57 protein-coding genes (2 of these 57 running past the window's edge) are annotated in these 57,671 nt (G+C 51.5%); 33 read left to right on the top strand and 24 right to left on the bottom strand.

Annotated elements, in window-relative coordinates:
* A protein-coding gene (locus tag HV237_RS23185; protein WP_102595949.1) for an IS630 family transposase crosses the window boundary here: on the top strand, positions 1-410 show its 3' end. It extends 622 nt beyond the left edge of the window; 410 of the gene's 1,032 nt are visible here — the last part of the coding sequence; its start codon lies off the left edge, out of view; its stop codon occupies positions 408-410.
* 448 nt (positions 411-858) lie between these two features.
* On the opposite strand, the gene rhaR is transcribed toward HV237_RS23185, so the two are convergent.
* Entirely contained in the window at positions 859-1,698 is an 840-nt protein-coding gene (rhaR, locus tag HV237_RS23190) for an HTH-type transcriptional activator RhaR (RefSeq protein ID WP_047357769.1), read from the bottom strand.
* Positions 1,699-1,803: 105 nt separating this feature from the next.
* A complete protein-coding gene (rhaS, locus tag HV237_RS23195; protein WP_016157890.1) occupies positions 1,804-2,652 on the bottom strand; it encodes an HTH-type transcriptional activator RhaS in 849 nt (282 codons plus the stop codon).
* 300 nt (positions 2,653-2,952) lie between these two features.
* Between rhaS and rhaB the strand changes: the two genes are divergently transcribed.
* From rhaB to rhaM, 5 genes are all read left to right on the top strand, one after another.
* Complete coding sequence (gene rhaB, locus HV237_RS23200) at positions 2,953-4,422, top strand: rhamnulokinase (protein WP_016155199.1); 1,470 nt, start codon at positions 2,953-2,955, stop codon at positions 4,420-4,422.
* Positions 4,419-5,678 carry an L-rhamnose isomerase gene (gene rhaA / locus HV237_RS23205; RefSeq protein WP_019077926.1) on the top strand — a complete coding sequence of 420 codons (1,260 nt, stop codon included), beginning with the start codon at positions 4,419-4,421 and terminating at the stop codon, positions 5,676-5,678. Before rhaB ends, rhaA begins: the two co-directional genes overlap by 4 nt.
* Before the next feature lie 143 nt (positions 5,679-5,821).
* Complete coding sequence (gene rhaD / locus HV237_RS23210) at positions 5,822-6,649, top strand: rhamnulose-1-phosphate aldolase (RefSeq protein WP_016155197.1); 828 nt, start codon at positions 5,822-5,824, stop codon at positions 6,647-6,649.
* 126 nt (positions 6,650-6,775) lie between these two features.
* Complete coding sequence (gene fucO / locus HV237_RS23215) at positions 6,776-7,924, top strand: lactaldehyde reductase (protein WP_047357770.1); 1,149 nt, start codon at positions 6,776-6,778, stop codon at positions 7,922-7,924.
* Entirely contained in the window at positions 7,921-8,235 is a 315-nt protein-coding gene (rhaM, locus tag HV237_RS23220) for an L-rhamnose mutarotase (RefSeq protein ID WP_047357771.1), read from the top strand. The genes fucO and rhaM overlap by 4 nt, the downstream gene beginning before the upstream one ends.
* Before the next feature lie 292 nt (positions 8,236-8,527).
* Here the strand turns inward: rhaM and HV237_RS23225 are convergent, their stop codons facing one another.
* Together HV237_RS23225 and HV237_RS23230 are read right to left on the bottom strand one after the other, a co-directional pair.
* Positions 8,528-9,925, bottom strand: coding sequence for a carbohydrate porin (locus HV237_RS23225; RefSeq protein WP_047357772.1), 1,398 nt, complete (start codon positions 9,923-9,925; stop codon positions 8,528-8,530).
* A 336-nt stretch (positions 9,926-10,261) separates the two neighbouring features.
* Positions 10,262-10,810: an XRE family transcriptional regulator gene (locus HV237_RS23230; protein ID WP_016155192.1), complete on the bottom strand. Its 549-nt coding sequence runs from the start codon at positions 10,808-10,810 to the stop codon at positions 10,262-10,264.
* Positions 10,811-10,911: 101 nt separating this feature from the next.
* Between HV237_RS23230 and HV237_RS23235 the strand changes: the two genes are divergently transcribed.
* The 6 genes from HV237_RS23235 to HV237_RS23260 all read left to right on the top strand — a co-directional run bounded on the left by HV237_RS23235 (position 10,912) and on the right by HV237_RS23260 (position 16,784).
* Entirely contained in the window at positions 10,912-11,571 is a 660-nt protein-coding gene (locus tag HV237_RS23235; protein ID WP_047357773.1) for an AzlC family ABC transporter permease, read from the top strand.
* Positions 11,571-11,894, top strand: coding sequence for an AzlD domain-containing protein (locus HV237_RS23240; protein ID WP_016155190.1), 324 nt, complete (start codon positions 11,571-11,573; stop codon positions 11,892-11,894). Before HV237_RS23235 ends, HV237_RS23240 begins: the two co-directional genes overlap by 1 nt.
* Before the next feature lie 182 nt (positions 11,895-12,076).
* The gene (locus HV237_RS23245) at positions 12,077-12,523 is read left to right on the top strand and encodes a PTS fructose transporter subunit IIA (RefSeq protein ID WP_047357774.1); all 447 of its coding nucleotides are present in this window, start codon (positions 12,077-12,079) and stop codon (positions 12,521-12,523) included.
* Positions 12,524-12,533: 10 nt separating this feature from the next.
* Positions 12,534-13,979, top strand: coding sequence for a PTS fructose-like transporter subunit IIBC (locus HV237_RS23250; RefSeq protein ID WP_047357775.1), 1,446 nt, complete (start codon positions 12,534-12,536; stop codon positions 13,977-13,979).
* On the top strand, positions 13,969-15,039 hold the full coding sequence (locus HV237_RS23255) for an aminopeptidase (RefSeq protein WP_047357776.1): 1,071 nt from the start codon (positions 13,969-13,971) through the stop codon (positions 15,037-15,039). Before HV237_RS23250 ends, HV237_RS23255 begins: the two co-directional genes overlap by 11 nt.
* Positions 15,039-16,784, top strand: coding sequence for a putative frv operon regulatory protein (locus HV237_RS23260; RefSeq protein WP_047357777.1), 1,746 nt, complete (start codon positions 15,039-15,041; stop codon positions 16,782-16,784). Before HV237_RS23255 ends, HV237_RS23260 begins: the two co-directional genes overlap by 1 nt.
* A 56-nt stretch (positions 16,785-16,840) precedes the next feature.
* Here the strand turns inward: HV237_RS23260 and HV237_RS23265 are convergent, their stop codons facing one another.
* A complete protein-coding gene (locus HV237_RS23265; protein WP_003825262.1) occupies positions 16,841-17,053 on the bottom strand; it encodes a DUF1471 domain-containing protein in 213 nt (70 codons plus the stop codon).
* A 128-nt stretch (positions 17,054-17,181) separates the two neighbouring features.
* Positions 17,182-18,018, bottom strand: coding sequence for a formate dehydrogenase accessory sulfurtransferase FdhD (fdhD, locus tag HV237_RS23270; RefSeq protein ID WP_049040549.1), 837 nt, complete (start codon positions 18,016-18,018; stop codon positions 17,182-17,184).
* Positions 18,019-18,212: 194 nt separating this feature from the next.
* Here fdhD and fdnG point away from each other — a divergent pair, with 194 nt between their 5' ends.
* From fdnG to fdhE, 4 genes are read left to right on the top strand one after another with little or no spacing between them, the layout of a single operon-like run.
* Positions 18,213-21,263: a formate dehydrogenase-N subunit alpha gene (fdnG, locus tag HV237_RS23275; protein ID WP_131405487.1), complete on the top strand. Its 3,051-nt coding sequence runs from the start codon at positions 18,213-18,215 to the stop codon at positions 21,261-21,263.
* A gap of 12 nt (positions 21,264-21,275) precedes the next feature.
* Entirely contained in the window at positions 21,276-22,178 is a 903-nt protein-coding gene (gene fdoH, locus HV237_RS23280) for a formate dehydrogenase O subunit beta (RefSeq protein WP_003028691.1), read from the top strand.
* On the top strand, positions 22,175-22,810 hold the full coding sequence (fdoI, locus tag HV237_RS23285) for a formate dehydrogenase cytochrome b556 subunit (RefSeq protein ID WP_003028686.1): 636 nt from the start codon (positions 22,175-22,177) through the stop codon (positions 22,808-22,810). The genes fdoH and fdoI overlap by 4 nt, the downstream gene beginning before the upstream one ends.
* Positions 22,807-23,736, top strand: a complete 930-nt coding sequence (fdhE, locus tag HV237_RS23290) for a formate dehydrogenase accessory protein FdhE (protein ID WP_003028685.1) — start codon at positions 22,807-22,809, stop codon at positions 23,734-23,736. Before fdoI ends, fdhE begins: the two co-directional genes overlap by 4 nt.
* A gap of 36 nt (positions 23,737-23,772) precedes the next feature.
* On the opposite strand, the gene HV237_RS23295 is transcribed toward fdhE, so the two are convergent.
* A complete protein-coding gene (locus HV237_RS23295; RefSeq protein ID WP_016155182.1) occupies positions 23,773-24,147 on the bottom strand; it encodes a type II toxin-antitoxin system VapC family toxin in 375 nt (124 codons plus the stop codon).
* Positions 24,147-24,389, bottom strand: coding sequence for a CopG family transcriptional regulator (locus HV237_RS23300; RefSeq protein ID WP_016155181.1), 243 nt, complete (start codon positions 24,387-24,389; stop codon positions 24,147-24,149). The genes HV237_RS23295 and HV237_RS23300 overlap by 1 nt, the downstream gene beginning before the upstream one ends.
* A 205-nt stretch (positions 24,390-24,594) precedes the next feature.
* Between HV237_RS23300 and HV237_RS23305 the strand changes: the two genes are divergently transcribed.
* The 3 genes from HV237_RS23305 (at position 24,595) to HV237_RS23315 (ending at position 26,369) form a co-directional block, all read left to right on the top strand.
* Positions 24,595-25,524, top strand: coding sequence for an alpha/beta hydrolase (locus HV237_RS23305; protein WP_047357779.1), 930 nt, complete (start codon positions 24,595-24,597; stop codon positions 25,522-25,524).
* Between the two features lie 84 nt (positions 25,525-25,608).
* Positions 25,609-25,920 (top strand): type II toxin-antitoxin system HigB family toxin, encoded by a 312-nt coding sequence (locus HV237_RS23310; RefSeq protein ID WP_047357780.1) that lies wholly within the window; start codon positions 25,609-25,611, stop codon positions 25,918-25,920.
* Positions 25,917-26,369 carry a helix-turn-helix domain-containing protein gene (locus tag HV237_RS23315; protein ID WP_047357781.1) on the top strand — a complete coding sequence of 151 codons (453 nt, stop codon included), beginning with the start codon at positions 25,917-25,919 and terminating at the stop codon, positions 26,367-26,369. Before HV237_RS23310 ends, HV237_RS23315 begins: the two co-directional genes overlap by 4 nt.
* A 17-nt stretch (positions 26,370-26,386) precedes the next feature.
* Here HV237_RS23315 and fabY read toward each other — a convergent pair whose 3' ends face one another.
* The 6 genes from fabY to HV237_RS23345 form a co-directional block, all read right to left on the bottom strand.
* The gene (fabY, locus tag HV237_RS23320) at positions 26,387-27,328 is read right to left on the bottom strand and encodes a fatty acid biosynthesis protein FabY (RefSeq protein WP_003825286.1); all 942 of its coding nucleotides are present in this window, start codon (positions 27,326-27,328) and stop codon (positions 26,387-26,389) included.
* Between the two features lie 44 nt (positions 27,329-27,372).
* A complete protein-coding gene (gene dtd, locus HV237_RS23325) occupies positions 27,373-27,810 on the bottom strand; it encodes a D-aminoacyl-tRNA deacylase (RefSeq protein ID WP_016157874.1) in 438 nt (145 codons plus the stop codon).
* Positions 27,807-28,679 carry a virulence factor BrkB family protein gene (locus HV237_RS23330; protein ID WP_019077938.1) on the bottom strand — a complete coding sequence of 291 codons (873 nt, stop codon included), beginning with the start codon at positions 28,677-28,679 and terminating at the stop codon, positions 27,807-27,809. The genes dtd and HV237_RS23330 overlap by 4 nt, the downstream gene beginning before the upstream one ends.
* Entirely contained in the window at positions 28,673-29,272 is a 600-nt protein-coding gene (gene yihX / locus HV237_RS23335; RefSeq protein WP_016157873.1) for a glucose-1-phosphatase, read from the bottom strand. The genes HV237_RS23330 and yihX overlap by 7 nt, the downstream gene beginning before the upstream one ends.
* A gap of 267 nt (positions 29,273-29,539) precedes the next feature.
* On the bottom strand, positions 29,540-30,568 hold the full coding sequence (locus tag HV237_RS23340; RefSeq protein ID WP_047357782.1) for a LacI family DNA-binding transcriptional regulator: 1,029 nt from the start codon (positions 30,566-30,568) through the stop codon (positions 29,540-29,542).
* Entirely contained in the window at positions 30,541-31,407 is an 867-nt protein-coding gene (locus HV237_RS23345) for a hypothetical protein (RefSeq protein ID WP_181541853.1), read from the bottom strand. The genes HV237_RS23340 and HV237_RS23345 overlap by 28 nt, the downstream gene beginning before the upstream one ends.
* Before the next feature lie 38 nt (positions 31,408-31,445).
* Between HV237_RS23345 and HV237_RS23350 the strand changes: the two genes are divergently transcribed.
* Positions 31,446-32,477, top strand: coding sequence for an IS630 family transposase (locus HV237_RS23350; protein ID WP_102595949.1), 1,032 nt, complete (start codon positions 31,446-31,448; stop codon positions 32,475-32,477).
* On the opposite strand, the gene HV237_RS23355 is transcribed toward HV237_RS23350, so the two are convergent.
* The gene (locus HV237_RS23355; RefSeq protein ID WP_181541643.1) at positions 32,447-33,397 is read right to left on the bottom strand and encodes a solute:sodium symporter family transporter; all 951 of its coding nucleotides are present in this window, start codon (positions 33,395-33,397) and stop codon (positions 32,447-32,449) included. The genes HV237_RS23350 and HV237_RS23355 overlap by 31 nt on opposite strands.
* A gap of 209 nt (positions 33,398-33,606) precedes the next feature.
* Between HV237_RS23355 and HV237_RS23360 the strand changes: the two genes are divergently transcribed.
* The 7 genes from HV237_RS23360 to HV237_RS23390 are packed head-to-tail and all read left to right on the top strand — an operon-like array spanning position 33,607 to position 40,462.
* The gene (locus HV237_RS23360) at positions 33,607-35,364 is read left to right on the top strand and encodes an IlvD/Edd family dehydratase (RefSeq protein ID WP_240489672.1); all 1,758 of its coding nucleotides are present in this window, start codon (positions 33,607-33,609) and stop codon (positions 35,362-35,364) included.
* 9 nt (positions 35,365-35,373) lie between these two features.
* Positions 35,374-36,165: an aldolase/citrate lyase family protein gene (locus tag HV237_RS23365; RefSeq protein WP_047357785.1), complete on the top strand. Its 792-nt coding sequence runs from the start codon at positions 35,374-35,376 to the stop codon at positions 36,163-36,165.
* A gap of 1 nt (position 36,166) precedes the next feature.
* Positions 36,167-37,048 carry an aldose 1-epimerase gene (locus HV237_RS23370; protein WP_047357786.1) on the top strand — a complete coding sequence of 294 codons (882 nt, stop codon included), beginning with the start codon at positions 36,167-36,169 and terminating at the stop codon, positions 37,046-37,048.
* Entirely contained in the window at positions 37,041-37,919 is an 879-nt protein-coding gene (locus tag HV237_RS23375; protein ID WP_181541645.1) for an SMP-30/gluconolactonase/LRE family protein, read from the top strand. Before HV237_RS23370 ends, HV237_RS23375 begins: the two co-directional genes overlap by 8 nt.
* Positions 37,916-38,785, top strand: coding sequence for an NAD(P)-dependent oxidoreductase (locus HV237_RS23380; RefSeq protein ID WP_047357788.1), 870 nt, complete (start codon positions 37,916-37,918; stop codon positions 38,783-38,785). The genes HV237_RS23375 and HV237_RS23380 overlap by 4 nt, the downstream gene beginning before the upstream one ends.
* A gap of 14 nt (positions 38,786-38,799) precedes the next feature.
* Positions 38,800-39,567: an SDR family oxidoreductase gene (locus tag HV237_RS23385; protein WP_047357789.1), complete on the top strand. Its 768-nt coding sequence runs from the start codon at positions 38,800-38,802 to the stop codon at positions 39,565-39,567.
* Between the two features lie 10 nt (positions 39,568-39,577).
* A complete protein-coding gene (locus tag HV237_RS23390; RefSeq protein WP_047357790.1) occupies positions 39,578-40,462 on the top strand; it encodes a sulfite exporter TauE/SafE family protein in 885 nt (294 codons plus the stop codon).
* Positions 40,463-40,531: 69 nt separating this feature from the next.
* Here HV237_RS23390 and HV237_RS23395 read toward each other — a convergent pair whose 3' ends face one another.
* The 6 genes from HV237_RS23395 to yihU form a co-directional block, all read right to left on the bottom strand.
* Positions 40,532-41,422: an aldose epimerase gene (locus HV237_RS23395; protein WP_047357791.1), complete on the bottom strand. Its 891-nt coding sequence runs from the start codon at positions 41,420-41,422 to the stop codon at positions 40,532-40,534.
* 30 nt (positions 41,423-41,452) lie between these two features.
* The gene (locus HV237_RS23400; RefSeq protein WP_016157871.1) at positions 41,453-42,778 is read right to left on the bottom strand and encodes an MFS transporter; all 1,326 of its coding nucleotides are present in this window, start codon (positions 42,776-42,778) and stop codon (positions 41,453-41,455) included.
* A 102-nt stretch (positions 42,779-42,880) separates the two neighbouring features.
* Positions 42,881-44,314, bottom strand: coding sequence for an MFS transporter (locus HV237_RS23405; RefSeq protein ID WP_047357792.1), 1,434 nt, complete (start codon positions 44,312-44,314; stop codon positions 42,881-42,883).
* 69 nt (positions 44,315-44,383) lie between these two features.
* A complete protein-coding gene (locus tag HV237_RS23410) occupies positions 44,384-45,394 on the bottom strand; it encodes an L-threonine dehydrogenase (protein WP_047357793.1) in 1,011 nt (336 codons plus the stop codon).
* Between the two features lie 31 nt (positions 45,395-45,425).
* Positions 45,426-46,313, bottom strand: coding sequence for an aldolase (locus tag HV237_RS23415; protein ID WP_016157868.1), 888 nt, complete (start codon positions 46,311-46,313; stop codon positions 45,426-45,428).
* Positions 46,314-46,338: 25 nt separating this feature from the next.
* Positions 46,339-47,229 carry a sulfolactaldehyde 3-reductase gene (yihU, locus tag HV237_RS23420; protein WP_047357794.1) on the bottom strand — a complete coding sequence of 297 codons (891 nt, stop codon included), beginning with the start codon at positions 47,227-47,229 and terminating at the stop codon, positions 46,339-46,341.
* A gap of 172 nt (positions 47,230-47,401) precedes the next feature.
* Between yihU and HV237_RS23425 the strand changes: the two genes are divergently transcribed.
* Together HV237_RS23425 and HV237_RS23430 are read left to right on the top strand one after the other, a co-directional pair.
* Entirely contained in the window at positions 47,402-48,298 is an 897-nt protein-coding gene (locus HV237_RS23425) for a sugar kinase (RefSeq protein ID WP_016157866.1), read from the top strand.
* A 39-nt stretch (positions 48,299-48,337) separates the two neighbouring features.
* A complete protein-coding gene (locus HV237_RS23430) occupies positions 48,338-49,126 on the top strand; it encodes a DeoR/GlpR family DNA-binding transcription regulator (protein ID WP_016157865.1) in 789 nt (262 codons plus the stop codon).
* A gap of 66 nt (positions 49,127-49,192) precedes the next feature.
* On the opposite strand, the gene typA is transcribed toward HV237_RS23430, so the two are convergent.
* Complete coding sequence (gene typA, locus HV237_RS23435) at positions 49,193-51,016, bottom strand: ribosome-dependent GTPase TypA (RefSeq protein ID WP_008786988.1); 1,824 nt, start codon at positions 51,014-51,016, stop codon at positions 49,193-49,195.
* A 380-nt stretch (positions 51,017-51,396) separates the two neighbouring features.
* Here typA and glnA point away from each other — a divergent pair, with 380 nt between their 5' ends.
* From glnA to HV237_RS23455, 4 genes are all read left to right on the top strand, one after another.
* Entirely contained in the window at positions 51,397-52,806 is a 1,410-nt protein-coding gene (gene glnA / locus HV237_RS23440; RefSeq protein ID WP_003028638.1) for a glutamate--ammonia ligase, read from the top strand.
* Positions 52,807-53,008: 202 nt separating this feature from the next.
* A complete protein-coding gene (gene glnL, locus HV237_RS23445) occupies positions 53,009-54,058 on the top strand; it encodes a nitrogen regulation protein NR(II) (protein WP_016155163.1) in 1,050 nt (349 codons plus the stop codon).
* Positions 54,059-54,069: 11 nt separating this feature from the next.
* Complete coding sequence (glnG, locus tag HV237_RS23450; RefSeq protein ID WP_047357802.1) at positions 54,070-55,479, top strand: nitrogen regulation protein NR(I); 1,410 nt, start codon at positions 54,070-54,072, stop codon at positions 55,477-55,479.
* A gap of 112 nt (positions 55,480-55,591) precedes the next feature.
* Complete coding sequence (locus HV237_RS23455) at positions 55,592-55,702, top strand: YshB family small membrane protein (RefSeq protein ID WP_003028631.1); 111 nt, start codon at positions 55,592-55,594, stop codon at positions 55,700-55,702.
* Positions 55,703-55,789: 87 nt separating this feature from the next.
* Here HV237_RS23455 and hemN read toward each other — a convergent pair whose 3' ends face one another.
* Positions 55,790-57,163 (bottom strand): oxygen-independent coproporphyrinogen III oxidase, encoded by a 1,374-nt coding sequence (hemN, locus tag HV237_RS23460; RefSeq protein WP_016157864.1) that lies wholly within the window; start codon positions 57,161-57,163, stop codon positions 55,790-55,792.
* A gap of 188 nt (positions 57,164-57,351) precedes the next feature.
* A protein-coding gene (gene yihI / locus HV237_RS23465) for a Der GTPase-activating protein YihI (protein ID WP_019077947.1) crosses the window boundary here: on the bottom strand, positions 57,352-57,671 show its 3' portion. 190 nt of this gene lie beyond the right edge of the window; 320 of the gene's 510 nt are visible here — the last part of the coding sequence; its start codon lies off the right edge, out of view; the stop codon is at positions 57,352-57,354.

Genomic DNA, 57,671 nt, shown 5'->3' on the forward strand with positions numbered 1-57,671 from the left:
ACCTGTCAGATATCGGAGCTACTATTATTGATGATTATGAGAGCATTAACAGTGAAACGATAGTTCGCTTTTTCTGTAAGTTAAGAGAGAGTTATCCGTTAGCTCATAAGCTTCATATCATTTTAGATGGTGCGGGATATCACCGTAGTGACTTAGTCAGAGATGCGGCATTTGTCCTTAATATCGAGCTGCATTATCTTCCACCTTACAGCCCAAACCTCAATCCAATAGAGCGGCTTTGGAAAGTAATGAATGAGAAGTCGAGGAACAACGTTTACTTCAAAAGTAAACGGGACTTCAAGGCGGCAATAGACCAATTTTTTACTGTGACTCTTCCAGAGATCGCAGGCTCTTTGGCATCTCGAATTAATGATAATTTTCAGGTTCTCAAGCCTGCATCTTCAAGTTGATTCGGTATATGTAATTACATCACGATATCTATATATTGACTCAATGGAATAGAGCATCCTTATTTCTTCAGATTTTAACTCCTGACAAATATCATTGTATTGAGGTATAAAACATGATGAATACCAACTAGCTCGCTCAATACCAGAATATATATCTGAAGCGACACCTCTGGCTGATTGAAAAACTCCACCAACAGCATTCTGAGTGGTTAGAGCCAGCCGTCTATCATTTTGAAACTTCATCCTTAAATAGTCAGACGCCTGCATTACTTAGCTCTCAGTAATTTATGATGATAAATTATAATATACGTTCACACCCCCCATGATAATGGGCGTTATTCCTATTTTACTCTTTATTTACAGCAATAAACCATCGTGGAGATTTTATTTTATGGGAGTATTCGCTGTCAGGTTTTATCACCCTAATATGCGACATTATTATGATTCCTCACTCAGCCAGATGACGCCACTGGCTCGGCGTCATCCCGGTTTCGCGCGTGAATACCACCGAAAAGTAGTTACTATCCTCAAAGCCGCAGCGCATGGAAATCTCACTAATCATCAACCGACTATGCTTGAGCAGATACTGTGCATGGCACACCCGCACCTGGCGCTGATACTGGTTGATAGTCATCCCGGTCTGGCTACGGAACTGCTGGCGCAAAACGCGTTCGCTGCACCGTTCACGCTCGCAAAACGTATCCAGTTCGAACGCATGCTCATGGCTACCGGCTAACGCGGTGATCAGTTTATCCAGCAGCGTTTCACTTGACGTCGCCGGGAGCGTATCCGTGGCATAACGATGACGTTTAAGGTGAGTTATCAGTTGACCAAACAGCAGCTCAGCCATGGTAAAGGCCTGCGCATCGCGCTGATTACTTTCATGCTCAAGCTGGCTTATCACCTGTCTGGCCTGGGTCATGCCAACGCTGCCAAGTCGCCAGTGCGGCTGCCTTGGCGTACCGTCAAATCCGGGGATCGCCCCTTGCCAGTCAACATTCAGCGTTAACCGCTCCGGGCAGTAGATGATATTTTGCAACACAAGGTCGTTAACGGAGGTGTAGGAGTGTTTATCTTCGGCGCGAATGTAAAACAGATCGCCGCGGGTTATCCGGTACGGACGATCGTTAAGGACATGCAGACCATTGCCGCGCCAGACCAGAACCAGCTCGCAAAACTCGTGGGTATGCTCAGCAAAGACATCCTGCGGATAACGATCGGCCACGGCGACAGCCTGCTGCTCATGCGCAAAAAAGTCTGATTTCGAAAGAACCAGATGATTCGCCATCACATCACCTCAACCTGTACGCTTGCCGGATGCGCTGCGCTTATCCGGCATGAAAGGGTATGATTATCAGCAAACGGACGGTAAAAAACGTTGATAGCTTTCGCGTTACTGAAGGCTGCTTCCCGCTATAAGGTCACGCCCCTGACGAATATCGCGTGGCGACCACTCGAACTCACGGCGAAAAAGCGTCGAAAAGTGGTTACTGTCACCGAAACCGCAGAGATAAGCGATATCAGTCACGCTGTCATCACTGTGGCGGAGCAGATGTCGGGCTTTAATCAGTCGCAGACGGTTGAGGTAGCGCTGCGGCGTCAATCCTGTTTGCTGTTTAAGCTGGCGATGCAGAGTGCGTAAAGAGAGCGAAAACTTCTCGGCCAGCGCCTCCCAACACACCTCTTCGGCAAAGTTATCCTCCAGCCATGCCATCAAAAGGTTAAGCCGCGCATCGTTATCGGTCGCCGCTTCCATCAGGCTGCTTTTACGCAGCAGTACCAGCAACTGCATAAACAGGATCTCGCGATTTGCCGCCGTGGGCGTATCCATCTCCTCGCCGAGCGTCTCCATCTGCCCCACCAGGTGACGAACCTGCTGCAGTACGCCCTGGTTTACGCGCCAGTGGGAGGGATACTGCCCATTTTGTTCCTGAGGCAAAAGCTGATTCAGCCCGGCCAGAAATTGAAACGCATCCGGAGAGCGATACAACACATTGGTCAGACACAGATTGTCAGTATGTTCATATAAATGCCTGTCATGATCGCGGACGAAACACACCGTACCACCGCTGATGGTGTAAGGCTGTCCGTTGAACACATGGATCCCCGTTCCATGTTCGACCACCACAATTTCATGAAAATCATGATGATGTTCAGGAAACGCGGGCTGAGGAAGCCGCGGTTCAATAGCCACAGGCGCTTTACCTGTCGGAAAAAAATCCACGCAATGCAGTACGGTCATGACGGCTCCCCCTGATTAACGAATATGGCTGAATAGTAATTAAGGGTTCCTACCCTCACCTTAATTTTTTGACGCCAAAGTGCGTAAACACGGTTAATTCTTCAAGAAATGGCGGGAAAGATCGGGAAATGCGGAAGGCGTCACATCCGCCAAAATCCGCGCTATTAGTGGAAACTGTGAACAACATCACGTTCACCTTTGCCATGTTGCCAGCCGCTAATTGGGGCTGTCACTGTCAAGAAGGTACGCTTTATTCGGGGTTCTTAGACTGAGTGCAATAAAACTCAGAAGGACCTCGCCATGACTTTTCGCCATTGTGTCGCTGTCGATCTCGGCGCATCCAGTGGGCGCGTAATGCTCGCACGTTACGACAGTAAACACCGCACCCTGACGCTGCGTGAAATCCACCGCTTCGTTAACTGTCTGCAAAAAACGGACGGTTTTGACACCTGGGACATCGACAGCCTGGAAAACGATATTCGCCTTGGCCTGAAAAAAGTCTGTGATGAAGGCATTCGGATAGACAGCATTGGCATTGATACCTGGGGCGTGGATTACGTATTGATCGATAACGCCGGCCAACGTGTTGGTCTGCCGGTCTCTTACCGTGACAGCCGCACGACCGGCATTATGTCACAGGCGATGGCGCAGCCAGGTAAAGGTGAAATCTACCGCCGTAGCGGCATTCAGTTTCTGCCGTTTAACACCTTGTATCAGCTACGTGCGCTGGTTGAACAGCAGCCAGAACTGCTTGCGCAGGTGGCACATGCTCTGCTGATCCCCGACTACTTCAGCTTTCGCCTGACCGGCAAATTGAACTGGGAATACACCAACGCCACCACCACCCAGTTAGTCAATATCAACACCGACGACTGGGATGACACGCTGCTGGCGTGGACCGGGGCAGACAAAGCCTGGTTTGGTCGCCCGACGCATCCGGGGAACGTCATTGGTCACTGGATTTGCCCGCAGAAAAACCAAATTCCGGTTGTGGCCGTCGCCAGTCACGACACCGCCAGCGCGGTCATCGCTTCACCGCTGGCCGATAAAAATAGTGCGTATCTCTCTTCCGGTACCTGGTCGCTGATGGGCTTTGAGAGCAGAACGCCGTATACCAACGATGCGGCGCTGGCGGCGAACATCACCAACGAAGGGGGCGCGGAAGGGCGCTACCGCGTACTGAAAAACATCATGGGACTGTGGCTGCTCCAGCGCGTTTTAAAAGAGCGCCAGATTACCGACCTGCCAACGCTTATTGCCCAAACGCAAGCGCTGCCGGCCTGCCAATTCCTGATAAACCCGAACGACGATCGCTTTATCAACCCCGACGATATGAGCGCGGAAATTCAGGCGGCCTGTCGTGAATCGGGTCAACCCGTTCCCCAGCAAAACGCCGAACTGGCGCGCTGTATCTTCGACAGCCTGGCATTGCTATACGCTGACATTCTGCAAGAGCTGGCACAACTGCGTGGTGCAGCATTTAGCCAACTGCACATCGTTGGCGGCGGCTGCCAGAACGCCCTACTGAACCAGCTGTGCGCGGATGCCTGCGGCATTCGCGTGATGTCCGGGCCGATTGAGGCCTCCACGCTCGGCAATATTGGCATCCAGTTGATGACGCTGGACGAGCTTAACAACGTCGATGATTTCCGTCAGGTGGTGCGTGCCAACTACGACCTGACCACCTTCATTCCAAATCCTGAAAGTGAAATTGCCCGCTACCAGGCGCAGTTTCCATCACTACGACAGACAAAGGAGCTTTGCGCATGACCACTCAACTTGAACAAGCCTGGGAACTGGCAAAACTGCGTTTCGCCGCGGTAGGCATTGATGTCGAGGCGGCCTTACGCCAGCTCGATCGTCTGCCGGTCTCCATGCACTGCTGGCAGGGCGATGATGTCGCCGGTTTCGAGAATCCGGAAGGCTCGCTCACAGGCGGTATTCAGGCTACCGGCAACTATCCGGGCAAAGCGCGTAACGCCACCGAACTGCGCGCCGATCTGGAGCAGGCGCTGAGCCTGATCCCGGGTCCAAAACGTCTGAATTTGCACGCGATCTATCTGGAGTCCGATACGCCGGTTGCCCGCGACCAAATCAAACCTGAACACTTTAAAAACTGGGTCGAGTGGGCGAAAGCAAACCAGTTAGGGCTGGATTTCAACCCATCCTGCTTCTCTCACCCGCTGAGCGCCGACGGCTTCACGCTGGCCCATGCCGATGACACTATTCGCCAGTTTTGGATTGACCACTGCAAAGCCAGCCGTCGCGTCTCAGCGTATTTTGGCGAGCAGTTGGGTACGCCATCGGTGATGAATATCTGGATCCCGGATGGCATGAAAGACATTACCGTTGACCGGTTAGCACCGCGCCAACGTCTGCTTGAAGCACTGGATGAAGTGATCAGCGAAAAACTCGACCCGGCGCACCATATCGACGCCGTCGAGAGCAAGCTGTTTGGCATCGGCGCCGAAAGCTACACCGTGGGCTCCAACGAGTTCTATATGGGTTACGCCACCAGCCGTCAGACCGCGCTGTGCCTAGATGCGGGTCACTTCCATCCGACTGAAGTGATTTCCGACAAAATCTCCGCCGCCATGCTGTACGTACCGCGTCTGCTGCTGCACGTCAGCCGTCCGGTGCGCTGGGACAGCGATCACGTGGTGCTGCTGGATGATGAAACGCAGGCGATTGCCAGCGAGATCGTCCGCCACAACCTGTTCGACCGCGTACACATCGGCCTCGACTTCTTCGACGCCTCTATTAACCGCATCGCCGCGTGGGTTATCGGCACCCGCAATATGAAAAAAGCCCTGCTGCGCGCGCTGTTAGAACCGACCGAACAACTGCGTCAGCTTGAAGCCAGCGGCGACTACACCGCACGTCTGGCCTTGCTGGAAGAGCAAAAATCGCTGCCGTGGCAGGCCGTGTGGGAGATGTATTGCCAGCGTCACGACACGCCAGCAGGAAGCCAGTGGCTGGACAGCGTGCGCGCCTATGAGAAAGAGATTTTGAGCAAACGTAGCTAACCGTGACACCAGGCTTACAGGCCGGATAAGACGCCCCACGTCGCTATCCGGCAATGAATGAAAGACGATTGCCGGATGGATCTTCACTTATCCGGCCTACGTAAGACCCGATAACGATCGGGCAATCAACAGGATCACCGAATATGCAAAACATGACTAATTCCTGGTTCGTCCAGGGGATGATCAAAGCCACTTCCGACGCGTGGCTGAAAGGCTGGGACGAACGTAACGGCGGCAACCTGACGCTGCGTCTGGATGAGGCTGACATTGCGCCATTTAGCGCCGATTTCCACGAAAAACCGCGTTATATCGCGCTAAGTCAGCCAATGCCTTTGCTGGCGAACACGCCGTTTATCGTCACCGGTTCCGGTAAATTTTTCCGTAACGTTCAGCTCGATCCCGCGGCAAATTTGGGCGTGGTGAAAGTAGACAGCGACGGCGCGGGCTACCACATCCTCTGGGGCCTGACCCACGAAGCGGTGCCAACCTCTGAGTTGCCGGCTCACTTCCTCTCCCATTGCGAGCGTATTAAAGCGACGAACGGCAAAGACCGCGTGATCATGCACTGCCATGCTACCAACCTGATCGCCCTGACCTACGTGCTGGAAAACAATACCCCGCTGATTACCCGCAAACTGTGGGAAGGCAGCACCGAGTGTCTGGTGGTGTTCCCGGATGGCGTCGGCATTCTGCCGTGGATGGTGCCGGGTACGGATGAAATCGGCCAGGCAACCGCCGAGGAAATGCAGAAACACTCGCTGGTACTGTGGCCGTTCCACGGCGTGTTCGGCAGCGGTCCCTCCCTCGACGAAGCATTTGGCTTGATAGATACCGCAGAAAAATCCGCCGAAGTTTTAGTCAAAATCTATTCGATGGGCGGTATGAAGCAGACCATCACGCGTGAAGAGCTGGTAGCACTGGCTAAACGCTTTGGCGTGACTCCGCTGGCAAGTGCCGTAGAGCTGTACTGATACCTGCCAACTCAACGCCGGATGCGGCTTCGCTTTATCCGGCCTACATGACGATGCACGTTTCACCGTCGGCCCGATAAGCGTAATGCCATCGGGCACCAGGGATTTTTTTTAAGGAGAATAGTGATGAGCTTTATGTTGGCACTGCCAAAAATTAGCCTGCATGGCGCCGGCGCGATTGCCGATATGGTGAATCTCGTGGCGAATAAACAATGGGGCAAAGCACTGATCGTCACCGATGGTCAGCTGGTGAAGCTGGGCCTGCTGGATAGCCTGTTTGCCGCACTGGATGAACATCAAATGTCTTACCACCTGTTTGATGAGGTGTTCCCGAATCCGACAGAAGAGCTGGTACAGAAAGGTTTTACGGCATATCAGGGGGCAGAATGTGACTATATTATCGCCTTCGGCGGAGGTAGCCCGATCGATACCGCCAAAGCGGTGAAGATCCTGACCGCCAACCCTGGCCCTTCTACCGCTTACTCCGGCGTGGGCAAAGTGAAAAATGCGGGCGTGCCGCTGGTTGCCATCAATACCACTGCTGGTACAGCAGCAGAGATGACCAGCAACGCGGTCATTATCGACTCTGCCCGTAAGGTCAAAGAGGTGATCATCGACCCGAACATCATCCCGGATATCGCCGTGGATGACGCCAGCGTGATGCTGGAAATCCCAGCCTCCGTTACCGCCGCAACCGGCATGGACGCCCTGACTCACGCGGTGGAAGCCTATGTTTCCGTTGGCGCGCATCCGCTCACCGACGCCAACGCCCTGGAAGCAATTCGCCTGATCAACCTGTGGCTACCGAAAGCGGTCGACGATGGTCATAACCTCGAGGCCCGTGAGCAAATGGCGTTTGGTCAGTATCTGGCGGGTATGGCATTCAACAGCGCAGGTCTGGGTCTGGTGCATGCGCTGGCACACCAGCCAGGCGCGACCCATAATCTGCCGCACGGCGTCTGCAACGCTATCCTGCTGCCGATCATCGAAAACTTTAACCGCCCGAACGCCGTGGCGCGTTTTGTCCGAGTGGCGCAGGCGATGGGAGTGGACACCCGCGGGATGAGCGACGAAGCGGCAAGCATGGAGGCCATCACCGCGATTCGTGCCCTGAGCAAGCGTGTAGGTATTCCGGCTGGCTTTAGTTCTCTTGGCGTGACGAAAGAGGATATCGAAGGCTGGCTGGATAAAGCGTTGGCCGATCCATGTGCGCCGTGTAACCCACGCACCGCCAGCCGCGATGAGGTCCGCGAGCTGTATCTGGAGGCGTTATGATCCGCAAGGCCTTTGTGATGCAGGTGAATGCCGACGCGCACGTTGAGTATCAACGTCGGCACAATCCCATCTGGCCAGAACTGGAAGCGGTGCTGAAAGAGCACGGTGCCCATCACTACGCGATTTATCTCGACCAGGAACGCAACCTGCTGTTCGCCACCGTCGAGATTGAGTCAGAAGAGCGCTGGAACGCCATTGCCAGCACCGATGTTTGCCAGCGTTGGTGGAAGCATATGCGTGATGTAATGCCGGCAAACCCGGACAACAGTCCGGTCAGCGCTGAGCTAAAAGAAGTGTTTTATCTGCCTTAACCTCTCTGTTTCCTCCCCTGACGGGGGAGGAAACCTTTTTCTCCCGTCAGCAGCATTGCGTTCGTTTTGTCATCCACGCCTTTTCCCCACAACCAGGCACCTGCTCAGGCATACCGATGCTGAAAGTCTCCGGGCGTCACCAAACTGGAAGACGGGACGGCATTTAACTACTCGTGTAGCTACAACCGCGCCGACAAGTTCAAAATCAAAAATAACTGGGTGGGGAAATAAAAGCCTGATGACCAGGCTCTAAGAAAAAAGCGCCTGAATCCAGGCGCCTGAGAACGGAAAATCAGAAGAAGTATTTGAAACGGAGACGCGCACCGTAACGGTCGTCGTCGTCGGTATAATTCTCCGGATTGCTGTTATCGCTGTTAATCATCGAATAATAAGCGCCGAGATAAATATTAAAGTTCTGCATATCCATCACATTCGGAATTAAATAAGACGCGTGAATGGTATGAATATCGTAAGTGCCCTCATTGTAGAACCAGTCATTATCATCGTGATCGATCAGACCGTTAAATTCGTCGATCTTGTTATGAGCATAGATATAGCCCAGTTCAAAGCGCTTCCACAGAGCGTTGGCCGCCGCCGTAAAATCTTTTTCGTTATCCGCATCGAGATAAGCGGTGTTCAGGTTAAACACCAGGCCATTTTCCGGATCGGCTTTCAGACCGTTCCAGGTCATCGTCATACCGTAACCGGTACGATCGGACTGATCGACAAAGTTGCCCTGAGCATCGGTATATCCATAGGCGTTATTGATAACGTTCGATTCCATGGCCGCAGAAATCGTCAGCGCATCCACCGGTGTCCAGGCGACGACCGGGCGCAGATAAGCCACGTTTTTCTCCTGCGACATTTCACGACCATGATAGCGGCTATCCTGATAAAGCGAGGTACCATCTTCCAGCAGGGTATTTAACTCGAAATACCAGTTATCGAGCTGTTTGCTCATCAGGAAGCTGCCGCCGGAATCTGAACGGCCACGACCTTCTTTCATCATGTAGATATAGCCGCTACCGTCATCATACAAATCGTTGGCGGTATGCCCTGAATGCTCAACAAAGGTATCCTGATTCAGCGGGAACATATCGTAAGCTTCGAAACGACCGACTTTTACTTTCCAGTCATTTTCCTGACCGAAGAAGAAAGCGGCGTCATCAAGATTGACCGAACCCGTCATGTCAGCCAGCGGTTGCGCTGAGAAACCGGCGAAATAGCCGTTATCCAGCTTACGCATACCGTCAAAGCCCAGCAGGATGCGTCCGTTCAGATCCCAGCGTTCATTGGTTGGGTCGCCCACATTCGAATTGGTTGCCGCCAGCACGCCTTTGTTGCTTTCCGCATCCATGTTGAATTCCACGTCGCCGTAGATTTTCAGATCGCCATAGCCGGAGAGCACCAGGTTAGGGGTGGTGGCGTTCTTTTTGGTCTCTTGTGCGGGCGTAATGCCGTTGACTGGCGTATTCCCCTGAGCAACTTTAATTTCCTGGATCTCCGCAGCCTGCTGTACCTGCAATTGCTGCACCTGATTTTCCGCTTTTGCCGCGCGGTTTTCCGCAGCTTCCAGCCGAGCCTCCAGCTGTTCGAGCCGCTGTTCCAGAGTCATTTTTTGCGTTTTAGCAAAGCCATTATTTGCCACTAATAATAGACCTATTGCTAAAGCTAACGTCGATTTCTTCATTATTTGCTTTCCTTGAAATAAAGATCGTCCAACGTCTTCCGACCGGAAGACGCGCAACATGCAAATCCAAAAAATATTTTTATAGGTAATACGATACCGATGACTGAAATAAATTCAGAACATTAAAACGTGGCACCAGTGCAGGTTAATATTTATTATCATACTGATTTTATTATGTGTAACGTAGATATAATTAAGAATGTGAGGGATATAACAATAGTGCTGAAATTAACGAAAAATAATAAAAACAATTTTATATGAATAACAATAAAATATAATTAAAAATAATAAAGGCGCGAACGACAATCGCCGCGCCTTTATTTAATAAGCGTTCAATTAACTCTGCTCAGAAACCAGAATCGCCTGAGTGTCAGGCTCCAGTGCTTTAAAGATATGCGCTTGATCGGCGGGGTAACAAATATAATCCCCCTCACCTAACTCTTCCGGCGCTTCCGTCAATCCCACCATCGCCTTACCCTGCGTTACGATAATATGTTCAACCGATCCCGGTGGATGCGGTTGTGAAATACGATCCGCGCCCGGCTGCGTCAGCAGCAGATAGATATCCCGCCGCGCGCCCGGTGGGCAGGCGGCCAGTAAAATGGCCTGATAGTGGGCCTGCTCAGCCACGACTTTTGTCCCTTCGCCGCGGCGAATCACCTGCGTTTTTTGCTCCTGCGGTTCCAGCAGGCGCGCAAAGGGAATATCTAACGCCACACACAGCGACCAGAGCGTTTCCAGGCTAGGATTCCCATTGCCCGCTTCCAATTGCGAGAGTGTCGATTTTGCAATCCCCGCGCGACGGGCAATCTCCGCCAGCGACAAACCGGTACGCTGACGTTCACGCACCAGACTTTTCGCGATCATACTGATGGGCTGGGTCATTCACGACTCCATGTTTTTTATATCGAACGAATTGTTCGACTTGTAAAGCCAATTGGTCGCGTTCATTATAATGGAAACTCGTTCGATATGGCTAAAACGGTATGAAACATTATTTTTCCAGTCTCAAAGGCGACACGATAAAAGCAATATTTTTAGTCTGTCTGGCCGTCGGTGTAGTCGGCATGTCATACGGCTCGCTGGCGATGGCGTACGGCTTCCCGCTGTGGGTACCGTTTGTACTCTCTATTACTGTGCTGGCGGGCGCGTCCGAGTTTATGTTTATCGGCATTATCGCCAGCGGTGGTAATCCACTGGCGGCTGCGGCTGCGGGTTTACTGGTTAACGCCCGACACGTGCCGTTCGGCGTCACCGTGCGCGATTTGGTAGGCACCCGGGCTGCCAGTTTCCTCGGCTGTCATATTATGAACGACGAAAGCGTGGTCTTTGGCCTGTCGCAAAAAACGCCTGAGCAACGTAAAGCCGCCTACTGGCTGTGCGGTCTGGGCGTCGCAATTTTCTGGCCTGTTGGCACCCTGATCGGCGCAGGCGTCGGCAAACTGCTCCCTGCCCCGGAAACCATCGGTCTGGATGCCGTCTTCCCTGCCATTCTGCTGGCTCTGGTCGTCCCGGCATTCAAAAACCGCACTACGCTGATTCGTACCTGTAGCGGCGCCACGTTGTCGCTTGCCGCCATTCCCTTTGCGCCGGTCGGTTTACCGGTTTTGCTCTCACTCTTTGGCTTACTGACGAGGAAAAAATAATGGGCAACATGACGCTGTTTATCGTCGGTATCGCCATGTTATCTCTGGGAACGTATTTAATGCGTTTAGGAGGAGCCAAGCTTGGAAGCCGTTTAGCGTTCTCAGAACGCTCGCAGGCGCTGCTTTCCGACGCCGCAACGGTATTACTGTTCTCCGTTGCGCTGGCGACCACCTTTTACGAGGGCGAACACTTTGCCGGAATGGCGCGCGTACTCGGCGTGGCTTTTGCGGTATTTCTCGCCTGGCGTAAGATGCCGCTGATCGTGGTGATCGTTGCCGCTGCGGTGGTAACCGCGCTGTTACGAATGGTGGGTATACACTAAGAATATAATTACCCTGGCGAAATATTCATCAGGGTAATCACCTGTAGCGTTATGTGTTTTACCCCACAAAACCAGGCGCTAACTCTGCCTCAAATTGTCACTTCCCGCTGACATATTGCTGCTCATCTCTTCACCATCTCACCGTTAAAATCAAATCAAACAGTTTTTAACGGAGTCCCATCATGACAGCCCTTACAGCTAACTGCATTGACCTGAATATTCAGGGGAATAGCGTTTATGCCATCCTCAAGCAACTGGCGAATATGGCGCTTCAAAATGGCTACGTCTCTGACCGCAGCGCCTTCCTGCAAACGCTGCTGATACGCGAAAAGCTGCATTCCACCGGCTTTGGTTCGGGCATTGCCGTCCCACACGGTAAAAGCGTCTGTATCACACGCCCCTTCGTCTTGTTCGCGCGCAAATCAGAAAAAGTGGACTGGAAAGCCAGCGACGGCGAGGACGTTAACTGCTGGATCTGCCTCGGCGTGCCACAAACGGGCGAGGACGATCAGGTCAAAATTATCGGCACCCTGTGCCGCAAAATTATCCATCAAGATTTCATCAACCAACTGAAGCAAGGCGACACCAACCAGGTGCTCGCCCTGCTCAATCAGACCTTAACCTCATAAGGAAGCGGCTATGGAGTCATCCTTGCGTTTAGTGGCGATTACCAACTGTCCGGCGGGTATCGCCCACACTTATATGGTGGCAGAAGCGCTGGAGCAAAAAGCGCGCTCGCTCGGCCATACGATTAAAGTCGAAACCCAGGGCTCAAGCGGCGTCGAAAACCGACTGACCAGTGAAGAAATTGCCGCTGCCGATTACGTTATTCTGGCTACAGGTCGCGGCCTGAGCGGTGAAGACCGGGCGCGTTTCGCCGGGAAAAAAGTCTATGAAATAGCCATTTCCCAGGCGCTGAAAAATATCGACCTGATTTTTACGCAGTTACCGACTCACTCACAACTTTTTGCCACTGATAGCAGCGTGAAGCTGGGAAAACAGGAGGTCCAGCACGGTAGCGTGATGAGCCACCTGATGGCTGGCGTTTCCGCCGCGCTGCCGTTTGTTATTGGCGGCGGTATTCTGGTCGCCATCGCTAATATGCTGGTGCAGTTCGGTTTGCCCTATGCCGATATGTCGAAAGGTGCGCCGTCGTTCACCTGGGTTGTTGAATCCATCGGCTATCTGGGTTTCACCTTTATGATCCCCATTATGGGGGCATACATCGCGTGGTCGATTGCCGATAAGCCCGCTTTTGCCCCGGCGTTTCTGGTGTGTTACCTGGCGAACGATAAAGGCCTACTCGGCACCCAGTCCGGCGCGGGGTTTCTCGGCGCGGTCGTACTCGGGCTGGCAATTGGCTACTTTGTGCTTTGGTTTCGCAAGGTTCGGCTCGGCAAAGCGTTGCAGCCGCTGCTCGGCTCCATGCTGATCCCGTTTGTCACTTTGCTGGTGTTTGGCGTACTGACTTATTACGTCATCGGCCCGGTGATGTCCGACATCATGGGGGGGCTGCTGCACTTCCTGAACACCATTCCACCATCAATGAAAATGGGCGCAGCCTTCCTCGTTGGCGCAATGCTGGCATTTGATATGGGCGGGCCAATCAATAAAACGGCCTGGTTCTTCTGCTTCTCACTGCTGGAAAAACATATCTATGACTGGTACGCCATCGTCGGCGTGGTGGCGCTGATGCCGCCCGTCGCGGCAGGTATCGCTACCTATTTAGCGCCGAAACTGTTTACCCAGCAGGAGAAGGCCGCCGCCAGCAGTGCGATTGTGGTGGGTGCCACCGTCGCCACCGAACCGGCAATCCCCTATGCGCTGGCCGCGCCGCTGCCGATGATTACCGCCAATACACTCTCCGGTGGTATTACCGGCATGCTGGTCATCGCCTTTGGAATCAAACGTCTCGCGCCGGGTTTAGGTATCTTTGATCCGCTGATTGGCCTGATGTCTCCGGTGGGGTCATTTTACCTGGTGCTGGCTATCGGTCTGGCGCTGAACATTTCGTTAATTATCATCCTGAAAGGATTGTGGCTGAAACGTAAAGCCGCACAGCAGGAGCTTGCCCATGAACATTGAGTTACTTCAGCAGTTATGCGAAGCCAGCGCCGTCAGCGGTGATGAGCAGGAAGTTCGCACTCTTCTCATTAATGCGCTGGATTCCAGCGTCGATGAAATCACTTTTGACGGCCTCGGCAGCTTTGTCGCACGCAAGGGCAACCGTGGGCCGAAGGTTGCCATCGTCGGCCACATGGATGAAGTGGGCTTTATGGTCACGCATATCGACGAAAGCGGCTTTTTGCGCTTCACCACCATTGGCGGTTGGTGGAGCCAGTCGATGCTGAACCACCGGGTCGCCATCCGCACCCGCAAGGGCGTTAAAATCCCTGGCATAATCGGCTCCGTGGCACCGCACGCCTTAACGGAAAAGCAGAAACAGCAACCTCTGACATTTGACGAAATATTCATCGATATTGGTGCCAACAGCCGCGAAGAAGTAGAAAACCGCGGAATTGCGATCGGTGATTTCGTTAGCCCGGAAGCCAATTTCGCTCGCTGGGGCGAAGATAAGATCGTCGGCAAAGCGCTGGATAATCGTGTCGGCTGCGCCCTGATGGCCGAGCTTTTACAAACCGTGGATAACCCTGAAATTACCCTGTACGGCGTGGGCAGCGTGGAAGAAGAAGTGGGTCTACGCGGGGCGCAAACCTCAGCGGAGCATATCAAGCCCGATGTGGTTATCGTGCTGGATACTGCGGTTGCGGGCGATGTGCCCGGAATCGACAGCATTAAATACCCACTCAAGCTTGGCGAGGGCCCAGGGCTGATGCTGTTCGATAAGCGCTATTTCCCTAATCAGCAGTTGGTTGCCACATTAAAAGCGTGTGCAGAAAACAGCGGTGCGTCATTGCAGTTTTGCACCATGAAAACCGGGGCGACGGACGGTGGACGCTATAACGTTATGGGCGGCGGTCGTCCGGTGGCGGCACTATGCCTGCCGACTCGCTATCTCCACGCCAACAGCGGCATGATTTCCGCATCGGATTACGACGCGCTGTTTACGCTGGTGCACGAACTGCTCACCTCGCTGTCGACCGAAAAGGTCCGCGCGTTTACTGACTTTCGCCGGGAGAGTTAATGCTTTCGGAACGCCAGTTAAAATTGGTGGATCTTCTTGAACAGCAGCCGTGTTTGCTGGGCGACCTGGCGCGGCAAACTGGCGTTTCAGGCAGAACCATCCTGCGCGATATTGACTACCTCAATTTTACCCTCAGCGGTAAGGCCCGCATTCAGCCCGGCGGCAGTGCGGGCTATCAGTTGGAAATTGTCGACAGACGCGGTTATTTTCAGCTTCTGCAACGCCATGATAATGATGACCGGTTGCTGGCCTTTCTTCTGCTCAATACCTTTACACCCCGTGTACAGCTGGCTTCGGCGCTCAATTTACCTGAAACCTGGGTGGCCGATCGTCTCCCACGGTTGAAGCAGCGCTATGAGCGGGCCTTTTGTCTTGCCAGTCGCCCGGGCGTCGGTCATTTCATTGATGAACCGGAAGAAAAGCGCATTATCCTGTTGGCGAATCTGCTTAAAAAAGATCCCCTCTTAATTCCACTGCCGGGTATTACCCGGGACAATATCGACAGGCTCAATGCAGCATGTGAAAAACTTAATGAATTCCCGCTCATTTCGGGAGAGTACCTGGCAAGTCTGGTGCTGGCCGTCTATGCCCTGCGTAACCAGCTCTCCGGATCATGGCCGGAGTGTCGGTATGTTTCACTGAAAAATGCGGTGGAACAAGGAGGAGTCTACCTGGGCGAGAACGCCTTCAGAACACTGATCGGCCTTCTGGAAATCAGACAACAGCAGGCAATGACAATTTCTGCCGATGCGGTGACCTTGTTGTTAAAAAGCGTTCCCGGCATCGCTGCGTTGAACGTTATCGATACCCAACTGGTTGATAATATTACCGGCCACCTGCTGAGATGCGTCTCTGCCCCGGTTTGGGTACCGGAACATCGCCAGAGCAGTATGCACAACCTGAAGTCGACCTGGCCTGCCGCCTTCGATTTGAGTCTGCGTTTTATTGCCCTGTTGCGTGAAAAACTGGATATCCCACTGTTCGATAGCGACCTCATCGGGCTTTACTTCGCCTGCGCCCTGGAGCGCCATCAAAACGAGCGCCAGCCGGTCATTTTGTTATCCGACCAGAATGCTATCGCCACCATCAACCAACAGGCTATTGAGCGAGATGTTCTGAATTGTCGGGTGATCATTGCGCGAAATACGAGTGAAGTCAGCGCCATCAGTGAAGAAATCACCCCACTGTTAATCATCAACAATAGTCACTATTTACTTGATGAATATATAAAAAACACCTTAACCATCAAGAATATCATCACCTCTGCGGGTACCGAGCAGATTAAACACTTCCTCGCGACGGCCTTTATCCGCCAGCAGCCCGAACGTTTCTTTTTACAGCCGGGCAGCTTCCATTACGCCAATATGAAGGCCGAAAGCTGGCAGAGTATCATCGGCCGGATCTGCGGCCAGCTTGTGGCACAGAGCCATATCACCGAGGACGAAGCGCTGCGCATTTGCGCCCGGGAGCATGAAGGTGAAAACCTGATCGTGAATCGCCTGGCGATTCCTCATTGCTGGAGCGAACAGGAGCGCCGCTTTCGTGGTTTCTTTATTACCCTCGCACACCCTATTCTGGTGAATAACGAACCGGTCAGCCATGTCCTGATCGCCTGTGCCGCCGCCGAGGCGCGGCATGAGCTAAAAATCTTCAGTTATTTATCCAGCGTGCTGAGCAGCCATCCGGCAGAAACTATTGCGAGATTGAAAGACTATAACGCGTTTATCGCATTGCTCAGGCAGTGAATGCCGGAAATGAAAAAAGCGCCTCAAGGGCGCTCTTTCGACAGTACTGAGGTATCTTATTTCAGCAGTTCAGCGGTCATGTGCACGCGGTTGCCGGTGTATGCCTGAGTGATTTTATAATCGCTGGCACCTGCACGTTCAGCCTGAGCGGCAATTTTTGCTTCAGCGCTTTCCAGTGTAGAACCGGTTGCGGTAACTGTCTGAGCAGCGAAAGAACCGAAAGAAGTAGCCAGAGCGATAACTGCGACAAAAGTTTTGATGCTTTTCATGATATAAACCCTTTAACTTAGTTGTTTAATTAAGGCACCGTGCCTTGATGTGATAAATAATAGCCATCTCATCGCACAACTAAAAGCGGAAGGATTTGCCAGTCTTATTCAAATTAATTGAATACTGGTTACTCAGTTATCAGACGCTCGGGATGTGTATAAATCGTCGCCCTGCCCGGTTTGCAAAAACCCACCAGCGTCAGGTTACAGCGTTCAGCAACTTCCACAGCGAGCGTTGTCGCCGCAGAAACAGCAAACAGGATTTCCACGCCGCACATTGCCGACTTCTGCACCATCTCGTAGCTGGCGCGGCTGGAGACTAATACCGCGCCCTGCTGCCAGGTTTCCCCTTCGATCGCACGTCGTCCCAGCAGTTTATCCAGCGCAACATGACGTCCAACATCTTCATGCCCACCCGCCAGATGACCTGACGGCTGTACCCAGGCAGCCGCGTGCGTGCAGCCTGTCAGTTGCCCAACAGGCTGGAAATCAGGGAGATGCCTTAAGGCGTTATCAAGATGTGCCAGATTGAATGTCTGGGTAAACGGCAGCGGCTGGACCGGTTTGCCAATATCATTAAGTTGCTCCACGCCACAAACACCGCAGCCAGTCCGACCGGCCAGTGCGCGACGACGCTCTTTCAGCCCCATAAAGCGCCGGCTGGACAGCTCAACCTGCACTTCTAATCCGTTGCAGGAAGGCACCACGTCCATCCCGTAAATATCTTGCGAGGACTCAATAATGCCTTCAGAAAGTGAAAAACCCATCGCGAAGTGCTCAAGATCTTTCGGGGATGCCATCATCACCACGTGTGAAATCCCGTTGTATACCAGTGCCACAGGCACTTCTTCAGCTACCTCATCTGGCTGAGGATGTTGCAAGTCCTCGCGCTTCCAGAGGGTCAACTGACGAGATCCTGTCGGAGATGTCACATTCTTGATGTTTTCTTGAATAATCTTATTCACTTTCTTTTAACCGTATTGGAACACGCATACCAACATTGTGGTATTCTTTACAAACCCCTCCTGGACGGAGGGAAATTCACCCAATTCTGGACCTTTGCGGTCCCGTCCGCAAAGAAAAATAACAACCACTTCCCTCGCGTTCGCGTTATAGGAAAACGAAGGGAACGTGACAATGTCGAAACAAGGAGCGAACCATGCAGGTCAGCAGAAGGCAGTTCTTTAAGATCTGCGCTGGCGGTATGGCAGGCACCACGGCAGCGGCACTGGGCTTTGCACCCGGCGTAGCGCTAGCGGAAACACGGCAGTATAAATTGCTGCGCACCCGCGAAACCCGTAACACCTGCACTTACTGTTCCGTTGGCTGTGGACTGTTAATGTACAGTCTCGGTGACGGAGCAAAAAACGCCAAAGCATCCATCTTCCATATCGAAGGGGACCCGGATCACCCGGTGAACCGTGGCGCGCTGTGCCCGAAAGGGGCAGGACTTGTGGACTTCATCCACTCTGAAAGCCGCCTGAAATTCCCGGAATACCGCGCACCTGGCTCTGATAAGTGGCAACAGATTAGCTGGGATGAGGCATTTGACCGCATCGCTAAGCTGATGAAAGAAGACCGCGACGCTAACTACGTTGCACAAAACGCCGAAGGCGTAACCGTTAACCGCTGGCTTTCCACCGGGATGCTGTGTGCTTCCGCTTCCAGTAACGAAACCGGCTATTTAACACAAAAATTCTCCCGCGCGCTTGGTATGCTCGCGGTCGACAACCAGGCACGCGTCTGACACGGACCAACGGTAGCAAGTCTTGCTCCAACATTTGGTCGCGGTGCGATGACCAACCACTGGGTCGACATTAAAAACGCCAACCTCGTTGTGGTAATGGGCGGTAACGCCGCTGAAGCTCACCCGGTCGGGTTCCGCTGGGCGATGGAAGCCAAAATTCACAACGGCGCGAAGCTGATTGTTATCGATCCGCGCTTTACGCGAACCGCGGCGGTGGCTGATTTCTATGCTCCGATTCGTTCCGGTACTGACATTGCTTTCCTGTCAGGCGTTTTGCTGTACCTGCTGAACAACGAAAAATTCAACCGCGAATACACTGAAGCCTATACCAACGCCAGCCTGATCGTGCGTGAGGATTACGGTTTCGAAGATGGCCTGTTTACCGGCTACGACGCGGACAAACGCAAGTATGACAAAACCAGTTGGAACTACGAACTGGATGAAAAAGGCTTCGCCAAACGCGATGTCACCCTGCAACACCCGCGCTGCGTATGGAACCTGCTGAAACAGCACGTCTCCCGCTACACGCCGGACGTCGTAGAAAATATCTGCGGTACGCCAAAGGCCGACTTCCTGAAGGTCTGTGAGTACATCGCAGAAACAAGCCGCCCAGATAAAACCGCGTCGTTCCTGTACGCACTGGGCTGGACGCAACACTCCGTTGGTGCGCAGAACATCCGTACCATGGCGATGATCCAGTTGCTGCTTGGCAATATGGGGATGGCAGGCGGCGGCGTTAACGCCCTGCGCGGACACTCTAACATTCAGGGTCTGACCGACTTAGGTCTGCTGTCACAAAGCCTGCCGGGCTACATGACGCTGCCAAGCGAGAAACAAACTGACCTGCAAACTTACCTTGCCGCCAACACGCCAAAACCGTTGCTGGAAGGCCAGGTGAACTACTGGGGCAACTACCCGAAATTCTTCGTTTCGATGATGAAAGCCTTCTTTGGCGATAAAGCGACAGCGGAAAACAGCTGGGGCTTCGACTGGCTGCCGAAGTGGGATAAAGGGTACGACGTCCTGCAGTACTTCGAGATGATGAACCAGGGCAAAGTGAATGGCTATATCTGCCAGGGCTTTAACCCGGTCGCATCATTCCCGAATAAAAACAAGGTTGTGGCTTCACTGTCCAAACTGAAGTTCCTGGTTACCATCGACCCGCTCAACACAGAGACCTCCACCTTCTGGCAGAACCACGGTGAGTCGAACGATGTTGACCCGACGAAAATCCAGACCGAAGTATTCCGTCTGCCGTCCACCTGCTTCGCCGAAGAGAACGGTTCTATCGTCAACTCCGGTCGCTGGCTGCAGTGGCACTGGAAAGGTGCGGATGCCCCGGGGATTGCCGTTACCGATGGTGAAATCCTCGCCGGTATCTTCCTGCGTCTGCGCAAGATGTATGCCGAACAGGGTGGCGCGAACCCGGAACAGGTACTGAGCATGACCTGGAACTACTCCACACCGCACGAACCGGCTTCGGAAGAAGTGGCGATGGAGAGCAACGGAAAAGCCCTGGCCGACATTATCGACCCGGCCACCGGTGCCGTTATCGTCAAGAAAGGCCAACAGCTTAGCTCGTTCGCCCAACTGCGTGACGACGGTACCACCTCCAGCGGCTGCTGGATTTTTGCCGGTAGCTGGACGCCGGAAGGCAACCAGATGGCACGTCGCGATAACGCCGATCCGTCAGGCCTTGGCAATACGCTGGGCTGGGCATGGGCGTGGCCGCTCAACCGCCGCATTCTGTATAACCGCGCCTCCGCAGACCCGCAGGGGAATCCGTGGGATCCAAAACGTCAGATCCTGAAATGGGACGGGGCGAAATGGAGCGGGATGGATATTCCAGACTACAGTGCCGCCGCGCCGGGCAGCAACGTTGGGCCGTTCATCATGCAGCCGGAAGGGATGGGACGCCTGTTTGCTATCGATAAGATGGCAGAAGGTCCGTTCCCGGAACACTACGAGCCGTTTGAAACGCCGCTGGGGACTAACCCGCTGCACCCGAACGTTATCTCTAACCCTGCCGCACGTATCTTTAAAGGTGACGCGGAAGCACTGGGTAAAGCGGATAAGTTCCCGTACGTCGGTACGACCTACCGTCTGACCGAGCACTTCCACTACTGGACTAAGCATGCGCTGCTTAACGCTATCGCCCAGCCGGAGCAGTTTGTGGAAATTGGCGAGAAGCTGGCGAATAAGCTCGGTATCTCTCATGGCGATACCGTCAAAGTCTCCTCTAACCGTGGCTACATTAAAGCCAAAGCGGTGGTGACTAAACGTATTCGCACGTTGAAGGCCAACGGTCAGGATATCGACACTATCGGAATCCCGATTCACTGGGGCTACGAAGGTGTGGCGAAAAAAGGCTTTATCGCTAACACGTTAACGCCATTCGTCGGTGATGCGAACACGCAGACGCCGGAATTTAAGTCCTTCCTCGTGAACGTGGAAAAGGTGTAACGGAGACGACCTATGGCTTATCAATCGCAAGACATCATTCGTCGTTCCGCCACTAACGGTTTCACCCCCGCGCCTCAGGCGCGGGACCATCAGGAAGAGGTGGCGAAGCTTATCGACGTCACCACCTGTATCGGCTGTAAAGCGTGTCAGGTGGCGTGTTCAGAATGGAACGACATCCGTGATGAAGTGGGCAACAACGTTGGGGTGTACGACAACCCGGCTGATTTGACCGCTAAATCCTGGACGGTAATGCGCTTCTCGGAAGTGGAACAAAACGACAAACTGGAGTGGCTAATCCGCAAGGATGGCTGTATGCACTGCGCCGATCCGGGCTGCCTGAAGGCGTGTCCGGCCGAAGGAGCAATCATTCAGTATGCCAACGGTATCGTCGACTTCCAGTCCGAGCAGTGCATCGGCTGTGGCTACTGTATCGCGGGCTGCCCGTTCGACGTGCCGCGCCTCAACCCGGAAGACAACCGCGTTTACAAATGTACGCTGTGCGTTGACCGTGTAGTGGTCGGACAAGAACCAGCCTGCGTGAAAACGTGTCCAACCGGCGCTATTCATTTCGGCACCAAAGAGTCGATGAAAACGCTGGCCGGTGAGCGCGTGGCGGAGCTGAAAACGCGTGGTTACGAAAACGCGGGTCTGTACGATCCGGCAGGCGTTGGCGGTACGCACGTGATGTACGTATTGCACCATGCGGACAAGCCGAATCTGTACCACGGTCTGCCGGAGAACCCGGAAATCAGCGCCACCGTGAAGTTCTGGAAAGGCATCTGGAAACCTCTCGCAGCCGTCGGCTTTGCAGCGACATTTGCGGCCAGTATCTTCCACTACGTCGGCGTAGGCCCGAACCGTGCGGAAGAGGAAGAAGACAATCTGCATGAAGAAAAAGACGAGGTGCGCAAATGAAACGACGTGACACCATCGTGCGCTACACGGCGCCGGAACGCATCAACCACTGGATCACCGCCTTCTGCTTCATTCTGGCAGCAGTGAGCGGGATGGGTTTTCTCTTCCCGTCTTTTAACTGGCTGATGCACATCATGGGCACGCCGCAACTGGCGCGAATTGTGCACCCGTTTGTCGGCGTGATCATGTTTGCCTCGTTTATCATCATGTTTTTCCGTTACTGGCACCACAATCTAATCAATCGGGATGATATCTTTTGGGCGAAGAATATTCGTAAGATTGTCGTCAACGAGGAAGTAGGTGACACGGGACGTTATAACTTCGGCCAGAAATGCGTATTCTGGGCGGCGATTATCTTCCTGGTCCTGTTGCTGGTGAGCGGAGTGGTCATCTGGCGTCCGTATTTTGCGCCTGCTTTCTCAATCCCGGTGATCCGATTCGCGTTAATGCTGCATTCATTTGCCGCAGTAGCGTTAATTGTGGTTATCATGGTGCACATTTACGCCGCCCTTTGGGTGAAAGGCACCATTACCGCGATGGTGGAAGGATGGGTTACCAGCTCATGGGCGAAGAAACATCACCCGCGCTGGTACCGTGAAGTCCGCCAGAAACAGGAAAAGTCATCTGAATGAGTATTCGCATAATCCCGCAAGATGAGCTGGAGAAGAGCGAGAAACGCACGGCGGATATGATTCCGCCGTTATTATTCCCCAGACTCAAAAATTTGTATAACCGCCGCGCTGAACGTCTGCGCGAGCTGGCCGAGAACAACCCGCTGGGTGATTACCTGCGTTTTGCCGCGCTGATCGCTCACGCGCAGGAAGTGGTGTTGTACGACCATCCGCTGCAGATGGATCTGACCGCTCGCATCAAAGAAGCGAACGATCAGGGCAAACCGCCACTGGATATCCACGTTCTGCCACGCGACAAGCACTGGCAAAAACTGCTGCAATCGCTAATTGCTGAGCTGAAGCCGGAAATGAGCGGCCCTGCGCTGGCCGTAATCGAGAATCTTGAAAAAGCCTCGGAGCAGGAGCTGGAACTGATGGCCAGCGCGCTGTTTGCCTCCGATTTCGCCTCCGTCAGCAGCGACAAAGCACCGTTCATTTGGGCTGCCCTGTCGCTCTACTGGGCGCAGATGGCGAGCCTGATCCCCGGCAAAGCCCGTGCGGAATACGGCGAACAGCGTCAGTACTGCCCGGTGTGTGGTTCAATGCCGGTCTCCAGCATGGTGCAAATCGGTACCACTCAGGGGCTGCGCTATTTGCACTGCAACCTGTGCGAAACCGAGTGGCACGTGGTGCGCGTGAAGTGCAGCAACTGTGAGCAGAGCCGTGATTTGAACTACTGGTCGCTGGATAACGAACAGGCGGCAATTAAAGCTGAAAGCTGCGGCGATTGCGGGACTTACCTGAAGATTCTCTATCAGGAAAAAGACCCGAAAGTCGAGGCCGTAGCCGACGATCTCGCTTCACTGATGCTGGACGCACACATGGAGCAAGAGGGCTTTGCCCGCAGCTCCATCAACCCGTTCCTGTTCCCGGGTGAAGGGGAGTAAGTTCTTCGCACTACCGGGCGGCGCAGGTCGCCCGGGTTATAACGTATACGGTGTGACCACGCCGGATATGCCTGCAAAATCCCTGGTATTACGCGTAACCAGTGTAAGACGATGAATCTGCGCAGTGGCCAAAATGATGGCATCCGGCAATTTCATCCCATATTCCTGCCTGATACTCACGCTTCGTTCAGCAATATCCTGTGAAACACCGATCACATTAAAAGCGCCTAGCGCAACGCGTGTGCGAGATTCCTGATGATATTTTTTTGCGCCCACCATCAACTCCATCCATGTAATGAGGCTGATTGCGTTCTGCGGCGGCCATGTTTCTATCGCTAGTTTTGCTTCACTTCGCCCGCTAAACAGGTCGATGAGGATGTTGGTATCAAAAAGCGCAGATCCTGTGACCATTACCATTCCTCACGGAGTTTACGCTGATAATCAACGCCATCTTCCTCACAACCTTGCCATAGCCCAAGAGCACGTGAAATTGTCGTTTCAGCTTGATCCTGCCTCTCAAGATACTGTTCAACAGCCTCCCGCAAAAGCTCGGCCCGCGGCAGATTACGCTGCACCTTGAGATCATCAAGACGTTTGATCACTTCGTCTGATAAATCGAGTAAAATTCTGCCCATATCCATCCCAGCCATCATACTCACATATACCTCCAGTATATCATTGGCGATTAATTTCCACACAACATACACCCGAGAAAAGCGAGAAAATAGCCTTCACGCGAACGATTTTTACTTTTGCGAGCCGCTTTCCAGAATCGTACACCCCGTCACTTTTCCCATTCTCATTCGTGGCTATCCAGGTTATAAAACTGTATATCCATACAGATAAGGAAAATAATAAATGGCACTGGAAAGCGGGATTGCACAGCTGGTTGAGGCATTTATCGCGGCGGGACGCCCTTCTTCGCGCGAGCAAAATATTGATGACCGGAGAGCAGGCTACATTGCCAGCACGGTACTGGCAGGAGAAACTGAAACCCGCGTACAGGTTGAAGATATTGAACTCGATGCAATGACATTTCGCGTTGTTTCGCCGCGGGGCGCCACGGGAAATCTACCCTGCGTTATCTATTATCACGGTGGCTGCTTTGTTAGTGGCGGATTCGCGACGCATGATAACCAGCTAAGGCAGCTCGCCTGGTACAGCGGCTGTCGAGTCATTGCGGTGCAGTATCGCCTTGCACCAGAGCATACTTTCCCGGCTGCACATAACGACGCTGAAACGGGAGCCAATATTATCTGGAAGTATGCCCAGAAACTGGGTGTCGACCGCGGCAGGATTACGCTTGCTGGCGACAGTGCGGGCGGGCATCTGGCGCTGGTCACCGCACTGCGCCTGAAAGCTGCCAATCAATGGCAACCTGCGCAGCTAATGCTGATTTACCCGATGCTGGACGCAACCGCCAGGTTTGAGAGCTACGACCGAAATGGGCAGGATTACATTATCACGCGTGACACGTTGCTTTCGGGCTACGAGATGTATTTGCCGCAAACCGACCTGCGGCATCCTGAAGCCAGCCCTGTCTGGCGTGAAGACTTCAACGGTCTGCCGCCCACGCACATCATTACAGCCGAATTCGACCCACTGCGCGATGAGGGCGAGGCCCTGTATCAACGGTTCCTGGAGCAGGGCGTGGAGTGCACCTGCCAACGCTATCTTGGCGTTATCCACGGATTTTTCCAGTTGGCAGGAGTGAGCCAGGCGGCACGAAATGTTATGCGAGATGTGGCCTGGCGCGTCGTTAATCCTATAGCAGGAAGACATGCTTGATTAATCTTTTGTTTTCATCTTGAAAACTTAATTGCCTTGCGTTATTTTGTTTTCAGGTTGAAAACCTTGTAATGGATCTACACCATGCATGTTATCAGCCGAAAACCTTTCAACGAGGCAAGACTCCGTTTTCCAAACCACATGGCAGCACTCGTTGATTTGCTGAATATTTTAGAGAAAAAAATGTTCCACACTCCTGAAGAGATGAAGCAGTACATACCTTCACTGGATAATTTTAAATACAGAAATAAATGGTGGGTGATTAATGTTTCAGGTAACTGCTTGAGACTTATTGCCTATATTGATTTCAAACTGCAAAAGGTATTTGTGAAGCATATCGTTCACCATGCCGAGTATGACAGACTAACCACATACTATCGGGGTCACAAAGAATGAGAACGCATGAAAGCCATCAGATAGACACAGCCAGTGTAAAATTGATGATCGATACCTTTACCGATGCAGTGAAAAAAATCCCCCTGTTAGGCAAAGAACAAAATGAGACAGAGTACCGAAAAGCACTCGCTTTGGTGGAGTTTCTGGTTGATCGTGACGACCTGGAAAACCCGTTGTTTGAGCTGCTTTCAGCTCGGATCCGCGACTACGAAAAACATGCGCCTGAGTTCAGTGCCCTCAACCAACAACTGGAACATACTCCTCATGGCGTTGCGTTACTGCGTACGCTCATGGATCAACATGGTCTCAAAGCAGCAGATCTTGCCAACGAACTTGGTTCAAAATCCAATGTCAGCAACATCTTGAATGGTCGCAGAGCACTGACTATAAGTCATATTAAAATGCTCGCAGAACGCTTTAACCTTCCGGCAGACGCATTCATCGAGTAAAGAGGATCCCCTCTGACCTATTCTTCCTCATTCCCGCCCTCTTCATATGCGCCAAACGGTTTCGCGGGTAGCACAATGTAGGTACCTTCAAACACGACGCCCGGCGTATCATCGCCAAACACCCCGACCTGCATCTGAACGCGCGCCTTGCGGCCTCTTGCCAGACGGTCCAGGTCACCGCTCAGCGAGCCCAGATCGGCAATAGCGGTAGGTTTCCCGGTAATTGGCCTGCTGTATCGGATATGCGCGTCGGCGAGGATTATCGTCCCCCCCAGATGACGCTCGCGCAGCATCAGCCAGATAAGCCCCCAGCCCGTTAACGTCGCCAGTGAAAACAGGCTTCCGGCAAACAGCGTATGGTGCGGGTTCTGATTGCCTGTCTCTGGCATCGTCGTAATAAATTTCTGCCCAGTGTACTGCTGAATGCGCACGCCCATTTTCTCACTCAATGGAATATGTTCGTACCAGGCTTGCTGTAGCTGTCCGCACCAGTCCCCGCGATGGAGAATGTCGTCCAGCGTTGCGATGGGTTTAATCATCAAAAAATGGCGCACCGGCGTGGTTTGCGGCGTGGTAATTTCGCCCTGACTCACAAACCCCAGTTTGGCGAAAAATTCGACCGCATCTTCACGGGCGCTACAGGTTACGCGTTTTACCCCTTCCTGACGCGCCACAGACTCCAGGGTCATCGCCATCAGCGTGCCCAACCCTTTCTCCTGCACAGAGGGGTCAACGGCCATAAAACGTATGGAGGCTTCGTTATCCGCATTGATATACAAACGCCCAACCGCGACCAGATTTCCCTCTTCGTCCACCACCATCTGGTGATGCGCCATCGCGTCCCAGGCATCCCGTTCGGAGCCTTTGGGCTGGTGCAACGGTTTACGCAACATCTCCCAGCGAAACTGGTAGTAACGCTCCAACTCTTCTTCTGTTTGCGGTACTCGAAGGTGATACATAGTCGTATTCTCTCTTGTTGCCCGCGGCCACACCGGTAGCTGGTTCATACTTGTAACCAGAACGTCACGGGGCCATCATTAACCAGTGAAACCTGCATATCCGCAGCGAATCGACCGGTTTGCGTATTCATTTCCTGTTGGCGGCAACGCTCAACAAAGTATTCATACAGCGCTTCTGCCCGCTCGGGCGAAGCGCCTTTCGAAAACCCCGGGCGCATGCCACGTTCGGTATCTGCCGCCAGCGTGAACTGTGAAACCACCAGCACACTGCCACCTGATTGCTGCACGTTGAGGTTCATTTTTCCTTCGGCATCGCTAAAGATTCGATAGCCGAGTACGCGCTCGCACAGACGGTTCGCTTTCTGTTCGTCATCATCCCTTTCGACACCTAACAGGACCAAAAGTCCTGGGCCAATTTCACCCGTCACCTCGCCCTCCACGGTGACGCTGGCACGGGTTACGCGCTGAATTAATGCAATCATGGTTGATCTGCTTCTTCTTGTTCTGCGGCTTGTTTAAGTTTGCGGTATTCCCCGAGAGTGACAGTTATTTCCGCGCCAAGCAAGACGATACACCACGTCCAGTATACCCAGACAAATAAAATGGGGATCACCGCCAGGACACCGTAAATGAGCTGATACGACGGGAACATCGTGATGTAGAGTGCAAATCCTTTCTTTCCGGCCTCGAACAACACGGCGGCCACAAAGGCGCCAATAACAGCATCACGATTGGGCACACGCGTAGTTGGCACAATGCTGTAAAGCAGCCAGAACGAGAGCCAGGAAAGCACCAGAGGGAAAATACGCAAGACGTCATCAATCACCGAGTTGAGATCGCTGGCCCAGCGCAATGACAACAAATAAGAGCTGATCGCCAGACTGGCCCCCGCCAGCAGCGGCCCCAGCGTTAAAATCATCCAGTAAACGGCGAAAGAGTAAACTTTGGGACGAGTGCGCTTACTGCGCCAGATAGTATTCAGAGCATTATCAATGGCATACATCAGCAATAACGCCGTGACAATCAGCCCACATGCCCCAACGGCCGTCATTTTGTTCGAGTTGGCGACAAACTGTTCGATATAACGCTGGATGACGTCTCCCGTCGCCGGGATAAAGTTTGCAAAAATAAAATGACGTAGCTGGGCACTGACGTCGGAAAACATCGGAAATGCGGCGAAAAGAGCAAACACAACGGCGATAAGCGGCACTAATGAGAGCAGTGAAACGTAGGCAAGATTCCCTGCCAGCGTCGTCATGTTGTCCTCATCAATCCGCTGCCATAGTAGCTTCAGCCAGGCCCGTACAGGACGCGTATGGTGCCTGGCTTGTTGCTGAACATTTTTTAGCATAACAACTTCGCGAAATAGTCAGGAATGGTCGTTTTATCGACGACCTGGATACTGGTAATCCCTAACCGGTTAGCTCCTTCAATATTATCGGCGTTGTCGTCAAAAAATACCGCATCGTCCGCAGAAAAACCTTCAGACTGCAGGACATGCTGGTAAATCCGCGCTTCCGGTTTTCGCATGCCCAGATCCTGGGAAAGATAAATATGGTCAGCAGCCTGACGAATTTCAGGATATTCATCCGGCCAAAATGTTGTGTGCAGACGGTTAGTATTCGACAAGACGACCACCCGATGCCCCTGCTCACGCAGCTTATGCATGATGTCGATGACTTCAGGGCGCAATGCCACAAAAACGGCCTGCCAGCCGTGAGAGAACTGCTCGTAACTTAGCGGCAGCGCCATGTCATGACATAGTGCCTCGGCAAAGGCTTCATCCGTTATTTCACCTCGCTCGTGCTGGTGAAAAGCCTCCCCCATGGTGAAACTTTGCTTCAGCGAGGCCAGCGGTACACGGCTCAGATCGCTCCATGTGCCCAACACGCGGTTGAAGTCGATATCGACAATCACATTACCTAAATCAAAGATATAGAGCATGATCTTCTCCTTAATCGCCGTGGATGAATAACTGTAGCGGGAAAGGAGAAGTTTGACTACCGGGATCGGCGATGTGTATCCGTTTAAAGATACTTAACAAAGGCAAGCAAAATGAACGAGCCAGGACAATGAGAAACGCAGGCAACACTACCCGCCAGGCCAGCGATACTCTGACGGCGAGCTTCAGTAAACACCGCGGAAACCCTAATATTGTTCTCAGAAACTTTTATCTGCTTAACATCCGCACGCACTGACCAGGTGTGTTAACTAAAACGGTAAGCGTGTACTTCCACGCGGCATGATTTCAAAGCCGACATCAACAATTTCGCCCTGCCAGGTTTTATCCTGCGCCATTCTTAGCATCATCTCTGCCGTCCTGTCCGCTATCTCATCAGCATTCCACTTAATGCTGGATAACGTTACAGGAGCAAGCCAGGCGCTGGAGGGAAAATCACCGAACCCAAGAATGCTCAACTGTTCAGGCACCTTGATACCCCGGGCTTGAGTCTCCATCAGAAGAGCCGTTGCTATTGCATCGCTGGTACAAAAAATTCCATCAACTCCCCGCTCCTTGACTAACGTTTGCATCAGAATTTCACGGCTGGCCTGCCAGATATTCGGGGTTTGCGGGATATCAACCAGCAGGGGCTTCTCGCCCTTTTCCTCAAGCGCACGACAAAATCCGTTGTAACGTGTACGCGCACGAATGTCGTCATCAAAACGCGTCGTGAAATAGGCCAGTAGGGAACAGCCGGTATCGAGCAAATAGCGTGCAGCAGAATAACCTATCTGCTCCTGGTTATTACCAACCTGAGCGGAAAATGCGCTGCCATCAACCTGCCACATTTGCACCACAGGTACACCGCTGTTTTTCAACATTTTAAGAGTTGAAGCTTTGTGGTCGGCACCTGCAATAGCAATGACCGCTGGCGACCATTGCAAGATTGCCCGGATCTGCTCTTCTTCCTTATCCAGACTGTGGTCGTGAGAAGCAATAGATAACTGAAATCCCTGTTCGCTAACCGTCGACTCTATCTTCTGGATAACATAACTAAACGTCACGTTCGCCAGAGAGGGCAACACAACCGCCATATTGCAACTACGCCCCCCGGTAAACTGGCTGGCGATCTTGTTGTGCACATAGCCAAGATTATCGATAGCCGCCTGGATTTTTTTCCCGGTCTTCTCCGAGACACGGTCGGGCTGGCGAATATACAGGGAAACCGTTGACGGCGACACGCCGGCCTGGTGCGCAACATCATCAAGTTTTACGATTTGACGCGATCTCTGACGCATTCCTCTCCCGAATTCTCATTAAGCAACACCCTCTCTTGACGACGACGATGACGAGCCAATCCCACAATCAGTATCAGCGCGACCGCCCAAACCAATCCCAGCAGAGGGTAAAATGAAGCAGGGAGCCCCTCAGGGTTTGCCAGACCAAGCGGCGACAATGCGATGAAAATACTGATTAAAGCCACCATCATAATAACACTTACACAATGAGCATATCGCCATTTTTCCATAGGGATACTTGCAGGTTGTGCGTCCGGTACATAACACTTTCCGGGGGCCACTTTCCCAATAGATAACATCATTGCTGTTTCAATCAGAAACAATATGCCCATAACGTGAATAAAATGTAGTGAAATCCATTTTTCCCCACCGGCAAACGTGTATAACCCGTAAGCGATGACATGAAAACCAAGTACCCATTTTGCTGCCAGTGCTGGCACTCTTCGGGTTAAAAAACCGACCAGTACAATCGTGATAATAGGAATGCTATAGAACCCGGTAAAGCGGCGCATCAGATCAAAAATACCGTTAGGGCTCCACAGCAGCAGAGGAGCTATCACTATCGAAATAAGCGAGACAACAACAGAGGTAATCTTGCCGACATATACCAGTTTTTTCTCATCCTGACATCCAGTCAGCGGAGCATAAAGATCGATCACAAATAGCGTGGCGCTTGAATTCACCACCGAGTTGAAATGGCTAATCACCGTCCCAAAAATCGCTGCGGCGAACATACCAATCAACCACCAGGGTATGACCGCCTTAACCAGTGCTGGATAAGCATAATCAACATGGGTAAATACAGGGCCAAAAAGATTATACCCGTGATCATTGAAGATGCTTGATTTTTTTTAGAATCAGGATCATGCTACGAACCATGAAAATTACACTGACTCCTCAACAGAAACTGCAACTCGAACAAATGCACGATATTGAACGTGATAGTCGAGTTTGCGACCGTATTAAGGCTGTTTTGCTGGCTTCTGAAGGCTGGAGTCAGACCATGATTTCACAAGCTCTTCGGATTCATGAATCCACCGTTGCACGTCACCTTAGCGACTACGTTCTTTCTGAAAAACTTAAGCCTGAAAATGGCGGAAGTCAAAGCAAGCTTTCTGCAACTCAAACCATGCACCTAATCGAGCATTTGACTGAGAGAACCTATCCTCATACTCATCAAATTGTCGCCTACGTTAAAGAGACTTTTGGACTTGATTACACTGTCTCTGGTATGAACAAATGGCTTCACCATAACGGTTTTAGCTACAAGCAACCGAAAGGCGTTCCACATAAGTTTGATGAAGCAAAACAACAAGCTTTCATAGATGCTTACGAAGCGCTAAAGGCAAGTTGTGACGAGGATGAATCGATAGTCTTTATCGATGCTGTTCACCCAACCCTATCAACAAAAATATCTCATGGCTGGATACGAACTGGTCAAGATAAAGTGATTGAAACAACGGGAAATCGCAGTCGATTGAACATTCTTGGCGCACTGAACCTGTCAGATATCGGAGCTACTATTATTGATGATTATGAGAGCATTAACAGTGAAACGATAGTTCGCTTTTTCTGTAAGTTAAGAGAGAGTTATCCGTTAGCTCATAAGCTTCATATCATTTTAGATGGTGCGGGATATCACCGTAGTGACTTAGTCAGAGATGCGGCATTTGTCCTTAATATCGAGCTGCATTATCTTCCACCTTACAGCCCAAACCTCAATCCAATAGAGCGGCTTTGGAAAGTAATGAATGAGAAGTCGAGGAACAACGTTTACTTCAAAAGTAAACGGGACTTCAAGGCGGCAATAGACCAATTTTTTACTGTGACTCTTCCAGAGATCGCAGGCTCTTTGGCATCTCGAATTAATGATAATTTTCAGGTTCTCAAGCCTGCATCTTCAAGTTGATTCGGTATAAAAGCAATCAGCCCTGGCAACACCATCGCCAGTGGCACCAGTAGCTTGATGCTACCTGCAAGCAGCACGCCTTTTTGGCTTTCAGCAAGCGACTTCGCCCCTAACGCCCGCTGAATGATCATCTGGTTAGTACACCAGTAAAACATATTGGCACACAGCATACCGGTGAAAACGGTGCTAAAAGGCACTGATGAACTGGCGCTGCCGATAGCATTGAGCTGTTCCGGATGGCTTAACAACGCTTTCCCACCCGCAAGAAAAGAGCCTTCGCCAAGGGCAATGAGTCCTAGAACGGGAATGAGCATTGCCGCGACGAGTAAAATCAGACCGCTGATAGTGTCTGAAATGGCGACAGCTTTCAGGCCTCCCAACGTCGCATAGAGTCCACCAACGGCTCCCATCACAAGGGCCAGTAATCCGATAGCGCTCCAGTCAGGCAAGTGGAAAATTTTTTGTACATCAAACATCTCGTTCATCGTGATCGCGCCAAGGTAAAGACTGCACGGATTGGCCATCACCGCATATCCCACGAGTAACATCACGCTGACCGTTCGCCTTGTGGCGCTATCGAAACGCTCCTCCAGAAACTGCGGCATTGTGGTAATGCCGCGGCGTAAAAAACGCGGCAAGAAAAAAACAGCCATCATGATAGTGGCAACTGCGGCGGTGCTTTCCCAGGCCATACCACTGATATCAAAACGATATGCGTTGCCATTTAAGCCGACTAATTGTTCAGCTGAGAGATTAGACAATAGCAGTGAGCCAGCGATGAAATAACCGCTTAGCCCTCTTCCCGCAAGAAAGAATCCTTCCACGCCTGACTCTGAAACCCCTTTTGTTTTTCGATATGAATATAGCGCTACGAAAATTAAAAAGAGAAAAAAAGTCGCGACAGAAAATAGCATTTCCATAGCATAACCTCGTCGACGAAGTGATTAACACTACTATCAAACGGCGCGACATGCAGATAAAACGTCTTTACAGCGAAACTGGAAGGCACAAAACAAAAAAAAGCTTACGCGCGGATGAAATGGGCTGAAGATCACATTTTATGCAAAATGCATCTTGATTATCGTAGCGCTACGATAATACCGTAGAAAGAAACCACACACAGGACAGTATGACGATGTTCAACCAGGATTGTTTAGTACGACGGGATGTTTCTGAGTTGCGTAGCCAGAGATGGTATGCCCCAAAGACAATTAGAGCTTTCGCGCACCGACAACGTACCCAGCAAATGGGCTTTGCCCGGGAAGAGTTTTTGGGTAAGCCGGTTATCGGCATCATTAACACCTGGAGTGATATGAGCGCCTGTCACTCCCATCTGCGCGAACGCGCGGAGGCGGTAAAACGTGGCGTCTGGGCGGCGGGCGGCTTTCCAGTAGAACTCCCGGCACTTTCAATGGGCGAAGTGATGGTGAAACCCACCACCATGTTGTATCGCAACTTTCTGGCCATGGAAGCAGAAGAGTTGTTACGTCAGCACCCGATTGACGGCGTGGTGCTACTGGGTGGATGTGATAAATCCACACCGGCTCTGCTAATGGGTGCGTTATCTATGGATATCCCAACCATTTTTTGCCCGGCAGGCCCAATGACCACGGGCAAATGGCACGGTCAGGTTACCGGAGCGGGTACGCACACGAAAAAGTTTTGGGATCAGCTTCGTCTTGGCGCGATCACCCAGCATGACTGGATTGAGCTGGAAGGGGCGATGACGCGGTCCATCGGTACCTGTAACACGATGGGCACGGCCTCTACCATGACCTCAATTGCCGATGCCATGGGCTTTACCCTTCCCGGCGCAAGCTCTATCCCGGCCGCGGATTGTCGCCATCCACAGATGGCCGCCCAGTGCGGAAAAACCATTGTGGATATGGTCTGGTATGACCACAAACCTTCCCGCTGGCTAACGAAAAAGAATTTCCTTAATGGTATTGCCGCTTACATGGCGTTGGGCGGTTCCACCAATGCCGCAATCCACCTGATCGCAATGGCTAACCGGGCATCGATTACGTTAAGTCTTGCCGACATGGAGGAGATCGCCCGTAAAATCCCCGTCCTGGCAAACTTATTTCCTTCAGGCAAAGGGCTGATGGATGATTTCTTCTTCGCGGGCGGCTTGATGGCCCAGTTGAAGAAAATCAGCCCATTCCTGCATTTGGATGCAAAAGGTGTAACCAATACGCAGGTCAGCGCCTGGATCGAAAATGCCGACTGTTACGATGACGACACTATCCGCGATTTAAGCAATCCGGTGATTCCTCTTTCACAAGGTTGTGCTCTAACGGTGTTGCATGGAAATCTATGCCCCAATGGAGCGGTAATGAAATCCTCTGCTGCCAGTTCCTACCTGCGCCATCATGTTGGCCCGGCTCTGGTTTTCGATACCCACCAGCAACTCTCGGAGCAGATTGACTCCCCGGAACTCAACGTCACCAAAGATACCGTCATTATTCTGCGCAATGCCGGGCCTGTCGGCGGACCCGGTATGCCAGAGTGGGGAAATCTGCCGATTCCGAAAAAGCTATTGCAGCAGGGCGTTACCGACATGGTACGTATTTCCGATGCCCGCATGTCCGGCACACATTACGGCACCTGCATTCTCCATGTTGCTCCGGAAGCCGCTGTCGGCGGTCCATTGGCTCTAGTTCAGACCGGTGATTTGATCGAACTGAATATAGAAGCGGGCTCGTTAAACATGCTGGTTGACGATACCGAACTGGCGCAACGTCGCGCAGCGTTAAAACCCACTCATCAAACATTTTCCCGTTCCTGGTCCGCACTTTACCAGCAGCACGTCACTCAGGCTGATGAAGGGTGTGATTTCGATTTCCTGCAAAGCGGCAGTGATGTCCCGGAACCTCCTATTTTTTAAGGAAAAACAATGAACAATTTCAAACAGGCTATTCTTTCCGGCCAGCGTAAGTTAGGCACCTGGATGATGACCGGCAGCGATACTGTTGCCGAAGCCATGGCTACCGTAGGTTTTGATTTCCTGGTTCTTGATCAGGAACATGTGGCGGTCGACACGCTTGATGCTATCCGCATCGATCGCGCTATTCGCAGCGTAAATGCCAATACCACACCACTCTACCGCCTGGCGGGCAACGATGTTGTATTAATTAAACGCGCGCTTGATGGCGGTGCCATGTCGCTGATGATCCCCTTTATCAATACTCCTCAAGAAGCGCGTAGAGCAGTAGAGTCGGCTTATTATCCGCCCTATGGGAAACGCGGTTTTGCCGCAATGCATCGCGCCTCGGGTTGGGGTGGTAACGCACAGTTTGTGGAGGATTCACGAAATGAGCTGTGCCTGATCCTTCAACTCGAAACGCCAGAAGCTATCGCCAACATCGATGAAATCGCAAAAGTAGACGGCATTACCGGTTTCTTTATCGGTCCCGGCGACATGTCCTCTGCGATGGGTTATCCAGGAAATCCATCGCACCCAGAGGTTCAGGCGATGATCAAGCGTGGGCTGGAAGCTTGTCAGCGACTTGGCTTCCCTTGCGGCATCGTAGGCGGTAATCCGGAACTGGTAAATAAATATCAGCAAATGGGCTTTACCTTTGTTGCTCTGGCCTCCGACATGAGTTTTATGTTGGCGCGGGCCAAAGAACAACTGGCCGCTATTCGTGGTGAAGAACTACAGATTCGCGGCGGCGAGGTGTATTGAGATGACCCGCCTGCTCGAATGCGCCTTGGGTGAAACCCGCATTGCCGTCGCACCCGAACTGGGTGGCGCACTCGCCTGGCTACGCTGGAGAGGACATGACATTCTGCGCCCTCTGGACCCGGCAGGAGAACAGCGAGCCAATCTCTGTGGCAGCTATCCGCTCATCCCATGGTCAAACCGTATTGCGAACGGATGCTTCACCTTTAATAAGGTGAAGCATCGGGTAAAACGCAATTTTGGCGACCATCCTCACTCCCTGCATGGCAATGGTTGGCAAACCGCATGGCAGGTATTGCACGCCACGGAACAGGAAATAGTACTAGAACTGCACAGCCCTGCCAGCGAAAGCTGGCCGTGGCCTTATCGCGCTGAGCAACGGTTCAGGCTGTTCCCTGACCGGTTGCGTATTGAATTAACTCTATTCAATAACGCCGAGGAAAACGTTCCGGTCGGCCTCGGGTTTCACCCCTTCTTTGCCGATGCCGAACACAGCGAAATACGTTTAGTCTCCTCACGCGTATGGCTAAACGATGAGAATAGCCTGCCTAGCAAAGAAACTGACGTCCCCGAACCATGGTGTTATCACACTTTCAGGCCCCCAATACCGGGATCGGTTGATAACTGTTTTACCGGCTGGCAATCCCCGGCAGAGATCAGATGGCCGCAAAAACACATTCGCGTGGAAATAGATTCTGCGGCAACCAATGCCATTCTTTTTATTCCCCCACGTGAACGCAATGTCGTGGCAATTGAACCTGTCACGCACATCAATAACGCTATCAACTTACTTCCTGCTAACGACAGCGAACACGCGATGAAAACCCTTAATCCAGGAGCGTCATTAACTCACTGGATGGAATTACGGATGGTCAGCGATGAATAAACCTGAATTGCTTTTCGATTATGTGGGCCATTTACCAGAGTGCCCAACCTGGGATCATGACGAACAGGCACTGTACTGGACTGACATTCTGGAATGTGAGATCCACCGCTTCCAGCTTCATTCAGGAGAACACAAAGTGTTCTCCTTTAAAGAAGAGCCGGGATGCTTTGCGTTACGTGAGAACGGCGGATTTATTGTGGCGCTCCGGAGCGGTATCTGGCTTACCGACGCGCAAGGTCAACTGGAAACGAAAATCGGCGATAACCCCAATAATCCAGCGTTGGCACGCTTCAATGACGGCGGTGTGGATCCGGTAGGGCGCTTCTGGGCAGGGACCTATTGGGGCCCCCGCGATTACAACGGCGCGCTGCTGTGTCGCATAGATAACGACCTGCATATGCAAGTGATGCAGTGCGACATTCTGGGCGCCAACGGCCTGGCATTCTCACCAGACTCTCGCTGGATGTATACCAGCGATACACCAAACCATGTGATTTACCGAACACCGCTGAACGCGCAGGGAGAGCCAGGGCTACGTCAGGTCTGGAAAACCTTTCCATGCGGAAATGGTCGTCCTGATGGTGCTGCGATGGATAGCGAAGGATGTTACTGGAGCGCGCTTTTCGACGGATGGTGCATTGCCCGTTTCTCTCCTCAGGGGGAAATACTGGAAGAATACGCTCTGCCCGTTCGTTGCCCGACTATGGTCTGCTTCGGTGGTCCGGAAATGAAAACGCTGTTTATCACCACCACCCGGGAAAACATGACCACGCAAGAGTGCGCAGCGTACCCCCTCTCTGGCGCAATTTTTACCCTGAACGTTGCCGTCGCTGGCATGCATAAACCCAAATTTAAGGAAATTACACAATGAAAACGATCGGCTTTATCGGGCTTGGCCTAATGGGCGAAGCTATGTCTAAAAATATTGTCGCGAAATTCGATGGTACGGTTTTAGTTTATGACATTAACCAGGATGCGATTAATCGGTTAGTTGTTGCCGGAGCCAAAGCCGCAGCATCAATAGAAGATATTGCGCGTAATGCTGACGTGGTCATCAGTATGGTTCCACGCTCTGAACATGTGCGCGAAGTCTATCAGCAAATGATGCCTTATCTGCATGCAGGACAAATCACGATAGATATGTCGACAATTGACCCCTCCGTTTCTGTCGATATTTCGCAACAGGTGAATAAGACTGGCGCGGTAATGCTGGATGCTCCCGTTGTGAAATCTGTCCCCGCTGCCGTTAAGGCGGAGCTGGGAATTTATATTGGCGGAGATAAAGCCGCATGGGAAAAAGTGAAGCCTATCCTCGCCATGATGGGCTGCAATCAAATCTATATGGGTGATAACGGACGCGGTCTGGTGATGAAAATGCTCCATAATGTTCTGGTCGCAGGCATTCAAAATAGTGTCAATGAGATGCTCACCGCAGCAGATCATTACGGTATTAACAAAGCGAATTTCCATCAAGCAATATCCTATGGTGGCGCCACTAATTTCTATCTCGACAGCAAAATTAACAGTTTGATTTCTGAAGATTACAGCACCGCTTTCTCTCTAAAAAATATGTCTAAAGACGTCAACATTATGAAAACGATGCTTATTGAGTCTGGTTTACACCTTCCGGGTGTTAACGTCGTGAAAAATATTTACGATCGTGGATTAGAAACCGGAATCGGCAATGAAGATTTTTGTGCGACATATAAAGTCGTGCGTAACAATGCTAAAAACTAATCAGGAAAATAAAAATGAAAAATAATCTCAATGTAAACTACTATTCCCTTAAAAATAAAGTTGTTGCTATTACCGGTGGCGCCAGTGGCATTGGCGAAGCTTATGTTCGTGCTTTTGTAGAGCAAGGCGCTAAAGTTGCCTTTCTTGATTATGACAAACAGGCCGGTGAAAAACTTGCCATTGAACTTGGGTGCTTATTTTTATTCTGTGATGTCACCAATATTCCTCAATTACAAAACTGTTTCACCACCATCGCTGAAGAATTGGGTAACGTCGAAATTCTCATCAATAATGCCGGCAGTGACGATCACCATACGATTGATGATTTAACTGAAGAGTATTTTAACAACCGCATTAACGTGAATTTACGTCACCATCTCTTTGCAATTCAGTCGGTGATTCCGGCAATGACCCAAAAAGGAACAGGCTGCATTATTAATATGGGTTCGATCAACTGGATGCGAGGACGTCCGGGCCGCGTCTGTTATTCCCTGTCGAAAGCAGCCATTCATGGATTTACTCGTACGCTAGCTCAGGAGTTAGGTCCTCGCGGCATCCGGGTTAATAGCCTTGTTCCGGGCGCGATTCGAACTGCAAAACAGGACGCCATGTGGGCTAAGTTGGATCCTTCTGCCGTGAATCAATTCGTTGAATTGCAGGCACTAAAGTTCCGTCTGGATGGAAGTCACTGCGCACGGTTAGCGCTGTTCCTTGCGTCAGAGGAATCATGCGGTTGTACCGGTCAGGATTTTATTGTTGATGCGGGATTATCACTTAACTAAGAGAATCGTTATGGATTTCTTCACATTATTTACTCCAGATGGCGCCGCGCTCGATACCAGCGCCATGCTGATCGTCATCGCGGTAATGTTTTTATATACCTTTGTGGGAATATGTGCAGGTTTTGGCGGCGGTTTAACCTCAATGCCGTTAATTACCATGGTACTACCATTAAAAATGGCAGCGCCAATGTCCGTGATGGTTGGTACGGCAACCGCGCTTTATGCAACATGGTTATCCCGAAAAGAGACAGACTGGAAATCTGCCGCCGTTCTCATTCTTTTTTCGTTTGCTGGTATTCCGGTTGGGCTATATGCTCTCTCATATTTACCCGACCATATTATGAAGATCGGCCTGGGCGGTTTTATTATTATTTACTCGTTCTATAGTCTGTTTATCCCGCGTCTGCCAATTTATGACAAACGTTGGATCGCCGCGCCGATGGGGGCAATTGCTGGTGCGTTAGGTGCCGCATTCTCAACAAACGGACCGCCGGTGGTCATGTATGGAATGCTGCGTAATCTGGGACCGGCGGCATTTCGTGGTACACTCAACGCTTTTTTTACTGCCAATAACATTGCCATTATTGGCGGGTTGGCCACCAGCGGAATTCTGACTATTTCAACCTTTAAGCTGGTGTTATTTTGTATACCCACGATGATTCTTGGTTCCATTGTGGGGCAGTATGTGCACAAGCGTATTTCAGTAAAAATATTCCGCATCATGGTGTTTCTGCTGTTAATCGCTTCCGGTGCTATGTTGATTAAAGGCGCTACGGGAATATCCGCATTGAGCGCGTTGTTACCCGTATTTTCATTACTAATTATTCTACAGCTTATTTTCGGTAAAAAAGTTGCGGCAATCCGCGCAATGGACGAAGCAGCAAAACCCCAATAATAAATTAAGTCAATAACAGAAAAGCCGCTGATTTCAGCGGCTTTTCTGTTATTGATATCTATCAAAACGTCAGTTATCTCTTTTAAATCGCCAGATCGTCTCAATGACCAAAGGTGCACCCGGACAGACAAACTGCGGTGCACGATTAATTTCATTCGGTGCTTGAGTAAGGGGATTAACACAAGTTGCATCGGGCTGTTTATCAAAGACAACCAGACTTTGCGCACTCGATGTCATTGTCATACTCAGCTTACCAGGCCACTGTAATCTGACATTGAGACCGTTATTAAAACCAAAGCAGTCATCCCACGGACCTGATTGTGGAGGGATTTTTTTACCGGTTGGTAGCTCATTGTTTCCAGCCTCTTCCTGCCAATCAGCATCAAAAATTACCTGTAATTGTTCTTGTTCATTCTGCTGGTCGAGTCGTTTTGCAAACCAAGGGTGCCATCCAGCTGATGCAGGGAATGTTTCAGACAAAGTATGAATTTCTAAGCGTAGAATTAGCGCATCGTCTTCAATGGTCAGCGTTTGCAGGACCTCTCCTTGCCATGGCCATGGAGCGCCCAGTGGCATGCGCAGTTTCAAGGTATCCGCTTTATGTTCGACAATTTCCCATGATGAATAACAGGCCATACCATGTAGAGCATGAGGCGGTTTGTTAGCAGGTAATGCGTACTGTTTCTTCCCTACTGTCAACGTTGCATCGCCAAGGCGGCCTGCCCAAGGAACCATAGGAAAGCAGCCATACTGAAATGCTTTACGCTGTGGCTCCCATTGACGTAACACTTCAAAACCAAATGCCTGTAGCGAGGTGATTCTGGCACCATCACGCGGAAAAACTTGCAGACGTAAATGTCCTTTTTCCAGCAAAATAGGTTGACCGAACGGTCCCGGCCAGGCGGCATCAAAAGCACGCTGTAATGCTTGATAATGCTCAGTATTCAACTCATTGTTCATGTTATTGCTCTCTGATATTTCGGTAAGAAGTTAAATGTTATTAGCGTCATTTTTATTGTCTGAATGTGGCTCAATAAGCCAGACGCAAATGAATGAAAGTATTGAGATAACAAACAGAAACAGTGCTACATACCACGGTTTCCCGCCTCCCAGCGCCAACAAGCTGGAGGCAATTAGCGGGCTTAACCCACCCAGAATTGCGGAGAACTGATAGGCAAATGAAAGACCCGTATAACGCACTCGTGTTCCGAACATACGAGTAAATAAGGTGGGCTGTACTGCAAACATCATCGTTGGCCCCAGGTTATAGCCAAGAATCATGCAGCACCAGATGATAAGTGTGCTTTTCGTATCCAGCAGCAGGAAGAATGGGAATGCAAAAAGGATGCAAAAACCAGCGCCAAATAAATACATCTTCCGTTGCCCAACGCGGTCAGAGATCCAACCAATTAATGGACAACATACAATGCCAATTGCTGAGGCGATTAGCATGCCGTTGAGTGGAATATCCCTTGATAATGCCAACTGGCTGGAAATATAGACAATACCAAAGGCATTAATGATGTTCGACGAAACGCTCTCTGCCAGCCTGGCCCCTAGCGCCAACAGAATGTTACGCGGATGCTTACGGAAAAGTTCAATCAACGGTGGTGCTGATTGTTCCTGTGAGACAGCCGTTTTTTGTTTTTTAAAATCCAGTGTTTCTTCAGTATGTAACCGTATGAACATCCCAACAATTAACATGATGGCAGAGAGCCAAAAAGGGATACGCCATCCCCAGGCCAGAAACTCTTCTTGGGTCAGGAAGTGATTGCATAATGCAAACACCCCTGTCGCCAGCATAATCCCAACCGAGGCTGCCGTTTGTGGGAGCGAACCTAAAAACCCGCGCTTCGCCTCAGGCGCAGATTCAATAGTCATCAATGCAGCCCCGCCATATTCCCCACCCAGACCGAACCCCTGCACCAGACGAAGAACCATCAATATAATCGGGGCCCAGATACCAATGTCCTTGTATGTTGGTATGAAGCCGATTAAAAACGTTGAGGAACCAACTATCGCTAACGTCCAAATCAACGTTATTTTGCGACCGACTTTATCGCCAAAATGGCCAAAAACAATGCCCCCTAGCGGACGTGATAGAAAACCCACACCAAAGGTCGCGAATGCGGCGATTAAACCAATAAAAGGATCGCTATCAGGGAAAAACAGGGGAGCAAAGACTAGCCCTGCTGCCGTTCCGAAAATAAAAAAATCGTACCATTCCATCAACGCGCCAGCGAAACTGCCCATGACAACGCGTCTCATGGCTTTGCCGGATAGCTCTTTCCCTGGTACATGTTCTATTTCAGCCATACTTTTCCTCTCCGGGTCGGCGAGAAATCTGCGCAATAAAATCACTAAAAAAGCGGCGGATATACGAAAAAGCGCGTCGACATGTTGCGACGCGCTTGCTTGTTATTTATCCAGCTCAGCCAGTACCTCAGCGTCTTCAGCGTCAACGTTTGCACCAAGTGGTTCCCACTTAATCAACACGCATGTCAAGAAGCCGAGAAAAGGAACAATTGCCAGCCAATAGAACGCTTCTGTCTTTAATGCACCCCACAACATTGGCCAGAAAATAAGTCCGGCAATCGCCCCAGTACGCATAATTGCACGAGCAAATCCTACGCCTGTCGGGCGAATAGATGGCGGATAAGAAAGTGTGGCAATGGTCATTCCCAGGCCGCCCGGGCCCGCTGAATGGAAGAAAATGATCGCGCCCAACAAACCTAAAGAAAGCCATGGGTTGGTGGTTGCTAATGCACCTAAAGCCAGTAATGCAACCGTTACGACGGCGAAACCATACATCGACTGAAGGCGAGTTCCCAAACGCTGGAGGATAAGTGAACCAATCAATCCACCTGTAATGCCACACAGGGCATTCACTACCGCAGAACCGCTAAGTGCCCCGGTTAATCCACCGCTCAGTATTCCCGCCAAAGTCAGCGGTAAATAAACGCCCACGGCGTTATATTGCCAGGCTTGCATCGTCGCCACAACGCAGCCGAGAATGGTACGTTTGCGATAACGTGAGTTAAATAAAATCCCATACCCGCCATGAAACTTACTTTCTGTTTTTTCAGCAGAAATATCATCGCTTTTTGACTTGGCAGTAACGCGAGCATGAACACCATAGCGTTTAGCCAGAATATCGCAGGCTTTATCATAACGTCCGACTCGTGCGGCCCACATTGCGGATTCGCCAATGAAGAAATAGCGTAGGATCATGATAATGATGGCAAAAATAGCACCAATGAAAATACCATAGCGCCATAATTGCTCTTCTGCGATACCCGACAACAGCAGTGGAAGCAGCACAAGATAGACGACCGTAGTTGATACATACCAGGCCATTTGCCAGAGATTAACCGATGAACCGGTTTTCTTAGATGTTGAGCCGCGTAGTTCTGCCACCGCATTTGTTGCCAGCGGGAAATCAATACCCAAGCCAAATCCCATGATTACGCGACACACCAGCACCCACCAGATGTTCGGGGCTATCGCGACAGCTGCGGCACCTATTGTGCACAGGCCCATTCCGATGATAAATGCACGCTTTTGACCAAAGCGGTTAATCACACGGTTCGCCAGCAATCCACCAATCAGAGCGGCAACTAAAACAGAGGCGTTAACCGTCGCCGCTAGCCCCGGCGAAATACCAAATTGCAATGCAATATATTTATTACCAAACCCCACCATCGCCGCCTGATAGGCATCAATTAGAATGCCGCCAAGAGCGATAAAAATGACGCCGACACTGGTGTTTACTGCTGAATGTTTATTAACAATATCAATTACGTCCTGGGGACGACCGATCGAGTAAGGTGTAGGACTGGTGATGTGACTCATCGCAGCATCCTTTTTCATTGTTGTAGGATGGCGCTACCCTTAAGCAGCGCCAGACAGAGGGTTACAGCATCAAACCTCAGCAAATTGCAGCATGACTTTTATAGAGTCATTTTGCTGCGCACGTTCAAACGCCTTATCCGCATCTTCGACAGGGAAGAGATCGGTCACCAGTTCGCTGGTGTCAAACCGCCCATCCGCAAGCCATTCAATCACGGCATCGAAGTCTTCCGGGATATACATGCCGGAATTCAACAAATCGCGTTCGAAGCGCTGCATCATCGGAAGAGGAATTTCACGTGGGCCACTCGGTACCCCCATGCACACTACCGTTCCGCCAGCATAAACGTGGGTAAATGCATCATTCAGCGTGGTCTGGGCAGCAACAACATCAATTGCCCCCGTAAAACGGACCTGTGCATCCAATTCCCCCGGAGCCCAGACTTCCGTGGCACCTAGCTTTAACGACAACGCGCGCTTAGCGGCATCAGGTTCGATGACGGTGATCTTTCCCGCGCCCATGATGCGCAATGCTTGAACGATGGATAAGCCAATTGTCCCTGCACCAATCACTAGTACACTTTCCAATGACGCTTTCGGCATACGGCTCACGCAATGACGCGCGCAGGCTGCTGGCTCAGCGAAAGCCAGTGCTTTTAGTGGTAACGAAGCAGGTGCAACATGGCAGTTTCGTGCAGGTACAATGTGCTGCGAGCGGGCAAAACCCGGCGCCCGAAAGCCAGCAACCTGTGGCGGCTCACACAGATTAAAGCGACCCGCTTTACAAGCACGACACTCCATGCAGGCCATTATTGGGTCGACTACGACATGATCGCCCAGCTTAACATTCGTCACTTCACTGCCCACTTCAGTTACGCGTGCCGCAATTTCATGTCCAGGCACAACCGGAGGTTTTGCAAATGGGTGCCCTCCCTTCAGTACATGCAGATCAGAGCCACATATTCCGTAAAACACCGGAGCAATGCGGACTTCTTGCGGTTTAAGTTCCTGGTGCGGCAGCTCAACATATTGGGTGATCACCTTCCCAATATCAGAAAATAGAACTTGGGTAATCTTATCCATGGTTCTTCTCCAGATTCGTTAAAATGGGTGATTAACGCTGAGAAATCCCTTCATCGACGATTTCTGCCAGGCGTTGTAAGCGTGGAACCGACACATCACGCAACATTGTTTGCGGATCTTGAGCACCAACAACCGATGCCCAAACGGCACGCCCTGCCAGGAATCCGGAAGCTCCCCCCTTCATGGCGATACGTACCGCGCGGCCAAAAATATCCGCATCAACACCAGAAGAGAGAATGACCCACGGCATTTTCATTTGTTCATGCAACTTTTGACACGCAGCAAGTAGGGTCTGTTCATCACCTTTGCCGCCTAATGGCATTTCAGCTTTATAGAGGTCAGCATCGGTGCAGCCGAGTTCAGCCGCTGCGGCAACGATGGCGCTTTCCCGGTCAAATTCCCAACCACGACGAGGAGGTCGGACAACCGGCTCAATGATGCTGACCAACCCTGCGCTACGGCAGCGTTGAACAAACTCAGCCACCATAGCCAAACGTTCTTCTGCAGGTTCATCTTCACGCCACAGCACCAACAACTTCATGGCTTTCGCACCCATTTCGCGGGCTTTATGCGGATCAATCGCTCTATCAATTTCGACACTATCAACTGGAATACCATTACCCGGAACAAAATGGTCAGCCGCCACAATCAGTCCACATGAATCAGCGACTGCACCTTGAGAGACAATCTGATCGAGACAAAATTGTTTATCTGCCAGAACCGCTGAAGCGTAGGGAGACAGAATTTGTGTTGCTGCAACTTTAAAATCAGTCAATACGCTGTCGGCAACCGGTTTAGGATATCCAGACGCTGCAAACATCAGGCGCATTGCTTCACGCTGATCAACGGCCAGCATGGCAAATCCACCGCCAGGGCGAGAAATATCTTTCAGCGTGTATGGGGTATTGTGGGAAGACATAATAACTCCTGTAACTGTTTAAAATTTATAGTGAATCTGGTCGGCCAGCCTGCTGACGAACCTGAGATAACAACGCACTCCAGTCCTGACGGCCTCGACCGTTCTCGCTGGCACGGGTGTAATAGGTTTCTGCTGCAATGCCCATATTGAGCGGCGCACCGGTCTGACTAGCGACATCGACGGCAATACGCAGGTCTTTCAACGCGAGGTCCACCATGAATGCCGGAGAAAGATCTCCTTTAAGTACCTTGCCAGGCCAGGTTGTCGTAAAGTGCCCCTTACCTGCGGCAGTACCGCTCATGACCTTAATGGCCACATCAAGGCTCAAACCCAATGATTCGCAAAGTACAGCGGCTTCCGCTGACAAGGCGTTCAGCGCAATACTCATATAGTTATTGATGAGCTTTACACGGATCCCCATACCGGGACCGCCAGCTTCCACCAGTTCATTTCCCATACACATCAGCACAGGGCGAGCGCGTTCAACCTGTTCAGGCGTTCCACCAGCAAGAATCAGCAGCGTGCCGTCAATCGCGTTAACTGACGTTCTGCCCACGGGGGCATCCATCATGCTGATGCCTTTCCCTTTCATCTCATGAATCAACGCATCGGTCTGCAATGGATGAATCGTGGACATGTCAATAACCAATGCATTGGGGGACAGGCCTTCGCTGACGCCATCTTTACCCAGCAGAACTTGCCGAACGATGTCGCCATTTGGCAGCATAGTGATAATGAATTCAGCATCTTTAGCGGCTTCAGCAGGGGTTTGAGCAGCAGTCGCACCTTTTTGTACTAATTCATTGACTGCCTGTTGGTTTACGTCGAACACACGCAAAGCATGTCCCTTTTGCAATAGATTATTAGCCATTGGGCTGCCCATCTGGCCCAAGCCCAAAAATGCAACGGTTGTCATGAATGCTCTCCTGTCTCAGGTTGACAAAATAATTACAATTAAAAATTCGTTTTCGTCTGTTTTTGAGCATATTTGTAATTTATGACTAAAAACAAGACACATGTCACTAATTTGATCATTTATGTCATTAAAATGAACAAAAGAAGACAAGATCACACAGGAATAAACAAATATGACCAGAATTGCTTGTATTGGAATCACCGTTCAGGACCGTATTTATTCTTTAAACGACCTGCCCAATGGCGGGGGTAAATATCAATCTAATCAATACCTTGAAACAGGTGGCGGCCCAGCCGCAACAGCGGCTGTCGCCATTGCCCGGCTCGGTATTGACGTTGATTTTATAGGTCGCGTAGGCGATGACAGTTGCGGGAATACTTTGCTTAACGAACTTCAGGTCTGGGGGGTTAATACCGAGTTTTGTCGGCAATACCCGAATTCCCGTTCATCTCAGTCCGCAATATTGGTCGATCAGCACGGAGAACGCATCATCGTGAACTATCCAAGCCCAGATCTTGGTACAGATGCTCAGTGGTTGGAGTCGATTGATTTTTCTCGATATGACATCGTTCTGGCCGATGTACGTTGGCATGAAGGGACGTTGAAATCCTTCGAGCTGGCACGTGCCGCAGGTGTCCCAACACTGCTGGATGCCGATATGACTCCACAAGACATAACCCCATTGGTAGCACTTGCCGACCATGCAGTTTTTTCAACCCCAGGTCTGAAGAGAATGACAGGGCAGAATGATGCACAACTGGCACTTAAACTGGCCTCTAAGCATACCAATGGTAAAGTGTACGTTACGCTTGGTAGTGAAGGATCACTATGGATTGAAAATGGGCAAACGTGCCAACAAACTGCATTTTCTGTCAATGTTGTGGATACAACTGGGGCAGGCGATGTTTTCCACGGTGCTATGGCGGCAGCTCTCGCAGAGAAAATGTCTACTGATCAAGCTATCCGTTTCGCAAGTGCTGTGGCGGCGATGAAATGCACTCAGGCAGGCGGACGAGCCGGAATTCCTAATCGTGCGCAAACCGAATCATTTTTGTCACTTTATGCGTAAAATAGCCGACAATTACGGGGAAGAGGTCCAGGAGTATTCATGAGCATCATTGAAGTCACCGGTAATCCGCGTCACGATCAACTTGTTCATTACATTTCAGAACGCGGCTATATGAATATTGAAGAGCTCGCACAATTGCTGGATGTTTCCACACAAACCGTGCGCCGAGATATTCGTAAGTTGAGTGAACAGGGTCTGATCACCCGACACCATGGTGGAGCCGGACGTGTATCCAGCATCATGAATACCGCCTTCGAACAGCGAGAGTTGTCCCTCATTCAGGAAAAAGAAGCGATAGCGGAGGCTGTTGCTGATTATCTTCCTGAACGCTGCACGGTTTTTATTACCATTGGTACTACGGTAGAAGCCGTCGCACGAGCTTTGCTGAACCGCCGGGACCTACGCATAATTACTAACAGTCTTCGCGTTGCGCAGATCTTATATAAGAATCAAGATCTTGAGGTCATGGTACCCGGTGGAACATTACGTGCTCATAATGGTGGTATTGTTGGTCCAGGAGCAGTGAACTTTATTGAAGGATTTAGAGCCGACTATTTGATTACCAGTATTGGTGCCATTGAGGAAGACGGCACACTATTGGAATTTGACGTTAACGAAGCGCTTGTCGCCAAAACGATGATTAAGCATGCACGTAATACGCTGTTAGTTGCTGATCATACTAAGTTTACCGCCTCAGCCGCTGTATCCATCGGTAATATGCGTAAAATTCGGGCATTTTTTACCGATTCCCAACCACCAAATTCATTCAAGCAATTGCTTGATTTAGAAAATATTGAGCTAGTCATTGCAGAGCAGGAAACAACCTGATCTTTTAGATAAAAAAAGCCGCTGAAATCAGCGGCTTTTTTATGCTTAACTGAGAAAGAGCGTTAATTACTCTTCTTTCGCGCCACGCATTGCACGGCGACGATCGTTTTCAGTCAGGTGACGCTTACGGATACGGATAGAGGTTGGGGTAACTTCTACCAGTTCGTCGTCATCAATGAATTCCAGAGCCTGCTCCAGAGTCATCTTAACCGGCGGAACCAGAACCGTTGCTTCGTCAGTACCGGACGCACGCATGTTGGTCAGTTTCTTACCGGTCAGGCAGTTTACAGTCAGGTCGTTAGAGCGGCTGTGAATACCGATGATCTGGCCTTCGTAAACTTCAGCACCGTGACCCAGGAACAGCTTACCGCGGTCCTGCAGGCTGAACAGTGCGAACGCAACTGCTTTACCCTGGCCATTGGAGATCAGTACGCCGTTCTGACGCTGACCCACATCACCCGCACGAACATCGTCGTAGTGGCTGAAGGTGGAGTACAGCAGACCGGTACCGGAGGTCATGGTCATGAATTCTGAACGGAAGCCGATCAGACCACGGCTTGGGATCACGTAGTCAAGACGTACGCGGCCTTTGCCATCTGGATTCATGTTTTTCAGGTCGCCTTTACGCTCACCCAGAGCCTGCATGACAGAACCCTGATGCTGCTCTTCGACGTCCAGCGTTACGTTTTCGAACGGCTCTTGTTTACGGCCGTCGATTTCGCGGAAGATTACTTTCGGACGGGAAACCGCCATTTCGAAACCTTCACGACGCATGTTCTCGATCAGAACAGACAGGTGCAGCTCACCACGACCGGATACACGGAACGCATCCGCATCTTCGGTTTCTTCGACGCGCAGCGCAACGTTGTGCACCAGCTCTTTGTTCAGGCGGTCAAGGATCTGACGAGAGGTAACATATTTACCTTCTTTACCACAGAACGGGGAGGTGTTTACGCAGAAGAACATGGTTACGGTCGGTTCATCAACGGACAGAGCCGGCAGCGCTTCGACGTTCTGCGGGTCGCAGATGGTGTCGGAGATGTTCAGTTCGCCCAGACCGGTGATCGCGATGATATCGCCCGCTTCGGCAATATCACTCTCGATACGTTCCAGACCCAGATGGGTCAGAACTTTACCGACTTTACCGTTACGGGTTTTGCCTTCGCTATCAATGATAGTGATCTGCTGGTTCGGTTTAACTTTACCGCGTTTGATACGGCCGATGCCGATTACGCCAACGTAGTTGTTGTAGTCCAGCTGAGAGATTTGCATCTGCAGCGGGCCATCAAGGTCTACGCTTGGAGCCGGAACACGATCAACGATGGTCTGATACAGCGGAGTCATGTCTTCAGCCATATCTTCGTGATCCAGACCTGCGATACCGTTCAGCGCGGAAGCGTAAACGATCGGGAAGTCCAGCTGTTCGTCGGTAGCGTCGAGGTTAACGAACAGGTCAAATACCTGATCAACAACCCAGTCAGGACGCGCGCCAGGGCGGTCAACTTTGTTGATAACAACAATTGGCTTCAGGCCATGGGCAAAGGCTTTTTTGGTCACGAAGCGCGTCTGCGGCATCGGACCATCCATTGCATCCACCACCAGCAGCACGGAGTCGACCATGGACATTACACGTTCAACTTCACCACCGAAGTCGGCGTGCCCTGGGGTATCAACGATGTTGATACGGTAGTCATTCCATTTGATAGCGGTGTTTTTAGCGAGGATGGTAATCCCACGCTCTTTCTCCAAATCGTTGGAGTCCATCACGCGCTCTTGGGTTTCAGCACGTGCATCGAACGTACCGGATTGTTGGAGCAGCTTGTCTACCAGGGTCGTTTTACCATGGTCTACGTGCGCGATGATGGCGATGTTACGCAAATTTTCGATCACAACTTTGCCTCAGGCATTTTAGAAATAGCGCGTTATTGTACACGGATTAATCGCAGTACAAAACAGGATCACAAACATCCTCCGCAAACAAGTATTGCAGAGTTTCTTTGTGATCACATTCACGGAGCGTTAAAAGGGGTAATCTGACATGCTTTGCACCATTATGGTGCTTAATGTTCACATTAAAGCACTATAATGGTGCAATACAATCTTCATGGTGCAGCCCCTTTGCACGATAGTGCGCATGATAACGCCTTTTAGGGGCAATTTAAAAGTTGGCACAGATTTCGCTTTATATTTTTTACGGCGACACGGCCAATTTTTTGCAGAATTGAAGACTTCGTTACCACGACGACCATGACCAATCCGGGAGAGTAAGTATGTCCGCTGAACACGTTTTGACGATGCTGAACGAACACGAAGTGAAGTTTGTTGATTTACGCTTCACTGATACCAAAGGTAAAGAACAGCACGTCACTATTCCTGCTCATCAGGTAAATGCCGAATTCTTTGAAGAAGGCAAAATGTTTGACGGCTCCTCAATCGGTGGCTGGAAAGGCATTAACGAATCAGACATGGTTCTGATGCCAGATGCGTCTACTGCACTCATCGACCCGTTCTATGAAGAGTCCACCCTGATCATCCGTTGCGATATCCTGGAACCTGGTACGCTGCAGGGCTACGACCGCGACCCGCGCTCCATCGCTAAACGCGCTGAAGAGTATCTGCGTTCTACCGGCATCGCAGACACCGTTCTGTTCGGGCCTGAGCCAGAGTTCTTCCTGTTTGACGACATCCGTTTCGGCGCGTCCATTTCCGGTTCCCACGTGGCTATCGATGACATCGAAGGCGCATGGAACTCCTCCACCAAATACGAAGGTGGTAACAAAGGTCACCGTCCTGGCGTGAAAGGCGGTTACTTCCCAGTTCCTCCGGTAGATTCTTCTCAGGACATCCGTTCTACCATGTGTCTGATCATGGAAGAAATGGGCCTGGTTGTTGAAGCGCATCACCACGAAGTGGCGACCGCAGGTCAGAACGAAATCGCGACCCGCTTTAACACCATGACCAAAAAAGCGGACGAAATTCAGATCTACAAATATGTGGTTCACAACGTCGCTCACCGTTTCGGTAAAACCGCGACCTTTATGCCAAAACCTATGTTTGGCGATAACGGTTCCGGTATGCACTGCCACATGTCTCTGTCCAAGAACGGCGTAAACCTGTTCTCTGGCGACAAATATGCGGGTCTGTCTGAGCAGGCGCTGTTCTACATCGGCGGCGTAATCAAACACGCTAAAGCGATCAACGCCCTGGCTAACCCAACCACCAACTCTTACAAGCGTCTGGTCCCAGGCTACGAAGCGCCGGTAATGCTGGCTTACTCTGCCCGTAACCGTTCTGCTTCTATCCGTATTCCGGTAGTGGCTTCTCCGAAAGCGCGTCGTATCGAAGTGCGTTTCCCGGACCCGGCTGCTAACCCGTACCTGTGCTTCGCAGCACTGCTGATGGCGGGTCTTGACGGTATTAAGAACAAGATCCACCCGGGCGAAGCCATGGATAAAAACCTGTACGACCTGCCGCCGGAAGAAGCGAAAGAGATCCCACAGGTTGCAGGTTCTCTGGAAGAAGCACTGAAAGAACTGGATCTGGACCGTGAGTTCCTGACTGCAGGTGGCGTGTTCACCAATGAAGCGATCGATGCGTACATTACGCTGCGTCGCGAAGAAGATGACCGCGTGCGCATGACTCCGCACCCGGTAGAGTTTGAGCTGTACTACAGCGTTTAATTAGTACCAATACTCCGTAGATTTCTTGTTGCGACCCACGCGGCTGTAGCAAGAAAAATATAGAGTCTTTAAGTTGCCGTGGAACTTTTAGCCCATCCCAGGATGGGCTTTTTTCTCCACTAACAACCTGCTTCCTCGCGCTTTTTTGATGTAAAAAGCTATAATGCACTAAATTGGTGCAACACTTTTCAGGAGACGCTGAATGGCAACCGGCACGCTGCCCGATGCTGGGCAGATCCTCAATTCTTTAATCAACAGCATCTTACTCGTCGACGATGAGCTGGCGGTACATTACGCCAACCCGGCGGCACAACAGCTGCTCGCCCAAAGCTCCCGCAAACTGTTTGGTACCCCACTTCCCGATCTGTTGAGTTATTTCTCCTTAAACATCGGGCTGATGCGAGAGAGCCTGGAAGCAGGCCAGGGCTTTACGGATAACGAAGTGACGCTGGTGATAGATAGCCACTCACACATCCTCTCTGTGACCGCTCAGAGGCTGCCTGATGGCCTTATCCTGCTGGAGATGGCGCCAATGGATAACCAGCGCCGTCTGAGCCAGGAACAGCTCCAGCACGCCCAGCAGATCGCTGCCCGCGATCTGGTGCGCGGCCTGGCGCACGAAATTAAAAACCCGCTGGGTGGATTACGCGGCGCGGCGCAACTGCTCAGTAAAGCGCTTCCGGACCCGGCGCTGACCGAATATACCAAAGTCATTATTGAGCAGGCCGACCGCCTGCGTAATCTGGTCGACCGTCTGCTGGGACCGCAACAGCCGGGAATGCACGTCACGGAAAGTATTCACAAAGTGGCGGAGCGCGTGGTAGCGCTGGTCTCGATGGAGCTGCCGGAAAACGTCACGCTGATTCGTGATTACGACCCGAGTCTGCCTGAATTACTGCACGACCCGGACCAGATCGAGCAGGTTTTGCTGAACATCGTGCGCAATGCTTTGCAGGCGCTGGGACCGGAAGGCGGCGAAATTATTCTGCGTACCCGCACCGCGTTTCAGCTCACGCTGCACGGTATGCGTTATCGTCTGGCGGCGCGGATTGATGTTGAGGATAACGGCCCGGGAATTCCCTCGCATTTGCAGGACACGCTGTTCTACCCAATGGTCAGCGGTCGCGAAGGCGGTACCGGCCTTGGATTATCCATCGCCCGTAATTTGATTGATCAACATTCCGGCAAAATTGAATTTACCAGTTGGCCGGGTCATACCGAGTTCTCGGTTTACCTGCCTATCAGGAAATAAAGGTGACGTTTATGCAACGAGGAATAGTCTGGGTAGTTGATGACGATAGTTCCATCCGTTGGGTGCTTGAACGTGCGCTCGCAGGGGCAGGACTAAGTTGCACTACATTTGAGAGTGGTAAAGAGGTACTGGACGCGCTGGCCAGCAAAACGCCGGACGTACTACTGTCGGATATCCGTATGCCGGGCATGGACGGCCTGACGCTGTTAAAACAGATCAAACAGCGGCATCCGATGCTTCCGGTCATCATAATGACCGCACACTCCGATCTGGATGCTGCCGTCAGCGCCTACCAGCAAGGGGCGTTTGATTATCTGCCCAAACCTTTTGATATTGATGAAGCCGTGGCGCTGGTCGAACGCGCCATCAGCCATTATCAGGAACAGCAGCAGCCGCGTAATATTCAAATCAACGGCCCAACAACCGACATCATAGGCGAAGCACCGGCAATGCAAGACGTCTTTCGCATTATTGGTCGCCTGTCCCGTTCTTCAATCAGCGTATTGATTAACGGAGAGTCCGGGACCGGTAAAGAGCTGGTCGCCCATGCGTTGCACCGTCATAGTCCGCGCGTCAAAGCACCGTTTATCGCGCTGAACATGGCTGCTATTCCGAAAGATTTGATCGAGTCTGAGCTGTTTGGCCATGAAAAAGGGGCGTTTACCGGGGCGAATACGATTCGTCAGGGGCGCTTTGAACAGGCAGACGGCGGCACGCTGTTCCTCGATGAAATTGGCGATATGCCGCTGGACGTGCAGACACGTTTATTGCGCGTATTAGCCGATGGACAGTTTTACCGCGTTGGCGGTTATGCGCCTGTGAAGGTGGACGTACGTATTATCGCCGCCACGCACCAGAACCTGGAACTGCGGGTGCAGGAAGGCAAATTCCGTGAGGACTTATTCCATCGCCTGAACGTCATCCGGGTGCATCTGCCGCCACTGCGCGAACGTCGGGAAGATATCCCACGCCTGGCGCGTCATTTCCTGCAGGAGGCCGCCCGCGAACTCGGAGTAGAAGCCAAGCAATTACACACTGAAACCGAGGCGGCGCTCACCCGTCTGTCATGGCCGGGAAACGTGCGTCAGCTTGAGAATACCTGTCGCTGGTTAACCGTAATGGCCGCCGGACAGGAAGTACTCATTCAGGACTTACCGACCGAACTGTTTGAAACCACCGTGCCTGACGCACCGTCCCATATGCAGCCAGACAGCTGGGCAACCCTGTTGGCACAGTGGGCGGATCGGGCATTACGTTCCGGTCATCAAAACCTGCTTTCAGAGGCTCAACCGGAGATGGAGCGCACGCTGTTGACCACCGCGCTACGCCATACCCAGGGGCATAAACAGGAAGCGGCACGGCTGCTCGGTTGGGGCCGTAATACCTTGACGCGAAAGTTAAAAGAACTCGGAATGGAGTGACGATCGGTCACTGTGTAAAGATTGATAATTGAGCGCAAATTGCTGCTATTTTGCGCTTTACTGTTCCGATGAGTTAAGTATGATCGTGCCCGGCAAACGGGGGGAAGTCATCATGCTGGAATCAATGATAAATCTGCTATCGAGCGGTGCGGTCGAAAGCCATACGCCACAAACTGCGGTTGCCGCCGTGCTGTGTGCGGCGCTGGTTGGGCTGTTCAGCTAGCGGGTTTGTCGGGTGGCGCTTCGCTTACCCGACCTACGTATTGAGATTTCGTAGGCCCGGTAAGCGAAGCGCCACCGGGCAACCCGGCTAAATAACGCGCGAGAACTGCTGCAAACGCGCTTTCTGGCGCAGATATGCATCGAAGCACATGCAAATATTACGAATCAGCAGACGCCCCTTCGGCGTAACCTGAATCCCCTTCTCATCCACATCCACCAGCCCATCTTTCGCCAGCGGCGCCAGCAGTTTCAGGTCTTCGGCAAAATAGTCAGCGAAGTTCAGATCCCATTGTTGTTCCACGGCGGCATAGTCGAGGCGGAAATTGCAGATCAGGAGCTTAATAACATCCCGACGAATGCAGTCGTCGCGGGTCAGGGCAATTCCGCGCCACAGCGCATTCCCCTGCTCGTCTACCTGCTGGTAATAGTGCTTCAACTCTTTCTGATTCTGCGCGTAGTTGTCGCCAATCATACTGATGGCCGATACGCCCATCCCCAGCAGATCGGTATCCCCCTGGGTGGTATAGCCCTGGAAATTGCGATGCAAAACGCCCTCGCGTTGAGCAATGGCCAGTTCGTCATCCGGGCGGGCAAAGTGATCCATGCCAATGAACTGATAGCCAGTTTCGGTCAGTGAAGAGATGGTCTCCTGCAGGATATCCAGCTTCTGCTGCGCGCTGGGCAGGTCGGCATCTTTAATCTTGCGCTGGGCAGCAAACAGCGTCGGCAGGTGCGCGTAGTTAAAGACGCTCAGACGGTCTGGATTCAGCTCAGCCACGCGTTTCAGGGTAAAGGCGAAGCTCTCTGGCGTCTGTTTTGGCAGGCCATAAATCAGATCGATATTCGTTGAGGTAAAGCCAATCTCCCGCGCATGATTCAGCAGCGCAAAGATAAACTCCTCATCCTGCTCACGGTTCACCAGGCGCTGGACTTCTTTGTTGAAGTCCTGCACTCCCATGCTCAAACGGTTAAAACCTTCAGCGCGTAAATGATCAAGGACATCCAGCTCGATTTCACGCGGATCCACTTCGATCGAGATTTCGGCATCGTCGTTAAAGTTGAAATTGCCACGCAGCAGTGACATCAAACGGCTGATTTGCGCTTTATTCAGATACGTTGGCGTGCCGCCGCCCCAGTGCAGCTGGCTGACATGGCGTCCGGCGAACAGCGGTGCGCGATGGATAATTTCTTGTTCCAGGGCATCGAGATATTGATCTGCTTTATGCTGCTGGCGAGTCACAATCTTGTTGCAGCCACAGAAGTAGCACAGTTTGTGGCAGAACGGGATGTGAACGTACAGCGAGAGCGGACGCTCAGGATAACGCGCCACGGCCTTTAGAAATGCTTCTGTGCCGTAGTCTTCAGAAAACTCCAGCGCGGTCGGGTACGAGGTATATCGTGGCCCGGAATAATTATATTTCTGGATCAGGGCCAGGTCCCAGTCTATTAACTGCTCTGACATGCTCACTCCTTCCGATGGCGTCTCTGGCGGGTACGGCGTACCGGCTTAACCCCAGTGCGGGTGATAAGCCGGTTGCGCAGCCACTTCTGTCGCCGCGACAACCGCTGTAGTTTAACGAATAACCACACCAGATAACATATAACCGGAAGGGTTATAAGCAGGACGGGAAGACCCACGGTGTAAAACCGTTAGTTGCCGCCTTTCAGCAGACGCATCATGTCTTCCTGCTTTTCTTCCTCTTCCTCTTCTTCCTCGTCATCGTAAGAAAGACCCAGCTTTTGCATCAGCTCATCGATGCGGTCCAGCTTGGCATCAACCCAGGTCTGATCTTCCGCGCTCAGGGTTTCTCCTGCTTCAAGACGCTCCAGCAGCGCATCCAGGCGCTCATCCGTTTCCAGTAAATCCAACTCAGCCTGTGGTGAAAGCATAGGTTTCTCACTCTTCGGTTTGTGCTGTTTGGTGACTTTTTCCGTCACGCCCAATGGAATGGGGTTTTTGCTGCCAATAC

The organism is Citrobacter sp. RHBSTW-00570, assembly GCF_013739755.1.
Lineage (GTDB): Bacteria > Pseudomonadota > Gammaproteobacteria > Enterobacterales > Enterobacteriaceae > Citrobacter > Citrobacter braakii.

Coding starts and splice junctions, on each gene's coding strand:
- HV237_RS23310 (WP_047357780.1), top strand. CDS start 25,609: ATGCATGTTATCAGCCGAAAACCTTTCAACGAGGCAAGACTCCGTTTT.
- fabY (WP_003825286.1), bottom strand. CDS start 27,328: ATGTATCACCTTCGAGTACCGCAAACAGAAGAAGAGTTGGAGCGTTAC.
- HV237_RS23455 (WP_003028631.1), top strand. CDS start 55,592: ATGCTGGAATCAATGATAAATCTGCTATCGAGCGGTGCGGTCGAAAGC.
- rhaA (WP_019077926.1), top strand. CDS start 4,419: ATGACCACTCAACTTGAACAAGCCTGGGAACTGGCAAAACTGCGTTTC.
- rhaR (WP_047357769.1), bottom strand. CDS start 1,698: ATGGCGAATCATCTGGTTCTTTCGAAATCAGACTTTTTTGCGCATGAG.
- dtd (WP_016157874.1), bottom strand. CDS start 27,810: ATGATTGCATTAATTCAGCGCGTAACCCGTGCCAGCGTCACCGTGGAG.
- HV237_RS23410 (WP_047357793.1), bottom strand. CDS start 45,394: ATGGATAAGATTACCCAAGTTCTATTTTCTGATATTGGGAAGGTGATC.
- HV237_RS23295 (WP_016155182.1), bottom strand. CDS start 24,147: ATGGTCACAGGATCTGCGCTTTTTGATACCAACATCCTCATCGACCTG.
- HV237_RS23390 (WP_047357790.1), top strand. CDS start 39,578: ATGGATTTCTTCACATTATTTACTCCAGATGGCGCCGCGCTCGATACC.
- rhaB (WP_016155199.1), top strand. CDS start 2,953: ATGACTTTTCGCCATTGTGTCGCTGTCGATCTCGGCGCATCCAGTGGG.
- glnL (WP_016155163.1), top strand. CDS start 53,009: ATGGCAACCGGCACGCTGCCCGATGCTGGGCAGATCCTCAATTCTTTA.
- HV237_RS23415 (WP_016157868.1), bottom strand. CDS start 46,313: ATGTCTTCCCACAATACCCCATACACGCTGAAAGATATTTCTCGCCCT.
- HV237_RS23370 (WP_047357786.1), top strand. CDS start 36,167: ATGACCCGCCTGCTCGAATGCGCCTTGGGTGAAACCCGCATTGCCGTC.
- rhaS (WP_016157890.1), bottom strand. CDS start 2,652: ATGACCGTACTGCATTGCGTGGATTTTTTTCCGACAGGTAAAGCGCCT.
- fucO (WP_047357770.1), top strand. CDS start 6,776: ATGAGCTTTATGTTGGCACTGCCAAAAATTAGCCTGCATGGCGCCGGC.
- HV237_RS23380 (WP_047357788.1), top strand. CDS start 37,916: ATGAAAACGATCGGCTTTATCGGGCTTGGCCTAATGGGCGAAGCTATG.
- HV237_RS23265 (WP_003825262.1), bottom strand. CDS start 17,053: ATGAAAAGCATCAAAACTTTTGTCGCAGTTATCGCTCTGGCTACTTCT.
- HV237_RS23255 (WP_047357776.1), top strand. CDS start 13,969: ATGAACATTGAGTTACTTCAGCAGTTATGCGAAGCCAGCGCCGTCAGC.
- fdoH (WP_003028691.1), top strand. CDS start 21,276: ATGGCTTATCAATCGCAAGACATCATTCGTCGTTCCGCCACTAACGGT.
- HV237_RS23300 (WP_016155181.1), bottom strand. CDS start 24,389: ATGATGGCTGGGATGGATATGGGCAGAATTTTACTCGATTTATCAGAC.
- HV237_RS23225 (WP_047357772.1), bottom strand. CDS start 9,925: ATGAAGAAATCGACGTTAGCTTTAGCAATAGGTCTATTATTAGTGGCA.
- HV237_RS23425 (WP_016157866.1), top strand. CDS start 47,402: ATGACCAGAATTGCTTGTATTGGAATCACCGTTCAGGACCGTATTTAT.
- HV237_RS23405 (WP_047357792.1), bottom strand. CDS start 44,314: ATGAGTCACATCACCAGTCCTACACCTTACTCGATCGGTCGTCCCCAG.
- fdoI (WP_003028686.1), top strand. CDS start 22,175: ATGAAACGACGTGACACCATCGTGCGCTACACGGCGCCGGAACGCATC.
- HV237_RS23350 (WP_102595949.1), top strand. CDS start 31,446: ATGAAAATTACACTGACTCCTCAACAGAAACTGCAACTCGAACAAATG.
- glnG (WP_047357802.1), top strand. CDS start 54,070: ATGCAACGAGGAATAGTCTGGGTAGTTGATGACGATAGTTCCATCCGT.
- HV237_RS23235 (WP_047357773.1), top strand. CDS start 10,912: ATGAAACATTATTTTTCCAGTCTCAAAGGCGACACGATAAAAGCAATA.
- yihX (WP_016157873.1), bottom strand. CDS start 29,272: ATGCTCTATATCTTTGATTTAGGTAATGTGATTGTCGATATCGACTTC.
- HV237_RS23355 (WP_181541643.1), bottom strand. CDS start 33,397: ATGGAAATGCTATTTTCTGTCGCGACTTTTTTTCTCTTTTTAATTTTC.
- glnA (WP_003028638.1), top strand. CDS start 51,397: ATGTCCGCTGAACACGTTTTGACGATGCTGAACGAACACGAAGTGAAG.
- HV237_RS23260 (WP_047357777.1), top strand. CDS start 15,039: ATGCTTTCGGAACGCCAGTTAAAATTGGTGGATCTTCTTGAACAGCAG.
- HV237_RS23400 (WP_016157871.1), bottom strand. CDS start 42,778: ATGGCTGAAATAGAACATGTACCAGGGAAAGAGCTATCCGGCAAAGCC.
- HV237_RS23305 (WP_047357779.1), top strand. CDS start 24,595: ATGGCACTGGAAAGCGGGATTGCACAGCTGGTTGAGGCATTTATCGCG.
- HV237_RS23375 (WP_181541645.1), top strand. CDS start 37,041: ATGAATAAACCTGAATTGCTTTTCGATTATGTGGGCCATTTACCAGAG.
- hemN (WP_016157864.1), bottom strand. CDS start 57,163: ATGTCAGAGCAGTTAATAGACTGGGACCTGGCCCTGATCCAGAAATAT.
- HV237_RS23385 (WP_047357789.1), top strand. CDS start 38,800: ATGAAAAATAATCTCAATGTAAACTACTATTCCCTTAAAAATAAAGTT.
- HV237_RS23360 (WP_240489672.1), top strand. CDS start 33,607: ATGACGATGTTCAACCAGGATTGTTTAGTACGACGGGATGTTTCTGAG.
- HV237_RS23230 (WP_016155192.1), bottom strand. CDS start 10,810: ATGACCCAGCCCATCAGTATGATCGCGAAAAGTCTGGTGCGTGAACGT.
- HV237_RS23365 (WP_047357785.1), top strand. CDS start 35,374: ATGAACAATTTCAAACAGGCTATTCTTTCCGGCCAGCGTAAGTTAGGC.
- HV237_RS23240 (WP_016155190.1), top strand. CDS start 11,571: ATGGGCAACATGACGCTGTTTATCGTCGGTATCGCCATGTTATCTCTG.
- HV237_RS23250 (WP_047357775.1), top strand. CDS start 12,534: ATGGAGTCATCCTTGCGTTTAGTGGCGATTACCAACTGTCCGGCGGGT.
- HV237_RS23340 (WP_047357782.1), bottom strand. CDS start 30,568: ATGCGTCAGAGATCGCGTCAAATCGTAAAACTTGATGATGTTGCGCAC.
- HV237_RS23330 (WP_019077938.1), bottom strand. CDS start 28,679: ATGCTAAAAAATGTTCAGCAACAAGCCAGGCACCATACGCGTCCTGTA.
- HV237_RS23315 (WP_047357781.1), top strand. CDS start 25,917: ATGAGAACGCATGAAAGCCATCAGATAGACACAGCCAGTGTAAAATTG.
- rhaD (WP_016155197.1), top strand. CDS start 5,822: ATGCAAAACATGACTAATTCCTGGTTCGTCCAGGGGATGATCAAAGCC.
- rhaM (WP_047357771.1), top strand. CDS start 7,921: ATGATCCGCAAGGCCTTTGTGATGCAGGTGAATGCCGACGCGCACGTT.
- yihU (WP_047357794.1), bottom strand. CDS start 47,229: ATGACAACCGTTGCATTTTTGGGCTTGGGCCAGATGGGCAGCCCAATG.
- fdhE (WP_003028685.1), top strand. CDS start 22,807: ATGAGTATTCGCATAATCCCGCAAGATGAGCTGGAGAAGAGCGAGAAA.
- HV237_RS23245 (WP_047357774.1), top strand. CDS start 12,077: ATGACAGCCCTTACAGCTAACTGCATTGACCTGAATATTCAGGGGAAT.
- HV237_RS23430 (WP_016157865.1), top strand. CDS start 48,338: ATGAGCATCATTGAAGTCACCGGTAATCCGCGTCACGATCAACTTGTT.
- HV237_RS23395 (WP_047357791.1), bottom strand. CDS start 41,422: ATGAACAATGAGTTGAATACTGAGCATTATCAAGCATTACAGCGTGCT.